Below are 55,444 nucleotides of genomic sequence, written 5' to 3'. Positions count from 1 at the left end.
GGCCACAGCTGGCAGTACTCGGTGTTGGCTTCGTAGTTGCCGCTGACCGAGCCGTCGCTGTTGACCTTCTTCACCCAGCCGTTGGGCTGTTTGCGGGTGGGCCTGGCGCCGCAGTTGGTGTGCACCCAATGGATGCCGAGGCCGCTGCTGTAAGGCTGGCCGCACAGCTGCAGGCGGTCTCCCGGCTGGATGCTGCTTAGCGGGTAGGGGACGTTTTCGCCGGCCGAGTCGTAACCGGAGGCGAAGACGTTGTCCATTGCTACGTCGTAGGTCTGGCCATCCTGATCCGATTGCAGGGAAACGTGGGTATGGGATAGTTCGACGCCGTTGAGCATCTGGCCGGAAGCGAAGTTGGGACCGCTCACCACGGTGCCGGTCAGGTAGCTGCCGGCGGCGGCGCGACAGTCGGACTTGCCGTCAGCCAGCGCGGAGAAGGACAGGCCAAGCAGGCAGGCGGCCATCAAGATGGATTTCATCGGTTTCACCCTTGCAGTTTTAGTTTAATGGTTTTAATGCAGGGGTCATTCTAGTTAATTGGAATATTTCCTATGTTTCGGTTTGAGGAATAGTTGTGTGTTTTGTTTGCTGGGCGTTAATAAGTATGAATTGACGGGACGGCGGGCAATAAAAAACGCACCCGAAGGCGCGTTTTTTGCGTGCTGCCAAGTGATCAGCGGCGGCGGGACGCCTCGCCGCTCCTGATGCGGATCGGCACCAGCCTGGGCTGCTGTTGTACCGGGGTAGCCAGCAATTTGGCAACTGCGACAACCGCAACGGCAAGGGCGGCTAAAAGTAGGATTTGCATGGTGTGACTCCCCGTAACAGATTGAGGCGTGTTTCGGATCAGGGTTGTGGCCTCTGACTTCATTCTGGGCTACAACCTGCCTCGGACTCAAGGGAAAAGTTATGTCCCAACGTTAAATTTTCAAGCGCGCGCGGCAGTTTTTTTCAAATTGCGCATCGCCTGGTCCAAACCGCCCAGCGTCAGCGGGTGCATGCGCTGCGCCATCAGCTGCCGCAGCATGCCTACCGACTGGGTGTGGTTCCAGTAGTCTTCGCTCAGAGGGTTGAGCCAGACCGCATGCTTGAAGTGCTCGAGCAGACGCCTAAGCCAGGTTTCGCCGGACTCCTCATTCATGTGCTCGACACTGCCGCCCGGGAAGGCGATCTCGTATGGGCTCATGCTGGCGTCGCCGACGAAGATCAGCTTGTAATCGTTGCCGAAGGTGTGGATCAGGTCCCAGGTGTCGAGGCGTTGGCTCTGGCGGCGGTTGTTGTCCTTCCATACCGACTCATAGACGCAGTTGTGGAAATAGAAGTACTCCAGATGCTTGAATTCGGCCTTTGCCGCGGAAAACAATTCCTCGCAGGCGCGGATGTGGTCGTCCATCGAGCCGCCGACATCGAACAGTACCAGCACCTTGACGCTGTTGTGCAGCTCGCGCCGCATCTTCAGGTCCAGCATGCCGGCCTTGCGGGCGGTGGCGGCGATGGTGGCGTCCAGATCCAGCACTTCCTCGGCGCCGTCGCGGGCGAATTCGCGCAGCCGGCGTAGCGCCAGCTTGATGTTGCGGGTGCCCAGCTCCACCTTGTCGTCGAAGTTGCGGAATTCGCGTTGGTCCCAGACTTTCACCGCGCGGCGATGGCGCGACTGGTGCTGGCCTATCCGTATCCCTTCCGGGTTGTAGCCGAAGGCGCCGAACGGACTGGTGCCGCCGGTGCCTATCCACTTGTTGCCGCCCTGGTGGCGCTCCTTCTGTTCCTCCAGGCGCTGGCGCAGGGTTTCCATCAGCTTGTCCCAGCCCATGACCTGCAGTTTCCGCTTTTCCTCGTCGCTCAGGTGCTTCTCCGCCTGCTTGCGCAACCAGTCTTCCGGAATGGCGCGCTGCAGGTCTTGCAGCGCCGTTTCCAGGCCTTTGAAATGCTGGCCGAAGACTTGATCGTAGCGGTCGAAGTACTTCTCGTCCTTGACCAGCGCGGTCCGCGCCAGATAGTAGAAATCGTCCAGATTGCCAAAGGCGACATTGAGCCGCAAGGCTTCCAGCAGCGTGAGAAATTCTTTCAGGGTGACCGGCAGGCCGGCGGCGCGCAAGGCATAGAAGAAGTCGATGAACATGATGAACCGGCGAGGTGACAGCGGGATTGGCGGGTGCTAATCTTGCCTAGAGCCCAGGCTCTAAACATTTGTTTGGCTACTACTAAAAGGATAATACTATGGACGCCATCAAAATGCCCGCACAAGAGGAAAGCTCGCTGATCGAGTCTTTCGACCGGCTCAAATCGATCGCCCGGGCGACGCCCTACCCAGCGCTGGAGATGCGCCGCTCGTGGCTCGACAGCCTGGAGCGGCTGATCCAGGAAAACCGCCAGGCGCTGATTGACGCCGTGCGGCAGGATTTTGGCCAGCGCAGCGCGGTGGAAACCCGGCTGGCCGAGCTGTTTCCGTCGCTGGAGGCGATACGCCATGCCCGGCGGCATCTGAGAGGCTGGATGCAGCCGCAGGGGCGCAAGGTGTCGCTCTGGTTCATGCCGGCCGCCGCCAGCGTGCTGCCGCAGCCGCTGGGGGTGGCGGGGGTGGTGGTGCCGTGGAACTATCCCTTGTTCCTGTCCTTTGGTCCGATTGTCGCCGCGCTGGCGGCCGGCAACCGGGTGATGGTCAAGATGTCCGAATACACTCCGGCTACCGGCGCCTTGCTGGAACGGTTGACGCGGCAATACTTTGGCCATGACGTGCTGGCCATCGTCAATGGAGGGCCTGAGTTGGGACAGGCTTTCACCCGCTTGCCGTTCGACCATCTGTTGTTCACCGGCTCCACCGCCGTGGGCCGCCATGTGATGCGCGCCGCGGCGGAAAACCTGACGCCGGTCACGCTGGAGCTGGGCGGCAAATCGCCGGCTCTGGTTGCGCGCGGCGCCGATCTGCGGCGCAGCGCCGAGGCTATCGTGGCCGGCAAGTTGATGAACGCCGGGCAGACCTGCGTGGCGCCGGACTACGTGCTGGTCAATGAAAAGGACTGCGGGCTGCTGCTGGACGAGATACGCGCCGCCGCCGCGCGCGCCTATCCGACGCTGGCGAACAATCCAAACTACAGCGCCATCATCAACGACCGGCACTACCAGCGGCTGCAGGACTGGCTGGAGGCCGCGCGACAGGCCGGCGCCAGGATTGACGCCATCAACCCTGCCAACGAGGATCTGGCCGCCAGCCGCAAGTTTCCGCTGACGCTGGTGCAGCGTTGCCCGGAGGGCTGCGCGTTGATGCAGGAAGAGATCTTCGGACCCATCCTGCCGGTCGTGGCCTACGACAAGTTCGACGAGGCGCTGGCCTATATCAACGCCCGTCCGAGGCCGCTGGCCCTGTACCTGTTCGACAACGACGCTCTGCGGGTGGAGCGCGTGCTCAAGGAAACGGTGTCCGGCGGGGTATGCGTCAACGACACCTTGCTGCACGTGGTTCAGGATGATTTGCCGTTTGGCGGCGTGGGTCCGTCGGGCATGGGGCATTACCATGCGAAGGAAGGCTTCCTGACCTTTTCCAAGCTCAAGCCGGTGCTTCGGCAAAGCCGCCTCTCCGGCAGTTGGCTCACCCGGCCGCCTTATGGCCGCGCGGTGGAGTTCCTGCTCAAGCTGATGTTGCGCCGCTGACATGCCAAGCCGCCGTCAACTCCTGAAAGCCGGCGCGCTGGGAAGCGCCGCCTTGCTGCTGGCAGGCTATTGGGCAAGCCCGCAGGTCGAACCGGACGGCGCCGGCGCTGCGGGTCCGTCTTTGAGCTGCCTGCGGCCGCAGGATGCGCTGATCCTGGCCGCTCTGGCGCCGGTGCTGCTGGGCTTGCCCGGGTTGCCTGTGGCGCAGGTGGTGGCGGGGGTGGACAAGGCTGTCGCCGGATTGCAGCCGGCGGTGCGCGGGGAGGTGCGCCAGTTGTTCGACCTGCTGGGCAACCGCTGGGCGCGCCGCTGGCTGGCCGGCATCCGTTCGCCCTGGCCATCGGCCGCGCCAGCGGAACTGGAGCGCTTTTTGCAGGATTGGCGCAACAGCCGCTTCCTTTTGCAGCGTAGCGCCTATCAGGGCCTGCACCTGCTGCTCAACGCCGCCTGGTATGGCAACCCGGCCAGTTGGGCGGCTGTGGGATATCGATTGCCGCCGGGCGTGGCGGAGATGCTGCCTTGAGCGGCAAGATACCCGATCCCATCCGCGCCGGCCTCGTCACCGGCTGGAAGGTGTTTGACGGCGCGGCGCAAGGCCAGGACTTGGCCTGGGACGCCGACGTCGTCGTCATCGGCAGCGGTGCCGGCGGCGCGGTGACCGCCGAGACGCTCAGCCAGGCCGGCCTGGACGTTCTGATCCTTGAGGAGGGCGGCCTGTACAGCTCAAGCGACTTCCGCATGCTGGAAGCCAAGGCATATTCGGAGCTATATCAAGATTCGGCTGCCCGCCAGACGGCGGACAAGGGCATCACCATTCTGCAGGGCCGCGCGGTGGGCGGCGGCACCACGGTCAACTGGACCAGCAGCTTCCGCACCCCGCCGGACACCTTGCGCTGGTGGCAGGAGCGCTATGGCCTGGCGGAGCTGACGCCGGAAGCGATGCGGCCCTGGTTCGAGCTGGCGGAGGCCCGATTGGGCATTGCGCCATGGCAGCCGGAACCCAATGGCAACAATCTGGTGCTGGAGCGCGGTTGCCAGGCCTTGGGGCTGAGGCACGCGCGGATACGGCGAAATGTGAAGGGCTGCTGGAACCTGGGTTATTGCGGCATGGGTTGTCCGACCAATGCCAAGCAGTCGATGCTGGTCACCTGCATTCCACAGGCGCTGGCGCAGGGCGCCCGCTTGCTGGCGCGAGCCAAGGTGGAGCGGTTGCAGGCGGACCTGTCCAACAGCAGGATATTGCAGGTCCATGGCAGCCTGCTGGCCGCGGACGGCGTTTCCGTAACCGGCCGGCGTTTCGCGGTGCGCGCGCGCCATGTGGTGCTGGCCGCCGGCTCGATCGGCTCCCCGGCCATCATGCTGCGCAGCGGCCTGGCCGATTCCGCTGGGCTTACCGGCAAGCGCACCTTTCTGCATCCGGTCGCCTTAAGCGCGGCTTTGATGCCGGAGCTGATCGAGCCCTTCAACGGGGCGCCGCAAACCGTCTATTCCGATCATTTCATGCATACCCAGTCGCTGGACGGGCCGTTGGGGTTCAAGCTGGAGGTGCCGCCCATCCATCCCTTGCTGGCCAGCGTCACCTTTCCCGGCTTTGGCCATCGGCAGGCTTTGCTGCTCAAGGGATTGCCGCATCTGCATGCGACCTTGGCCTTGTTGCGCGACGGTTTTCATCCGGACAGCCAGGGCGGCGAAGTCCGTCTGCGCGGCGATGGCTCGCCCTTGCTGGATTATCCGCTGAACGACGTGGTCTGGGACGGGGTGTACCGCAGCTGGCTGGCGATGGCGGAATTGCAATTCGCAGCCGGCGCCAGCCAGGTGATGCCGCTGCATGAGCGGGCGGAGCCGGCGGACAGCTGGCGGCAGGCCCGAGCGATGATAGAAGGCCTGCCCTTGCAGGCGCTGCAGGCTAAATTGGTCAGCGCGCACGTGATGGGCGGCATGGCGATGAGCGACGATCCCAGCCGCGGAGTGGTGGACGACTTTGGCCGGCACTGGCTGTGGCGCAATCTCAGCGTCATCGACGGCTCGATCTTCCCGACCAGCGTCGGCGCCAATCCGCAGCTGTCGATCTACGCTTTCGCCTGGCGCGCCGCCAGCGAGCTGGCCCGCCAGTTGGCGCGCCCCGGCTGACTCCGGCGCTACCCCTTGGTTTGCTGGCGCAGCTGCGTGATGGCGACGACTACGGCGCTGGATGCCACCGTGTAGGCGCTGTCTTCCAGCGCGGCTTCAGCCTGCTGGAATTGTTTCTGGTTGATCATCCGGGCGATCCTGGCGGCCTCGAGATGGAACATGGCGTGGCGGCTGAGGCAGGTCTGGAACACGCTGAGGTTGCCGAAGCGGCTCAGCCCGGGACCGTGCAGCCATTTTCCCAGCTCGCAGCAATCGTCGCGGGCGATGCTGTCCGCGTCCATGCTCTCTTGTCTGAAAATCGCCTCCCTGAACCGGTTTTTCCATTCCGTATGCCTGACCAAGGCTTGTTCCAGATCCATGACTTCCTCAACCCAATCCAATTGGAACGGCGTCCTGAGAGCGAATGTGCTGCAGCAGGAATGAGTGATATTCATTCGAAATAAATGCTTTGAGTGAACTGTCTTGTTAGGATTATTTATAGGTAGACTAAGTGAATTCACTTAGCAAGGCGGGGGAGGCGCGGCCCCCGCAATGTAACGGGCGCCGCGGAATGGGGGAAGTCACCGCGGCGTCAGCCGCGGGGTCCGTCGACAGGCGGGGCGGTTTCGATTTCCGTCTGGGCGGCGGGTGGCGGTGGCGGCAGGAAAAAACCGAGCGGGTGACGGATGAAGCGCTTGGCCAGAATGGGGATCAGAGGCAGCAGCAGCGAGCCTGACAGCTTGCGCGAGCGCAGCGCCACCCACAGGGCCATGAAGAAGCTAACGCCCAGATTCACCACGCCCACCAGTGCCACGCCTGCGCAGGCCAGCAGGACGGTGCCCATCGGCAGCTGGAAGTCCAGCGCCACGCTGGCGAAGGCCAGGTTGGCCGATGAGAAGGTGATATGGCGGATGTCCAGCGGCAGGCCGAGTATGGTGCCCACGGTGCCGGTCAGGCCGAGGAACATGCCGAAGTAGAAGTTGCCGGCCAGCGCGCCCAGATTGTGCTCGACGTAGTTGCCAAGGCGCCAGGCGCGATTTTCGCCCAGCAACTTGCGCAGCAGGCGGTGGTTGGCGATGCGCTCAGGAATGCGCCGGTAGACCGCCTTGTTGTCGTAATAGCCGGCAATCAGGCCGGACAGGAACAGGAATATTCCGGCGATGGCGGCGTGGGGCAGGGCCAGGCTGTGAATGGGATCGATCTCGTGCAGCAGCTTCTGCGCCTTGGCGGCATCCACCACCGGCGAGCCGAACAACCCATGCCAGGCGAAGGCGATCAACCCCGCGGTGGGAATGGCCAGCAGCACGTTGCCGAGGATGGCGACGAACTGGGTGCGCACCACTTTGACGATCAGATCGGCCAACTGCTCCAGCTGCTTTTTGCGGCCGTGCTGTTCGTGCAGCACCGCCGCCAGCCGCGCCGCGGTCATCGCCGGCTGCTTGGTGGCGATGGTGAAGTGCAGGATCTGCACAATGATGAAGCCTATCGCGTAATTGAGCCCGAAGGCGATGCCCTCCCACAGCAGCGGCAGATGGCCGCGCGCCAGCATCAGTTTGATCAGCGCCATGAAGCCGACGATCAGCCCGGCGCCCATCGCCGCGCGGCCCATCTGCGACCAGTCGCGGCGGTCTTCCGCGATGTAGTGCTCGCCGTGGCGGCCGGCGTGTTCTGTGACTTGCAGCGCGAGGAGCTCGGTGTTGGACTTGAACAGGTCGCGCAGGCTGTACTTGCGGTTTTCCGCGCGGGCGAAGTCCACCAGCAGCCGGAACAGCTGCGGCTGTCCGGCCGGGTCGTGCTCCGGAGACAGAAGCTCCAGCAGCGCGCGCAGCCGTTCTATGCTCTGCGCCAGCCGCAGGCCGTGATAGGTGAGACTGACCGAAATGCCGTAGCGCGCGGCGTTCTTGCGCACCTTGCCCAGGATGGCCTCGCACTGCTCCAGCAGCACCAGCACCTGTTTTTCGTCTTCTGGCGGCGTGCTTGCGTCCGTCAGCGCCTGGCGGTAGCTGTCGACATAACGCTGCACCTCGGCGCTCAGGTGCATGAAGGGCGAGGCGAAGCGCTCCACCTCAGGGCACACCCTCACCAGCTCCGGTTCCAGGCCAATGGCGGTGATGCGCGCCGACAGCACCTGCACCGACTCCAGCAATTGCAGCCGGGTTTGGCGCTCGCTGTCCTGCTGCGGGCCTTCCGGCCAGGCCATCGCCCGCCACAGTCCGTGCCAGGTGGCATCGGGAATGGCCGCCAGCCATTGGTAATCGTGCTTGTGGTTGAACAGCAGGCCGAAGCGGTCACGCAGCGAGTCCGGATTGTAGGGCATAGGCAGCGCCCTTTCGCCCAGCCTTCTCAGCAGCGTGGTGCCGAAGCCATCGTTGGCCAGAATGCCGGCCTCGGTGTACAGCGGAATCTGTCGGCTTTCCGCCAGCAGGGTGCACAAGGCCTGGCGCAGCGCCTGGCGGTATTCGGGGTGATGTTCCAGCAGGAAGGACAGCGCTTGCAGGTTGACGGTGGATTGCAGGGCGGGCTGGCCGTCGCCGGGCCGCAGCGCGGCCACCAGCAGGGCAAGCGTTTCGGTCTTGCCGGGCTCTTGGCAGAGCTGGCGCAAAGAGGACTCCAGGTCGGGAGTGGCGTGTTCTGTCATGGTTTACCAGGTTGGGCGCGCCGGAATGCGCGGACATGGGAGGATTGCTACCATTTTAAGGCATTTACCTGGTTGGCGGCGGCGCACTTTGGCGCCGGGGCGCGTGGCGGCAGACGATTGACACCTTACTAACCAGTAAGTAGAGTGATTCGATGAATAATGGTTCCGATAGCAAGAACGACACCCGCAAACGCATACTCGACCTGGCCGAGGAGCTGCTGTTGACGCGTGGTTTCAATGGCTTCAGCTATCAGCACATCAGCAGCGCGCTGGGTGTGCGCAATGCGGCCATCCACTACCATTTTCCCAAGAAAAACGATTTGGGGGTGGCGCTGATCCAGCGTTACCGCCGCCGTTTCCTGCGCTTTACCGAACAGCAGGCGGATTGGGACGCGCCGCGCAGGCTGGAGAGCTACTTCGGCCTGTCGGATCAGTATTTCCAGCAGCACAAGCAGATCTGTCCCAGCGGCATACTCAGCACCGAATTCCAGACCCTGCCGGAAGACATGCAGCAGGAGGCGTCGGCCTTCATCGACGAGATGCGCCAGTGGGCGGTGGCCATTGTCCGCCTGGGGCGCGAGACCGGAATGATGGCCTATCCCGGCACGCCGGAGGCGGTGGGCATGATGCTGTTTTCCGCGCTGCAAGGGGGCTTGCAACTGGCGCGCATCGATGCCGACGCGCTGCCGCTGCTCAAGCGGCAGGTCAGGGCGACGCTAGGCCTGATCGAATCATAACGACACAAAGAACAATGAAGAACAATATAGAGGGGTTAACATGGAATATCGCAAGAACAGCATGAGCCGGATCGCCGACAAGGTGGGGCGTTTGCCGGTGGCTTGCCGCCGGCCAGTATTGTCGATGATGTTCGGCAAGATCGTGCCTTTCCTGTCCACCGCCGGGCTGCGTTTCGAGGAGGTGGGCCACGACAGGCTGACCGTCTCCATCCGCAACCGCAAGAAGGTGCAGAACCACATTCGCGGCGTGCATGCGGCGGCAATGGCGCTGTTGGCGGAAACTTCCACCGGCTTTGTGGTCGGCATGAACATGCCGGACGACAAGCTGATGCTGCTCAAGTCGATGAAGGTGAACTACGTCAAGCGTTCGCAAGGCGATATGCGGGCGGTGGCCAGCCTGACGCCGCAGCAGATCCAGCAGATGTACGAGCAGGAAAAGGGCGAAGTGCTGGTGGAGGTGCTGGTCACCGACGACTCCGGCGAATCCCCCATCGTCTGCGAGATGCTGTGGGCCTGGATTCCCAAGAAACGTCCGGAGGAGAGCGCGGCATGATTTCCCTGCAAACCCTGACCGTCGAGTTGAACGACAAGGTGGCCCTGTTGCGCTTCAACCGCGCCGACAAGGCCAATGCGTTTAACCAGCAGATGTGGCAGGACTTGCGCAGCGCGCTGGACTGGGCGGATGGCGAGAGCGGCGCGCGGGCGGTGGTGCTCGCCGGTCACGGCAAGCATTTCTGTTCCGGCATAGATTTGTCCATGCTGATCGGCCTGCAGTCGGCGATCGCCGACGAGTGCGAGGGCCGCAAGCGCGATAAGCTGCGCCGACTGATTCTTGATCTGCAGGACTGTGTGACCAGCCTGGAGCGCTGCCGCAAACCGGTGATCGCGGCCATCCATGGCGCCTGCCTGGGCGGCGGATTGGATATCGCGCTGGCGGCGGATTTCCGTTTCGCTTCGGTGGACGCGGTATTCGGCGTGCGTGAAGTGGACATCGGCATGGTGGCGGATGTCGGCTCGCTGCAGCGTCTGCCGCGGGTGGTGGGCGAGGGCGTGGCGCGCGAGCTGGCGCTGACCGGCCGCGATATGGTGGCTGAAGAGGCGCTGGAGGCGCGCCTGGTCAACCGCGTGCTGCCGGATGCCGAGAGCGTGTTGGCGGCGGCCTTGCAAAGCGCTAGGCTGATCGCCGGCAAATCGCCGCTGGCGGTGCGCGGCAGCAAGGAAGTGCTCAACTACAGCCGCGACCATAGCGTGGCCGACGGCCTGCAGTTTGTCGCCGGCTGGAATGCGGCGATGCTGATTTCGGAAGATATCCAGAAGGCCGGCATGGCCGCAATGATGAAGCAGGAAGTGAGCTTCCGCGATTGAGCTTGATCGCCCGCCGCGAGGCGGGAAGCAAAAAGAGGCGCCAAAGGCGCCTCTTTATTTGCGGACGGGGGCGGAGCGCTTACTTGGCGTCGCCGCCCACGGTGGACACCACTTCCCACTTGCCGTTCTTCACCTGGTACACGGTGACGGCGCCGTTCTTGATGTCGCCCTTGTCGTCGAAGGCGATCTTGCCGGTCACGCCGGTGTAGTCGGTCTTGCCGACTTCCGGCAGATAGACCTTGGGATCCGCCGACTTGGCGCGTTTCATCGCGTCCACCAGCACCATCACGGCGTCGTATTCGAACGGCGCGTAGATTTGCACGTCGGTGTTGAATTCCTTCTTGAACTTCTCGTCGAAGGCCTTGAATCCCGGCATCTTGTCGCGCGACACGCCGCAACTGGACGCGTATTGGCCATCGGAGGCGTCGCCGGCCAGTTTGATGAATTCAGGGGTTTGCCAGCCGTCGCCGCCCATCAGTTTGGCCTTGATCCCCAGGCGCTGCATCTGTTTGGCCAGCGGGCCTGCCTGCGCGTCCATGCCGCCGTAGAACACCAGATCGGGCTTGGCGGACTTGATGGAGGTGAGGATGGCGTTGAAGTCGGTGGCGGTGTTGTTGGTGAACTCGCGTTTCACCACTTCCGCGCCCTTGGCCTTCACGGCGCCTTCGAACTGGTCGGCCAGGCCCTGGCCGTAAGCGGTGCGGTCGTCGATGATGGCGATCTTCTTCGCCTTCAGCTCGCCGGCGGCGAACTCGCCCAGCGCCTTGCCCTGCTGCACGTCGTTGGCGATCACGCGGAAGGTGGTCTTGAAGCCCTGCTTGGTGTAATCGGGGTTGGTGGCGGACGGCGAAATCTGCGGGATGCCGGCGTCGGAGTAGATCTTGGAGGCCGGGATGGTGGTGCCGGAGTTCAGGTGCCCGACTACCCCGGCGACGCCGGCGTCAACCAGCCGCTGCGCGACCTGGGTGCCGATTTTCGGATCGCCCTGGTCGTCTTCCGACACCAGTTCGAACTTCGCTTTCTTGCCGCCGATTTCCACGCCCTGGGCGTTGAGATCTTCGATCGCCAGCTTGGCGCCGTATTCGTTGTCCTTGCCCAGGTGGGAGATCGGACCGGACATCGGCGATACCTGACCTATCTTGATGACGGCGGAATCGCCGCCGGCTGCGGCTTGCGCGGGAGCCGAGGAGGCCTGTCCCGAGGCCGGTTGCTCTTGCTTGCTGCAGGCCGTCATGGCAACGACGGCGGTAGCTATCAGGCTGAGGCGAGCATATTTGTTCATTGAGCGTTCCCCTGAATCTTATCTGCGTAGATTTTAGATGATCTCTTTGGTAAACCAACAACACCATTAAGAGGCTGTTAGTTGCAACTGATTATGGTGACCAGTTTGCAAGGGTGTCAATCTGGAATGGCGCTGACCCAATGAATATAGGACCATTATTTACATTTTGCGGCAAACAAGTTGAAAACGGGCGCATGGCCTGAATCGCCATGCGCCCGCCATCTTGGTAATTGGCTGTTTTTAAATATTTTTCCTGATTTTCAGGATGAGCTTGATGTCAGCTGGATGCCCCTTTTGCCTGGGCGCGGACCAATCGGCCGCGGCTATCTTCTGCCGGCTTTTCCAGCCAGCCTGCCAGATTGTCTTTTACAATTGTCGCAAGTGAGACTATCCATTGCGAGTCTTCATTCAGGCAGGGAATGTAGCGGAATTCGCCACCGCCATTGCTCAAAAAGGTTTCTTTGCCTTCCATGGCGATTTCCTCCAGCGTTTCCAGGCAGTCGCCGACAAAGCCCGGGCAGACGACATCGAGCTTGGCTGTTTTCGCCTTGCCCAGCTCGGTCAGCACGGCGCTGGTGTAGGGCTGCAGCCATTCGGTGCGGCCGAAGCGGCTTTGGAAACTGATGACATATTGATCCGCCTGCAGGCGCAGGGCCTCGGCCAGCAGGCGTCCGGTTTTCTGGCACTCGCAGTAATAGGGGTCGCCCTTGTCGCGGGTGAAGCGCGGCACGCCGTGGAAGCTCATCACCAGCTTGTCCGGCTGCTGGCCGTATTGCCAGTGCTGACGGATTCTGGCCGCCAGCGAGTCGATATAGCCTGGGTCGTCGTGGAAATGGCGCACCGTGCGCACTTCCGGCATATTGCGCAGGCGCGTCAGCACCCGGAACGCCTCGTCCAGCGCGGTGGCGCTGGACGAGGCGGCGTACTGCGGATAGAGCGGGATCAGCAGCAGCCGCTCCACGCCCTGGGCGCGCATCTTGCCTATCACGTCCTCGATGCTAGGCTGGCCGTAGCGCATGGCGAAGTCCACCACCAGGTCCTTCAATCCCATCTCGCCCAACTGTCCCTGCAGCAGCTTGGCCTGGCTGCGGGTATGCACCAGCAGCGGCGAGCCCTCCTTGGTCCAAATGCTGGCGTACTTGCGCGCCGATTTGGCCGGGCGGGTGCGCAGGATGATGCCGTTGAGGATCAGCCACCATGGCAGGCGCGGAATCTCGATCACGCGTGGGTCGGACAGGAATTGCTTGAGATAGGGGCGCAGCGCCTGCGCGGTGGGGGCGTTGGGCGTGCCCAGGTTGATCAGCAGCACGCCGGTTTTCGCGGCGTAGTCGTGCTTGATCGGCGGTTCTGGCAGATAGCGGGGCATGGCCATCCTTTTATGATCGGTAAACGGGCACCGCGGCCGCGATGCCCGTGGACTTAGTCTTCTCTGGCAGGGGCCAGTACGGTGCGGTTGCCGTTGTTCTCCATAGCCGACACCAGGCCGGCGGCTTCCATCTGCTCGATCAGGCGCGCGGCGCGGTTATAGCCTATGCGCAGATGGCGCTGCACCGACGAGATGGAGGCCTTGCGGGTTTTCACTACGATGGCCACCGCCTCGTCGTACAGGGGGTCGGACTCGCCGCCGGCTTCGCCATCCAGGCTGACGCCGCCGGCGTCGTCGCCGTCGGCCTGGCCGCTCAGGATGCCTTCTATGTAGTTGGGCTCGCCGGTGGTCTTGAGGAACTCCACCACATGATGGACCTCCTCGTCGGAGACGAAGGCGCCGTGCACGCGGTTGGGGTAGCCGGTGCCCGGCGGCAGAAAGAGCATGTCGCCCTGGCCCAGCAGCGCCTCCGCGCCCATCTGATCGAGAATGGTGCGGCTGTCTATCTTGCTGGACACCTGGAAAGCGATGCGCGTCGGGATGTTGGCCTTGATCAGTCCGGTGATCACGTCCACCGACGGCCGCTGGGTAGCCAGGATCAAATGGATGCCGGCGGCGCGGGCCTTCTGCGCCAGGCGGGCGATCAGTTCTTCAATCTTCTTGCCGGCCACCATCATCAGGTCGGCCAGCTCGTCTATCACCACTACCACCAGCGGCAGCGTATCGAGCGGTTCGGGCGTCTCCGGCGTCAGGCTGAACGGGTTGGGGATTTTCTCGCCGGCCTTGTCGGCGTCCTTGATCTTCTGGTTGAAGCCGGCCAGATTGCGCACGCCCAGTTTGGACATCAGCTTGTAGCGCCGTTCCATCTCGCCCACGCACCAGCTGAGGGCGTTGGCCGCCTGCTTCATGTCGGTGACTACCGGCGCCAGCAGGTGCGGGATGCCTTCGTATACCGACAACTCCAGCATTTTCGGGTCTACCATGATCAGGCGGACATCCTTGGGCGTGGCCTTGTACAGCAGCGACAGGATCATCGCGTTGATCGCCACCGACTTGCCGGAACCGGTGGTGCCGGCCACCAGCACGTGCGGCATCTTGGCCAGGTCGGCGGACACCGGCTGGCCGGCGATGTCCTTGCCGAATGCGATGGTGAGTTTGGAGGCCATGTTCTGGTAGCCGTCCGAGCCGATGATCTCGGTCAGACGCACGATCTGGCGTTTGGGATTGGGCAATTCCAGGCCCATATAGGTTTTGCCGGGTATGGTTTCCACCACCCGGATGGAAACCAGCGACAGCGCGCGCGCCAGGTCCTTCATCAGGTTGACGATCTGCGCGCCTTTCACGCCGATCGCGGGCTCGATCTCGTAACGGGTGATAACCGGGCCGGGATAGGCGGCGATCACTTTGACGTCCACGCCGAAGTCGGCCAGCTTGCGCTCGATCAGGCGGGAGGTGTATTCCACGGTGTCCTGCGATACCGGCTCCTGCTGCTCCTTGGCGGCGTCCAGCAGGCTGAGGCCGGGCAGGGCGGCGTCTTTGGGATCGGCGAACAGAGACTGCTGCACCGGCTTGTGCGCCTTGGCCGATACCGGTACCTCCAGCACCGGCGGTTCGATGCGCACCGGCGTGGTTTCCTCGATCTTCTTCTTGGCGACGGAGACTTTCTCTTCGCGCTTTTGCGCGATTTCCTTGCCGATCTCGCGGTCCTTCCTCGCCTGCCAGCCTTGCCACAGGCGCAACGCGCCGTCTTCCAGCGCCGCGCCGATGCGTTCCATCAGGTCCAGCCAGGACAGGCCGGTGAACAGCGAGAAACCTATGGCGGACAATACGCCCAACAACAGATAGGCGCCGGACAGCCCCAGCCCGTGCGAGATGCCTTTGCCGATGAAGTGGCCCAGCATGCCGCCGGCTTCCAGCGGCAGCGTCACCGCCTTGCCTTCCAGCACGATGGCTTCGAAGCTGGCGCTGGACAACAGCAGCAGAAAGAATCCGCCCACCGCCGCCATGGTGATGGGGCTGAACTTGAAGCCCAGCGATTCCATGCGGCGGTAGCCCCAGGCTATCGCCACCAGGCAAAACACCACCAGCCACCAGGCTGACAGGCCGAAGACGTAGAGCAGCATGTCCGACAGCCAAGCGCCGAAAGCGCCGCCGTAATTGCGCACGGTAGGGTCGGAGGAGCTATGGGACCATGACGGGTCGAGCGGGGAGTAGCTGGCCAATACCAGCACCAGATACACCGCCGCCACCGCCATCAGCAGCCACCAGGCTTCTCGCAGCAGGGCGGCCAGCTGCGGCGGCAGCGGCGTCTGGGTGTTCTTGACTACGGCTTTGCGCTTGAAAAATCGCATTTTTCTCATATTTGGCTATGACAGTCGCTGATTATAGCCTGATGTGCCGTGTTTCACCTCACCGAGGATGCAGAACCCCCAGGATTCGCGGGCCGGCGGCACCGGTGACGGCGGGCAGGTTGCCGGCGCGGCGCTGGTTGAAGCACCAGCCCAGCCAGGCAAAGGCGATGGCCTCTATCGACTGCGCCGGCAGGCCCAGCGCTTCTATCGGTGCAATGCGCTGACCGGCCAGCAGCCTGCCCAGTTCGGCCAGCAGCGCGCCGTTGCGCGCGCCGCCGCCGCAGACGTATACCGCCTGGTTGCCCGGGCAATGTCGAAGGATGGCGTCGGCGATGCTGCGCGCGCTCAAGGCGAGCAGGGTGGCCTGCACGTCCGCCGGGGCCGGCGCTTCGGCCTGCGTCGCCAGTTGCCGCGCCAGCCAGTTGTCGTCGAACAGGTCGCGGCCGGTGCTCTTGGGCGGCGGAGCCTGCAGATAGGGCTCGGCCAGCATGGATTGCAGCAGCGCCTGATCGGCCTGGCCGCTGGCGGCCCAGTGGCCATCGTCGTCGTAAGGCCGGCCGGTATGCCGCAGACTCCAGGCATCCATCAGCATATTGCCGGGGCCGCAATCGAAGCCTATCGCCTCCCGGCCCGGATGCAGCCGCGCCAGATTGCTGATGCCGCCTATATTGAGGATGACCCGGCGCTCGTCGGGAGAGGAAAACACGCCCCGCTGGAAGGCCGGCACCAGCGGCGCGCCATGGCCGCCAGCGGCCACGTCGCGGCTGCGGAAGTCGGCGATCACGTCGATGCCCGCCAGCTCCGCCAGCCGCGACATATTGCCCAGCTGGATGGTGTAGCCGGCGTGCGGTGCGTGGCGTATGGTCTGGCCATGGCAGGCGATGGCGTGGATGTCGGCCGGATGGTGGTCGGCGCTTTCCAGCAGCTCGCGCGCGGCGCTGGCGTAGATTTCCGCCAGACGATTCGCCAGCCGCGAGCTGCGGTCCAGCTCGTTGTCGCCGCACGGCTGCAGTGCCAGCACCTCGGCTTTCACCTCGTCCGGATAGGGGATGGCGTGATCGGCCAGCAGGGTCGGGCGGCCGGCGGCGTCGAAGCGCACCAGCACGGCGTCCACGCCGTCCAGGCTGGTGCCTGACATCATTCCAATATATAGGTCGCTCATCAGTCGATCTGCGCAACGTTGACCGGGATATTCTGCAACAGATCCAGCCGCGCGCTCAATTCCCGGCGCTTGGCGCCGAATTGGGCCAGCTGGGTCTTGCCGAGTCCGGGAGTGGGGAGGGCGTTGGTGGCGGGATCCACCGCCTGATCATTGATTCTAACCTCAAAATGCAGATGCGGCCCGGTGGCGCGGCCGGTGCTGCCGACATAGCCCAGCACATCGCCGGCCTTGACCTTGCCGCCGGCCTTGATGCCCTTGCCGAAAGCCCTCATGTGCGCGTAAAGCGTGGACAGTTTGGCGTTGTGGCGGATCATCACCACATTGCCGTAGCCGTTTTCGCGCGTCACCTTCACCAGCTCGCCATCGGCCGGAGCCACGATGGCCGTGCCGGCGCTGGCGGCGTAGTCTATGCCGGAGTGCATGCGCAACGCGTGCAGCACCGGATGCATGCGCAGGCCGAAGCCGGAGCTGATGCGCGCGCCGGCCACCGGCTGGCGGCTGAAGCCCTTTTTCACCGGCTTGCCGGCGGCATCGTAATAAGCGCCGCTTTCGCTGTCGTGGGCGAAATAGAAAGCCTGATGCAGCTTGCCCTGGCGTTCGATCGACACCGCCAGCAGATTGCCGCTGGCGATGGCGGCGCCGGCATAGACCATGGTTTCGTACACCAGGTTGATGCGGTCGCCGGGTTGCAGGCTGGATAGCTCGAACTGGTCGGCGAATACTTCTGACAACTGGTTGCGGATGTCGGCCGGCACTCGCGCGGCGGCCAGCTCCGCCGCCGCGCCGCCTTTCAGCGTGATGGAGCGCACGGTCTCCACGCTTTCCGCCGCGACCGGATCGGCGCTGGCCTGCCATTTGCCGTCGCGCTTTTCCAGCGCCACCAGCACTTGTTCGCCGTTGTCGTCGTCCTGCAGGAAGCGCAGGCCGAACAGCTCGCCGGCATCATTGGTCTGCACCGTCAGCGTGGCGCCGACCTTGAGCCTGAGCAGGTTCTTGGCCAGCGGGCTGGTATACAGGAAGGCGTTGGCTTCCTTGTCACGCACGCCGACGCGGTTGAGCACGCGGGCCACCGTGTCGCCGCGCTTGATGCTTTCATCGCGCCAGTAGCGGGTCTGGCTGTCGGCGAACTTGAATTGCGGCAGAGCCAGACGTTCGGTGATTTGTTGCCGCACCACTTCGGGCGCTCGGGTTTCCTTGGCCCCCACCGCCACGCCGAAGGCGGTGACGGTGCCCAGCATGGGCAGGCAGGCGGCGACGCCCAGCCAACTGAGGTGGTGGTTGATCAGCCGGGACGCGCACTTTTGCGGGATGTGTAGCAGTTTGCGATAATCCATCACTTTTCCGGGCAGGCTGCGGCCTGCCGTGCATAAATATTGATCAGTGGCTGGCGCCGTCGCATCGGCGGAGCCAGCGCCAAGCATGATTGATTGGGCGGGCGGCGCGATAGTTCCGGCAAAAGCGGTCAGTTTGCCGCAGAATGACGCACCCGCCAAATGCCCCATGGTCAAAATGACGGAAATCCGCAATCCATCTGACAAGAATATGAAATTAACCCTGTTGTTCCCCGGCCTGAGCTGGCTGGACGCGCATGATGGCGGCGAGGTGAGCAAGTCGCTGCCGTTGCCGGCTTTGCAGCAATTGCTGGGCAAAGGGCGCCTGTCTCGGCGGGAGCAGACCCTGTCGGCCTGCGTCGGGCGCTTGTGGGGCGGCGCGCCTGCCGGCCTGGCCGGCCTGGCGGCTTCGCAGGCCGGGCTGGCGGGCGAAGGCGAGTGGTTGTTCGCCGATCCGGTGCACTTGCGGGTGGATCGCGACCGCGCGCTGTTGGCCGATGTCGGCGTGATGCAGATCGCCATGGACGAGGCGCAAGCGCTGATCGACGCCCTCAACCGCCATTTCGGCGAGGATGGCCTGGCGTTCCATCCGCTGCGGCCGGGCCGTTGGCTGCTGAACGTGCAACAACCGCTGGCGGCGAGCTTTGATCCGTTGTGGGACGTGGTGGGAGAGGACATCAACCGCCACCTGCCGCAAGGCGAGCACGGCCTGGCCTGGAGCCGCATGTTGAACGAGCTGCAGATGCTGCTCTACACGCAGCCGCTCAACGATGAAAGGGAACTGCGCGGCGACCTGGCGATCAACAGCGTATGGCTGTGGGGCGAGGGCAGCGCGCCAGCCTGGAGCGCGCCAGCCCCCAGCCTGCTGGCCGACGACGAGACCTTGGCCTTGCTGGCCATGCGCAGCGGCATGGCGGTCGATTCCGCGCCTTTCGCCTTTGACGGCCTGCCGCTGGACGGCGACTGCCTGCTGATGCTGGACGCGCTGCAGGCCGCCGCGCAATACCGTGACGCCTGGGGCTGGCGCGAGGGACTGCAGCGGCTGGAGCGGGACTGGTTTGCGCCGTTGCTGCGCGCCGTGCGCCAGCGCCGGATAACCGAATTGAATCTGATCGCCACCGGTCCGGCCGGCTTCGAGCTGCAAGTGAAGCCCGCCGATCTGTGGAAATTCTGGAAACGCGCGCTGCCCTTGGCAGCGCTGTACTGAGAGCCTATGTCGCAGATCGTCACCCGTGAAGTTCCCGCGCCCTTGCAGCAGACGCTGCTGCAGCAAGGCCTTACTCCCCTGCAGGCCAGGCTGTACGCGGCGCGCGGCATCGCCGACAGCGCCGAGCTGGACTACGGCCTCAAGGGCCTGCTGCCATTCCAGAACCTGAAGAACGCCGAGGCGATGGCCTGCCGGCTGGCCGACGCCATCGCCGCCCGCCAGCGCCTCTTGGTGGTGGCGGATTACGACGCCGACGGCGCCACCGCCTGCGCGGTGGCGGTGAAGGGCCTGTCCGCGCTGGGCGCGGTGATAGATTTCATCGTGCCCAACCGCTTCGAGTACGGCTATGGCCTGACGCCGGAAATCGTCGAACTGGCGGCGCAGAAACGGCCGGATATCATCGTCACCGTCGACAACGGCATCGCCAGCGTGGCCGGCGTGGACGCGGCGCGCGCGCGCGGCATCGAGGTGCTGGTGACCGACCACCACCTGCCGGGCGACACGCTGCCGCAGGCGCTGATCGTCAATCCGAACCAGCCTGGCTGCGAGTTCCCGTCCAAGAACCTGGCCGGCGTCGGCGTGATGTTCTACGTGCTGATGGCCTTGCGCGCCGAAATGCGCCGGCGCGGCGCTTTCGCCGCGCAGCCCGAACCCAATCTGGGCGAATTGCTGGACCTGGTGGCGCTGGGCACGGTGGCAGACGTGGTGCGGCTGGACCGCAACAACCGCACGTTGGTGGAGAACGGCCTCAAGCGCATGCGCGCCGGGCGGATGGCGCCGGGCATCGCCGCGTTGTTCAAGGTGGCGGGGCGCGCCAGCTACAAGGCCAACACCTTCGATCTGGGCTTCACCCTGGGGCCGCGCCTCAACGCCGCCGGCCGGCTGGACGACATGAGCCTGGGCATCGCTTGCCTGCTGTCCGGCAGCGAGCAGCAGGCGATGATGCTGGCGCAGGAGCTGGACAAGCTCAACCGCGAGCGGCGCAGCATAGAGCACGGCATGCAGGACGAGGCGCTGGCGGTGCTGTCGTCCATCGATCCCGAACACCGTTATACCCTCACGCTGTATCGCGACGACTGGCACCAGGGGGTGGTGGGCATCGTCGCCTCGCGGCTGAAAGAGCGCTTCCACCGTCCGTCCATCGTGTTCGCCCCCGGCGACGAGGGCGAGATCAAAGGCTCCGGCCGCTCGATTCCCGGCTTCCACCTGCGCGACGCGCTGGACCTGGTCTACAAGCGCCATCCCGGGCTGATCCTCAAGTTCGGCGGCCACGCGATGGCGGCCGGCCTGACGCTGGACGAAAGCCGCTTCGGCGAATTCCAGCAGGCCTTCGAAGCGGTGGCCCAGCAGTTGCTGGACGAGAAGCAGCTGACCCGTACCATAGAAACCGACGGCAGCCTGCCGGCGCGCGAGCTGAGCCTGCAGCTGGCCGAGCAATTGGCGGCGGAAGTGTGGGGCCAGGGCTTCCCGGTGCCGTACTTCCACGACCAGTTCATGGTGGTGAATCAGAAGCTGGTGGGCGACAAGCACCTGAAGCTGCGGCTGGCGCGCGAAGGCCAGGAGTTCGACGCCATGCTGTTCAACCACGCCGACTGGCTGCCGGACCGCATCTCGGCGGTGTATCAGCTGATCGCCAATGAATGGCAGGGCCGCAAGGAGTTGCAGGTGTATCTGCAGCATTGGGCGGTGGTGTAAGGGAGCGGGAATATGGAAATGTTGATCATCGGCCTATTGCTGGGCCTGTTGGGCGGCGGCGGGGCCTGGTTTGCCGGCCGCGGCAAAAGCGCGCGCGATCTGGCTGCGTTGCAGCAGGAGGCCGCCAATCTGCAGGCCCAATTGAACGCCGGCCGGCAACAGCTGGACGAGGCTCGTAGCCGCGAGCAGGCCGCCACTCAGGCCATGCAGGCGCAAAGCCTGCAGCTGGCCGACAGCCAGACCCAGCTGGGCGCCTATATTGCCCGTTCGCAGCGGGTGCCGGAACTGGAAAAGCAGCTGGTCGAGCGCGAACAGGCGCTGGCTGGCTTGCAAAAAGAGTTGCGTGAAATCGGCGGACAGCTGGCGATGCGCGAGGAGCAGGGCAGGTTGCTGGACGCCTTGCAGCAGCGCAGCCAGCAGCAGGGGGTGGAGATCACCCGGCTGACGGCGCGCGAGCAGGAGCTTGCCACCACGCTGGAGCAGGAGCGGCTGCAAAACCAAGAGAAGCTGAGCCTGTTGATGGAGGCGCGCCAGACCCTGTCCGAGCAGTTCAAGAACCTGGCCAGCGACATCTTGGAGGAAAAGTCCAAGCGCTTCACCGAGCAGAACCAGCAGAATCTGGGCGCGCTGCTGAATCCGCTGCATGAGCGCATCCAGGGCTTCGGCAAGCTGGTGCAGGATACTTATGAGAAGGATAGCCAGGGGCGCTTGTCGCTGGAGGCCGAACTGAAGCGTCTGCAGGAGCTCAACACCCGGCTGGGCGACGACGCGGTGGCGCTGACCAACGCGCTGACCGGCGCCAGCAGCAAGGCGCAGGGCACCTGGGGCGAGATGGTGCTGGAGAAGGTGTTGGAAACCTCCGGCCTGTCCCGCGATCGCGAATACCGGGTGCAGGTGTCCGACACGCTGGAGACCGAGGACGGCAGCAAGCGCTACCAGCCCGACGTGGTGATAGACCTGCCGGAAGGCAAGCAACTGGTGGTGGATTCCAAGGTGTCGCTCAACGCCTATGTCCGTTACACCGCCGCGGAGGACGACTCGGTGCGGGAGGCGGAGCTGAAGGCCCACATCACCGCGATCCGCACCCATATCCGCGCGTTGTCGGAAAAGCGCTACCAGGATTTGTACAAGCTCAACACGCTGGACTTCGTATTCATGTTCATCCCGGTGGAGCCGGCGTACCTGCTGGCGGTGCAGCGCGACATGAGTTTGTTCAACGAGGCTTTCGAGCGGAGGATCATGATAGTCGGCCCCAGCACGCTGCTGGCCACGCTGCGCACTGTCGCCAGCATCTGGCGCTACGAATACCAGAACCAGAACGCGCAGGAGATCGCGCGCCAGGGCGGGGCTATGTACGACAAGTTCGCGGGCTTCGTCGCCAATATGGAAAAGCTGGGCAAGCAGCTGGATGCCGGCCGCGACACCTTTGGCGACGCCATGCGCCAGCTCTCCAGCGGCCGCGGCAACCTGATGAGCAGCGCGGAGCGGCTGCGCAAGCTTGGCATACGCAACAACAAGCAATTGACCGCGCCAGTGCAGTTGGAAGGCGACGACGAGGAATAGGGCGTTCCATGTCTTGAGTGGTCGCGTTTTGGTATCATTTTCGCTTTGAAATGGCGTGGGAACGGGAATGGGCAAGGTTCGGGTAGGTCTGATATTCGGCGGCTGCTCCTCGGAGCATGAGGTTTCCCTGCAGTCGGCGCGCAATGTGCTTGACGCCATTGATGCCGAAAAATTTGACGTTTCGCTGATCGGCATCGACAAGCAGGGGCGCTGGCATATCAGCCAGGCTTCCAGCTTTCTCTTGCACGCGGATGATCCTGGCAGGATTGCGCTGCGGCAGTCCGGACAGGGCCTGGCGCTGCTTCTGGGAGAAGGGCGGCGGCAGCTGGTGGCTGCCGGCACTTTCCATCCGCTGGCGCAAGTTGATGTTGTCTTTCCCATCGTTCACGGCTCGTTGGGCGAGGACGGTTCCTTGCAGGGCCTGCTGCAAATGGCCAACATTCCCTTCGTCGGCGCCGGCGTGCTGGGCTCTGCGCTATGCATGGACAAGGATGTGGCCAAACGGCTGTTGCGCGACGCCGGGCTGAAAGTCGCCCCTTTTGTCGCCCTGATTAGCGGCCGCGCGGGCCAGCCCGGCTACGCCGACATCGTCGCGCAAATGGGGTTGCCTTTGTTCGTCAAACCGGCCAATCAAGGCTCGTCGGTCGGCGTGAGCAAGGTCCGCGACGAGGCGGAATTCCACGCCGCTTTGGCGCAGGCTTTCCGTTACGATCACAAGGTGCTGGTGGAGCAGGCGGTGGCAGGCCGCGAGATCGAGTGCGCGGTGCTGGGCAACGAGAGTCCGCAAGCCAGCGGCTGCGGCGAGATCGTGCTGAGCGACGAGTTCTATGCCTACGACACCAAATACCTGAACGAGGGCGGCGCCAGGGTGATCGTGCCGGCAGATATCTCCGAGGAGGCCTGCCAGCGCATCCGCCAGGTCTCGATCCAGGCTTTCCAGGCGCTGGAATGCGCCGGCATGGCGCGGGTGGATGTGTTCCTCACGCCGGACGGCGACATCGTGGTCAATGAGCTGAACACCTTGCCCGGCTTTACCAACATCAGCATGTATCCCAAGCTGTGGCAGGCTGCCGGCCTGAGCTACCGCGATCTGATCACGTCGCTGATCGAACTGGCGCTGGCGCGGGGCGATCGGGAGCGGGGCCTGTGCCGCAACGCCTCCCTGCCTGTGGCGGAGCAGACATCGGTTTAAGTTTTACGGCGGGTTTATCTATATTTGTTTACACGAGGGGTGGCGCTGGGTAGAATCTCGCCGCTTCAATTGGCGAATTGTAAGCGCGGCCCGCGTGGCGTCCGCTTGCGATTCCGTTTCGTCCTGTCCGGCGCTGTCTCTGGGGTGCGCCGGGCACGGTCCGCCTCCTCTTTGAAGCGCCAGCCCGGCGTTGCCGGCCTGGCAAGCCATCTCAAAACTACTACTAGAAAAGCTGATGAAAATGACGTTTGCGATCAAGACCGCAGGCTGCGCCGTAGCCGCCGCCCTGCTCGCCAGCCCGGTGCTGGCCAAGGACTTCTCCGTTGCCGTGGTGTACGACCAGGCCGGAAAATTCGACAAGAGCTTCAATGAAGCCGCCTTCAATGGCGCAGAGCGCTTCAAGAAGGAGTTCAAGATCGATTACCGCGAAGGTCAACCCAGCAATGATGCGCAAAAAGAGCAGGTTCTGCGCAATATGGCGCGCAAGGGCGTCGACCTGGTAGTGGCGGTCGGCTTCGCCTACACCCAGTCCATCGAGACCGTGGCCAAGGAGTTTCCCAGCACCAAGTTCACCCTGGTGGATTCGGTAGCCAAAGGCGCCAACGTCCAGAGCATCGCCTTCAAGGAGCAGGAAGGCTCTTTCCTGGTGGGCATGGCCGCCGCGCTGAAATCCAAGACCGGCAAGGTGGGTTACCTGGGCGGCATGGACGTGCCGCTGATCCGCGCCTTCGGCTGCGGTTACGCTCAGGGCGCGCGCTATGTGAACCCGAAAGCCGTGGTGCTGCAGAACATGCTGGGTACCACCCACACCGCCTTCAATGATCCTTCGCGTGGCAACGAGCTGGCCAAGAGCCAGTATGACCGCGGCGCCGATGTGATCTTCGCCGCGGCGGCATTGTCCAATGTCGGCGTGATCCAGGCCGCCAAGGCTTCCAGCAAGTTCTATATCGGCGTGGACAGCAACCAGAATTACATGCAGCCGGGCGTGGTGCTGACCTCTATGGTCAAGCGCGTGGACAATGCCGTGTATGAAACCATGCGCGACGCCAAGAACAACGCCTGGAAGCCGAGCGTCAAGCTGATGGGCCTGAAGGAAAACGGCGTGGACTGGGCGCTGGACAAGTACAACCGCCCGCTGATCACGCCGGAAATGGAGAAGAAGATCGTGGCCGCCCGCAAGGACATCATCGCCGGCAAGATCAAGGTGGTGGATTACCGCGCCGCCAACAGCTGTCCGGTGAACTGATTTTCAGCCAGTTCCCGATCCGGGCCCCCGTTGTTCGCGGGGGCTTTTTCTTGCCCGCCGGGGCCTATGGCCGCCGCTTGTCCGCAGAGTCAAGCTCGATGATGAAGGTATATTTCCCCTGCAACAGCTTGCCGGCCTGCGCAAATGGCGGCTTTATGGTATTCTTGCGCCCCTCGTCAAAATAGCCGTGACCCGTCACCCATCCATGAAAGACCCTTGCGATCATTACACCTTCGACCTGATCGGCGGTGTGCAGAAGAAGCCAGGCCGCAAGCCGCTGGGAGAGCGGGCGATGACGGTGGCGGAGCGCAAGCGGCGCAGCCGCGAGATGCGGCGCAACCGGCTGCAGGAGCTGTCGGTGACGGTGGAGCTGAGCCGCGACGCGCAGAAGTCGCTGGACAAGATGATAGAGTGGTGGGGCGTGAGCAAGAAAGAGGCGATCAACCGCGCGCTGATGATAGCGTGCCAGTCGCAGACCGGCCGCACCGGCACTTTGTTCGATTTTGAGCTGCCGCCGCAGGGAAAAAAGAAATCCCCGCGCCGCAAAGCGCAGGGATGAATTAGAAAAGACTAAATAAAAAACGCCGCGATTCGCGGCGTTTTTTATTACCCGTAGCGTTTCATCGCTTCGATCGCCAAGCCGCTGCCTATGCTGCCGAACAGATTGCCTTCCACGTGGTGCGCCTTGGGCAGCAGGGCGCGGATGCCGGCGCGCAGGGCGGGCACGCCGCTGGAGCCGCCGGTGAAGAATACCGTGTCGATGGCGTCGGCTTGCAATTGGGCATCCGCCAGCAGTTTGCCGACCGTGGCGGCGACCCGGTCCAGCATCTGCCCGATGCTGGCTTCAAAATCCAGCCGGCCAAGGTCGCAGCGCAGGCCGGCTTCAATGGGGTCCAGCGCCATGCGATGGCTGTCCTGGTCGGACAGCGCGATCTTGGCGGCTTCCACTTCCATCGCCAGCCAGTGGCCGGCGCGCTGCTGGATCAGCCGGAACAAGCGGTCCAGCTTGCCGGGTTCGGCCGCGTCGCGGTGCACGTCCTGCAAGTCGATCCAGGCCTTGCGGGTGTAGGCGAAGTTGATGGTGTGCCAGGTGGCTAGATTGAAGTACTGGCTGGACGGCATCTCGGCGTTGTTGCGCAGCCGGGTCTTGAAGCCGAACAGCGGCATCACGCCATGCAGGCTGAGCTGGCGGTCGAAATCGGTGCCGCCGATGTGCACGCCGCCGGTGGCCAGGATGTCGTCGCGGCGCTCCGCTTGCGTCCTGCGTTCCGGGGCCAGGCGGATCAGGGTGAAGTCCGAAGTGCCGCCGCCGATGTCGACGATCAATACCAGTTCTTCCTTCCGCACCGAGGCTTCGTAGTCGAATGCCGCGGCGATAGGTTCCAGTTGGAAGGAGATGTCCTTGAAACCCACCTGGCGGGCGATGTCGGCCAGCGTGCTCTCGGCTAGTTTGTCGGCCTGGGGATTGTCGTCGACAAAGAACACGGGGCGGCCCAGCACCACCTCGTCGAAAGCGCGGCCGGCATTGGTTTCGGCGCGCAGCTTCAGTTCCCTGATGAACAGGGTGAGCAATTGGCGGAAGGGCAGCGCCTTGCCTTGCACTTCGGTTTGGCCATCTATCAGGCTGGAGCCCAGCAGGCTTTTCAGCGAGCGCATCAGGCGGCCTTCATAGCCGTCTATGTATTCGCGCAGCGCTTCCCGGCCAAAGCGGGAATGGTCTTCCTCGTAATTGAAGAACACTACCGACGGCAGCGTGATTTTGCCGTCTTCCAGTTGCAGCAGCGTGTCCTGGCCGGGGCGCAGCCAGCCTACGGTGGAGTTGGAGGTGCCAAAGTCGATACCGCAGGCGCGGGCAGCGGTTTGGGGCGTCATTCAGGCATCTCCTTGAAATAAAAAGAGGCGCGATGGTACGCGGAAAGGCGCGGCATGGGAAGGGGGAGGCGCGTCAGTCTTTGCGCTTGAGCCGGTGCAGCTGGTTGGCCTGATGGCGGGCATCCTCTTCGCTGTGCAGGTAGCGGCGAGTGGTCTGGATGCTGGCGTGGCGCAGGTTCTGGCTGACCAGCAGCAAGGGGATGCCCGCTTCCAGCTGATGGCTGGCCGCGGTATGGCGCAGCCAATGGGTGCTGGCGAGGGTTAGCTGGCTGCGTATTTCGTCACTGGGGGCGTGTTGGCGGGCGCGGGAGAACACTTCTTTGCAGATCAGGTAGATGGCCTTGTCCGACATCGATTCATGGCGGTTTTTCTCGCCGATGCGGCAAACCAGCGGGGTCTCGTCGCCGGCGGCGATGTCGGCCGCGAGGCCCAGGCTTCGGCGGTAGCGGCCATATGCCGCCATCAGTTCGTCAGACAAGGGTATCCTGGCGGAAACATCGCCCTTGCCGACGACATTCCACCACCAGTTGCCATGGCGGCGGACAAAGTCGCCGGCCTTGGCGCCGGCCACTTCGCTGCGACGGGCGCCGGTCAGATACAGCAGGGTAATGAGCCAGCGCGCGCGCTCGGCGTGGCGGATTTCCTTGGCGTTGCCGCGCGGCAGCTGTTCCAGCGTGGCTTGCAGATGCAGCCAGCAGGCCGCGTCCAGGAAGCGTTCCACCTCTGCGCCGGCTTGCCGGCGGCTGCGGCGGCGCAGCAGCTTGAACGGGTTGCCGTTCAGATAGCCGGCATCGTTGAGATAAGCGAACATCGCGCCGAGCACGGTCAGGCTGTGGGCAATGCTCTGCGGCGTCAAACCCTTGCTGAATGGCTTCCATTGCGGATGGCTGCGCGGGCGCGGCGGGCCTATCCATTGCTCCGCGGGGTAAGGGGAGGCCAGGAAGCGCTGGTAGTCCAGCACGTCTTCCCGCTTCAGCCGGGCCAGGTTCTGCTGCCTGCCATTCAGCCACAGCAGCAGCCGCTCTGCTTCCTTGCGGTAGCTGGCCAGGGTGGCAGGCTTGTCGGCGTGCTCGGCCAGCCAGGTCAGCACGGCTTGGCCGTCGGACTGGGCCTGGATCAGCAGCGGCGTGGCAGGCGGCAGGCGGGGGGTGTCGGGCAGCATGGCGAATCGAGTGTGGTGGTCAGGGCTGGATTGTAAGGGAACTCGGCATGCGCAGGTTGTTCGCCGCCAACTTCATATTTGATTTTGGCGGCTGGACGGCTGCCCGGGCATGGCGAGCTTGCTGACCGATGAGGCCTGATAAAAACAGCGCGGCGGCGCTTCCTTGGCACCGCCGCGCTGTCCCTGGCAGCTCTGATTGGCGACTGATTAAGAATCCATGCCCAGCAAACGTTGCAGCTTGCCGATAATCTGTTGCCGATTGGCTTCTTCCTGCCGGTAGGCCTGCTCCGCCGCGACCACATCGGCGGAGCAATGTGGACAGGCGGTTTCATCGGGCTGGATGTATTGCTTGCAGCTGCGGCAAATCGCCAGCGCGGCAGGAGGGCGGCCGGTCTCCGGTGCCCGTTTGCCCTGATTCTTCCAGGCCAACTCTATGACTTGCCCGCTGCGGCTGATCTGGCTGACCACCTTGCCGGTGGCGATTTCTTCGGTGACGAGATCGAAGCGGCCGACTGCGAAAGAAGTTTGGGCGGCGTCCTGCAGCTTGACTATGCGCTCGCGCAGGCCTTTTTTTTGCAGATCCAGCGTGCGGTGATGGCAATAGGGATTGTTGCCCGGCTTGCCTAGCAGAGAGTGGGAGGTCCAGGTACAGCCGCCGCGGCAGACGTCGTTGTAGTAGCAGGTTCGGCAATAGCCCCACAAATCTTCCACCGAACGCAGGCGGCCGAAGTGCATGCCCTCGCTGTGATGCCAGATGTCGTCCAGCGTCATGTCGCGGACATTGCCGCCGGAGAAGCCGACAGTGGCGAGCGATGGGCAGCCCTTTACGGTGCCATCGGCCTCCAGCGCCATCACCGTCTGACCAGCCGCACAGCCGGCCCAGTGCACGCGCTCGTCGCCGAAACCGCGCCAGATATGCTCATAGGGCCCGTAATAGCCGATGTTGTTGCCCACATTCATCAATAGGCCGCGTTCCAACCCCTCCTTGTACAGGCGGGCCAGCAAGGGCATCAGGTCGAGAAGCTGGTAAGGCTGCAGCAGCAGCTGGTCATTGTCCACCGCATTGCCCATCGCCACTGTCAGCTGGATTTGCCAGTGAGTGGCGCCCAGTTCGATGATGCGGTCCATCAGTTCAGGCAGGTCCGGCATGGTGGCGGCGCCGATCTGGGTATTGACGCTGACGGCGAGGCCGGCCGCCTTGGCTCGGCGCAGCGCATCGACCGCCTTGTCGAACGAGCCGGGCACGTTGCGCACCTTGTCATGCAGCGGCGGCAGTCCATCCAGGGAGACGCCCACGCCATTGAGACCCGCATCCACCGCCTGCTGCAGCCGGGCAGCATTCAGGTTGCGGCCGCCGGTCTGGACGGCGCAGTACATGCCATGGTCGCGGATGGCGCGGATCAGTTGCGTCCAGTCCTTGCGCAGATAGGCTTCGCCTCCTATCAGCGTGATCTCGCGGGTGCCCAGCGCGGCCAGGGAGTCGATCACCTGCAGGCACTCCGCGGTATTCAGTTCGCTGGGGCGGCGATGGCCGGCGCGTGAGCCGCAGTGCAGGCATTTCAGGTCGCAGGCCAGCGTGATTTCCCATACCACGTGCACGGGCGTGTAGCGTTTGAAATCGTCGTCGCTGAGGTAGCGGGCGGGGCGTACGGCAGGACTGTCTAGCATGGAAGATGTCCTTGGCTGGTGCGCCGGCCTGATGGTCGGGCCGGCGCGGGAGTGGCTTACTGCTGTTTCTCCAGGCGGATGATCTCGCCCTTGAGCTGAGTCAGCGCGTTCTGGATGGTGTCGTGCTGTTTCAGCTGTTCTTCCGCTTGGCTGGCCAATGCCTTGAGCTGAGCGACATCGGTGCTGCCGCGAGCCTGTTGCAGCGCGGCGGCATAGAGCGGAATCGGGTGGTGGTGGGTGGGGCGGTGGCTGCCTTCCGCCGATTTTGCTGGCGCCTGCTTGTCTTCGGTCACTACGGCGTGAACCACGTTATGCCATGCGCCCTGATAGAAGAATCGGTAGCTGGCGAAGCCTTTTTCCCAATCTTGTTCCAGGATGCCTTGCAGGTGGAAGGTCTCGGCAATTTGGCTGTTGGGAGAGCTGGGGCTGCCATCCAGCGATAGCACGATGTGGTGCTCGGAGGCTTTGTCCAGCTTGGCTTGGGAGAAATGGCCCCAGACATTGGCGTGGAAACGCACTGGCGGGTTGGTGCTTTGGAAGATCTGGGCCGCGCCGGTCACTTTCTTGCTGGCGGTATCCACCACCAGGTCCAGAGTCAGGACGGGGGCGCCTAGATTGGGGGAGGCAATGGTTAAGCGGGTGTGGAACAGTCCGGCTGCTGCTGACATGGAGTACTCCTTGGTCATTTGGAAAAGTCGAGAACGGATGGACGAAGCCCCCTGCTAGCCTCCCAGCTTGGAGATTTCAGCCTTCAGCTCGGCCAGGGCCGACTCCAGTTGCGGCTTGCTGTCCAGCTGCTGCTGGGCCAGGCTGGCCAGGGTTTTCATGTGGGTCAGGTCGCCGCTGGCGATGGCGCTCTGGATGGGCACGCCGTAGAGCGGGATTACCCGTCCGCCCGAGGGGATGACCGGGCCCGGCTCAAGCGGGATTTCAGGGTAGCGGCGCGATTGCAGCTTTTCGTTCAGCTTGGCGGGAACGTTTTCAACCTCCACCCATTGCTGGCCGTTGAAATAGCTGTAGTTGGCCACGCCCTTCTTCCAGTTGTGCTCCAGCACCAGATGAATCTTGAAGTTGGCGGCGGAGTTGGAATGGGGGCCGCCCTGATTGCCTTGCGCCGTGATCAGTATCCTACCTTCGCTGGGCGGCATGATGGTCAGATAGGTGTATTGGCCCCACACGTCCGAGTGCAGGTCCAGCGGCGGATTGGTGGCTTGGGTGACGCGGGCTGTGCCGGCTACGGTCTCTCCGGCGCTGTTGACCAGCAGGTTCAGTTGCAGGGTTTGGGCGCCGGGCGCGCCGGTGGTGATGATGTAGCTGACCGGAAACAGTCCTTCAAGAGCCTGAGTGTTGCCTGACATAGAACCTCCGCAAGTGGGACGATGATGCCGGGATCGGCTTAGCGCTTTTCCAGGCGGGAAATTTCACTTTCCAGATTCTTGAGCTGGGCGCGCAGATCATTCAGATACTGCTCGCTCTGCTTGTGCAGCTGTTTCATCTGGGGAAGACTGCCTTCGGCTATGGCTTGCTGAATGGCTACGCCGTAGGGCTGGACGGTATGGGTGGGCTGTGCGCTCATGTTCGTTTTCTCGAAGAAATTGAAAGCATGGAGAGGGGAATATGCGCGGGGCGCCGTCATTCGGGCTTGGCGAACTCCGGGCAGTGCTTTCTGATTAGCAGCTGGCCCGGTTTCTGCTCTGCCCTTAAGTACAGGGGCGGGTGACGGAGAGGGGGATGAGGGGGTGCGAGGGAGTTCAGTTGCAGCTGGAGGCCCGGCGCGGCACTACCATTCGTTGGACTCCGGCGGTGTGCCATCGGACAGCATTACATCCTGCATCCATTTGCTCATTTGGAATTGAAGATTGCTGGTGCCCACCCATACCGCCATCAACGGAGTGTGCAGGGGTGAGTCGTTGCCCAGCTTGGCCAGCGTGCGTTGCAGGATCGCTCCCTGCTCTTGCAATGTGATGAACGCCGTGGTGTTGGCCGGGTGCTGGAAGTTTCTCAGCAGTTTGGCGATGGCGTCGATCTGGGCCTGCCTGTCGGCCTGCGAGTCGGATGCCGCAGAAGGCAATTGCTGCAAGGCGGCCAGGAAGGCCAGTGCTTTCGGGTCGGTGTCGAAGTCGGGCCATTTGGACACAGCCTTCTTGGCTTTTTCGGTTTTCTGGGTTTCGGCGGGGGCGGGCGTCACCGGCATCTCGGCGGCTGCGGCAGCCTGCAGCCTCTGCAGCAGAGAGGCGGGGGCGTCCGGTGTCCGGGATGGCTCAGGATGGGACGAGAGGGCGAATGGCGAGTGGATCATTCGATGTCTCCTTGCGAATGGCGGATCGGATGCAGAGCGGCCGCATCACCGGGCTCCAGGGGGTGCTCCAGTTGACGCAGCAGCCGCGCCAGCGAGGCGGCGGCCGTCCTGCGGCAGTCTTGCCGCACATCTTCCAGGCTCTGCAGCAATTGCCTGCCAGCGGGTTCCACATATTGCTCCGGAGAGAATTCCGCTGCCTGATCGGCGCAGCGCATGACGAAGCGCGGGTCGGCGTGATAGTCGATGCGTATCGCGCCAGGCCAGTTGTCCGCCAAGAGCGCCATCAGCCGCGGCTGCAGATGTCTGGCGTGCTGAGGTAGTTGCAGATTCAGGGTGTCGGTCTGGACGCTGTCTTGCGAGCGCAGCCATTCGTCCAGCAATAACAGCAGGGTGTCCGGATGGTCGACGGCGGCCGACAGCATCTCGCGAGCCTGTTCGCCAAGCCGTTCCCGCCATCGCCGGGCTTGCGCCTGGCTGTCGGCCAGGTGAGCCGCCACCTGGCCCAGCGCCTCCTGCATGCCTTGCTGATAGCCGTCCCGGCATGCCTGCCGCTGGATGGCATCGGCTTCCCGCCTGGCGTCGCGCAGCAAGGCCTGGGCTTGTTTGCGCGCTTGGCGCTCCAGCTGATGGTGTCGGTTGGAGCCATGAATCTGTTTGCGCCGTATCAGCACGCCCTCGTCAATGGCAAGCGGGCGGGGAGTGGGGATGTCTCTGGGCATATTGCAGGGCCAAGGTCAGTAACAGAGGGTCGGGAGAGGCGTCTGGCACGGCGGCCGCGCTCGATTCCGGAGGGAAAAGCAGCGGCAGCCTTTGCGCCAGCGCCGGGGGCAGCTGATTGCTCCAGCCCAGCAACTGGCCGTAGCCGGCAGCCAGCAGATCGGCGTGGTTGATCGCTTGCTGCGGCCGGTGGCCGGCGCGGGTTTGCAGCGGCATGGCGGAAAAATCCCGCGCCCAAGACGGCAGGCGCAGCGATGCGCCTTGCCAGGCCAGGCCGGCTCGCAGCAGTTGGCTTCCCATCAGATAGGCCGCTTGCGGCAAGCGGTGCCAGTGGCGCAGCCATTGCCGGGTGAGGCTGTTCGGCGAGTCGGCGGGCCAGCCGCTGTCCAGACGGTAGGCCGCAATCAGCATGTCGTTGATTATGGCGCGTTGCCCGGGCTCATCCATCGTCTGCGGCAATTGCAGGCGCCTGCGATGCAAATAGCCTAGCGGGTCGAACAGGATGGCGCGCACGAGCGGGTCCTGGCTGGAGTCAACCATGTTGTTCGTCACCGGGAGCTGGCGCGCGCGGGCGGGCGGCGTCGCCTTCTCCTGCGGCGCGGCGGCGCCATAACCAGCCGGCCGCGCCGGCCAGCAAGGCCAGACCCGCCAGCGCCGCGATCAGCCAGGCCATGCCGCTCCGGCCTTCCTCCGGCCGGGGGCCGGGGGACTGCTGTTGGGCTTCGCTGCGGCGCGACAGCACTACCGAGATGTTGTCGTACTCCACTTCGGCGAAGCTGTTCTTCAGGAAGCGCTTGATGTCGTTGATCATGGTCGCCGGATCGGCTTCGCTGTCGTATACCGCCAGCGCGGAAATGTGCATGGGCTGGACTGCGCGGCCGGCTTCGCCGCCGTCCAGGTCATAGCTGACATGGACGCGCGCCGACAGGATGCCGGCCATGGTCTGCAGCGATTGCTCCAGCCTCTGCTCCAGTGCGGAATACAGCCGCGCCTTCTCCGCCCGGGGCGAGGACACCAGCGAGTCGGAGGGGAACATCTGCGCCACCTCCACCCGTGGCCGCGATGGCAGGTTGTAAATTCTCAGCCAGTCCACCGCGGCGGCGAAGTCGGGCTGTGCCACGCCGATGCTGAAACCGGTTTTGCCGCGGTCGGTTTTGTCGGCCTCGATATTGTGGCGCTGCAGCACAGCCACCACTTCGTTCGCCTGTTGCTGATCCAGGCCCTTGAGCAGGTCCTTTTGCTGGCAGCCGGCCAGCAGCAGCGTCAACAGCGCCGCTTTCAGGCAGGCGCGCATCATGAGCGCAGCAGGCTTTCCACCGCGCCCACGGTCTTGCGGGTGAGAGTGCTGATCATCGACACTTCCAGGTTGTAGTTGGAGGTGCGTTGCTGCAGCGCGAACAGTTCCGCCGGGTTGGTGATCATTTGCGGCTGTTCCAGCTTTTGCAGGATGGCGTCCTTCTCCATGCCGGTGCTGACGGCGGAGTGGGAGAAAGCCTGGATCAGCCTGGCCTCCAGCGAGACGGTCTGGTCTTCGCTGCGGGTGATGTCGCTGGACTGGGCCAGCGCTTGCAGTTGAGCGGCTCCTATGGAACTCATGCGGGGCTCCTTGACGGCCGCCGGCGAAGCCGGCGGCGCGGGTTAGCGGAAGTTCTGGATGATGGCGGCGTCGATATCCTTGAACGCCTTCACCGTGTTCGATTGCGCATTGCGGTACAGATTGTATTCGGACAGTTTGCTCTGGTACTGGGCCAGCAGTTCCGGATCTGACGGCTTGTTCTTGAGCGCTGCCAGCGCATTTTCCACCTGCGTGTGCATGTCTTTCACGCCTTCGTCGAACTTGGCGGAGGTTTCGTCCAGATAGCCGCTCCATGGGAAATCGATTTTTGCCATAGCTAGTGGGTCCTTTTGGTCAAAGTGGCTTGGGGAAATACCAGTGGCCGGTTTCCATCTTCACGTAGCCCTGGTTGCCGTACTTGAAGGACTTGCCCTTGAGCCAGTCGTCCTTCAATTCAATGGCGAACTGCACGTAGCGGCTACCCCATTGTCGGTAGTAGCCGTCGACAAACTGACGTGCGCGTTGCAGTTCGCCATCGTCTAGCGCGCCGGCGATCACGAAGGTGACGCTGTCGCGGTTGTCTTTGCGGTTGTAGGGCAACGCCAGGCGGAGCAGGCCGGTTTCCGCCTGGCGCGCCGCAGCGGCGTCGTCCATCGGCACGATGTCCACCTGGTCGGCATAGGGCAGCTGTTCGGCCAACTGCCGGCCAAGCTTGCCGCGGGCGTCCGGGCTCAGCGCGCCGCGCTGCTGACTGATCCACAGCTGGGGCCGGCGGGGATTGTCCAGCTGCAGGCGGTAGTAGGGGAGGTCGGGATGCGTGTCGGCCAGCCAGTGGGCGAGGCGCTCGTTCTCCCGGCGCGGACTGACCACCCTGGTGTTGCGGCCGGTATCGCCGCGCAACAGCGCCTGCTGCGCCCATGTGCCGTCGCGGTCGTTGCCGGCGGCGACGTAGAACACGCCATCCCGGCCAGGCAGCACCTGGAAGCGCTGCGTGTCCCGGCCCAGCAGCGACGACAACTGCGCAGCCTGCCGCTGCGGCGTGTTCCACAGCCAATAGCCGCCGCCCGCCAGGGCGGCCAGCAGGGTCAGCGCCAGCGCCGCGGGCCAGATAGGGCGCGCTTGGCGCTGCGCTTGGCCTGGCTGCTCGGGCGCAGCCTCCGGATGGTTGAGGATTTCCGCCAGCCAGGGCAGATGCTGTGGGCGCAGCGCCAACTCCAGCGCGCCGACTTTCAGCAACTGGTTGAAGCCAGCCGGGTATTCTTCCACCAGGCTTTCGCCCAGTTGCCGTATGGATGCCCGATTATCGGCCACCAGCACTTCGAAGTTGACGCCGCCTTGCTCCAGAGGCACATACAAGGCATCCGCCGGCAGCTCCGGCAGGGCCGAGGTTTCGGACGGCAGCTGGCTGGGGCCGACCACGAACAGCGTCCTGCCTTGTGGCAGCGCGAATTCGCAGCCGCGCAGGCGGCTGTTGAGCAGTCGAACCACGATGACGTCGGGTTCGTTTGGATGGATGTCTTCTACGGCCATGGTGTCTTTGCTGATCTGCATTGTTATGGCTACTCTAGCGTTGCAACCTGCGCAGTTCCTGATGGAAAGCCGATCAAATCCCATCGTCGCGATCAGATTTGGCAAAAAAGATGGCGGCCCGCCCGGAGAGGGCTGCGGCCGCCATTCAAGGGGTGAACCGTTTATCGTCGCTCGGGGGGCCGCAGCCGTTGGTAGCGTTGCCACACCTGTCTGGCGTAGCGCATCCGCAGCATCCGCCGTTCCGGCGACACGCCGGCGTTGTAGGCGCCTACCGCTTCCCAGGAGTAGCCATAGCGTTTCATCATGTCGGACAGGATGGAGGCGCCGACGATGACCGACAGGCAGGCATTGCCCAGCAATTGCTTCTCGTCTATGCCCAGCCGCCGCAGCCGCGGCAGATGAAGGCTGTTGATCTGCATCAGGCCCAGGTCGAGGCTGCCGTCGCGGTTGCGGCCGGTGGCTTCCGGCCGTAGGCCGGATTCCTGCTGGGCAATGGCGTACAGCAGGTCCGGCTCGATATTGAACATTCGGCCGGCCTGTTCCCAGCAGTCGGCGTGCGCGGGCAGGGCGAAAAGCAGCGTCATCGAGGCCAGGCAGGCGCGGATCATGCGGCCTCCGGCAGCGGTTGCTGGAACAAGACCTTCAGCCGTGGATCGTGCCGCCAGGCGCGCAGCCACAGGTATTGTTCCGCCTGCAGCTGTTGCCACAATTGCAGCGCGGCCTCGCGGCCGTGCAGGGCCAGAATCAGCGGCAACAGTCCGGAGCGCACCTGGCGGCTGTCGACCTTGGCCAGAAAGGCCAGCAACTGAGGCCTGGCGGCTTCGCCTTGGCTGCAGTGGCGCACGTAGCAGCAATTGGCGGCCAGCAGGCCGCACTCCTCGCCGGAGGCCTGCACCGCCATGGCAAGTTCTTCCGCCTGGGCGTGCTGGCCTTGCACAGCCAGCATCAGCGCCAGCATGCTTTGCAGCACTGGGTGGTCCTGGCCGTATTGACAGAGCTGGCGCTTGCCCAGCACGACTGCGTCGTCGATGCGGTGCTGGCAGTAGGTGAGCCACAGTTTGAGAATGCCGGCCGCGATGCGCGAGGGATCGCGCGCCAGACAGGCATCCACCGCCTGTTGCGCCTGCTCCAGCCTGCCGGACAGGAACAGGTGCCAGGCATGGTAGTAATGGATGTCCTGCGAGTCCGGCGCCAGCAAGCGGGCTTGCTCGAACAAGGCGTCCGCCACCGCCAATTCCGCGCGCATGCTGCTCAGTAGGGCCAGCAGGCCCATGGCCTGCGGGTGTCCGGCTTCCAGCGCGATGGCCTTGTTGACTGCCTGCTGCGCTTCTTCCAGCGCCAGCGCCTGATCGAACAAGCCCAACTGGGCCAGGGTCAGATAGCATTCGGCCAGGCTGCAGTAAGGCAAGGCATGGCTGGGGTTGCCGCTGACGCACTGGTGCAGCATGGACAGCGCCCGCCGCAGGCTGGAGGGAGTATGTTGCTGCAGCTCGTGGCGGCTGTTGAGGTAAGTGATGGCCAGGTCCAGCGAGTCCAGTTCGCTGGCGTTGCCCTGTTTCCAGCGCAGGCCGGGTATCCGTTGCGGCAGCAGGCTGGCCAGTCTGCCATGCAGCGCGGCGATGGGCTGGCCCAGGCCCAGTTCCATGCTTTCATGATGCACCAGTTGATGGCCTTCTGCGCGTACCAACTCGATTTGCAGCAACGAAGCCTCACCCTGGCGGCGCACTTGCCCAGCCAGGTAGTAGTCGGGACGCAATTGGTCGATCAGCGAGACGATGTCGGCCACGTCGCTGCAATTGCGGGTGATGGTGGCTGGCAGCACGATCAGGCCGAACGGAGAGTAGCGCGACAGGCATTGAACCAACGCCGCGTGCAGCTCCAGCGCGTCCAGTTGGCCGTCGGTGCGGAAGGGCAGTACCGCCATCGTGCATTTTTCCGCGCCGGGCGTCGGGCGCGACACCACGGCCACCGGCCGGCAGAAGCGGTAGCCTTTGCCGTAGACGGTGTCGATATAGCGATTGGCCTTGTCTTCCAGCAGGATGCGGCGCAGCGCATAGATGCACCGGGTGAGGGACTCCTCGTTGACGTCGCCGTCCGGCCAGACCCTGTCCAGCAGCGAGTCCTTGCTCACCAGTTCGCCGGCGGCCTCCAGCAGCGAGGTGAGAACGGCCAGCTCCTTGGGTGGAATGCTGATCTGCTGTTCGCGGTGCGCCAGCGTGCCGTCGAAGTGCAGGGCAAAATCGCCAAAAACGAATTGTCGATTGATGAAGCCATCGTTGTGTAACGCCATCTTCAGTTCCTCAGTTCCTCTTGCGCGCGAGGCGCAGCAGCCGTGCGGACTGACCGCAGGAGTCGAGTCGACCGCTGCCGCGTCTGCTGTTCCCCGTAGCGTCGCGACATGTCGGCGTGTCTTTCGTTTGGATGTGTTCGAGTGATCGGTGCCGGTTTTTGTATTTATCGTCGCATCATAAAAATGGATAGCGCATGGTACTTATGCGTGCATGGAGGTGGCTTGCAAAAAACGTCCAGCGCGATGGCATAAAGCGGAACGGCGCAAGTCATGTCTCATAAATTGAATGACTTGTTACCGGTTTGATCACGAAAGTAAACAGTTAGAGTAGGAATACTACGCGAGGGAATGCTTGCTACAAATGGGAATACTCTCAAAAACAGGCAGGGCGCGAAGGCGTTTTATGCAAGTCTCGCGCCGCCGCATGCGCTAGTTTGACGCTGGGCCGTCCGCCGCGGTGCGGGCTGGAGCAAACCGAAAATTGTCGCCCTGGCTGTGCCAGGCAGGAGTCGTGAACATGGTGAACGGAGTGTCGGGGGCTGCAAGGCCGTATCTGTCGGAAGCGCCGTCGGAAGTTTCTTCCGCGGCGGCGGCGTCCGGCCTGGCTGTGAATTGCCGCGGCGGCGGCATGGTGGCGCAGCCGCGGGCGGCCCCGGCGGAGGCCAGTAGCCAGGCCCGCAGTTTCCAAACCTGTTTGGGTGAGCTGCAGCGCGATCTTGATGGCGCGGGGCGCCTGCTACGCGAGCTGTCCGGCGACGCGGAGCTGGCTCCCCGGCAGCAGGCGCAGGCCGGGCAGCTGGCGCGGCAACTGGATGGTCTGAGCCAGGCATTGAACCAGGGAAACCGTTTGCAGTTGTCGGCCAGTCTGGTCGAGGCGCGCGGCATTTGACGCTGAGGCAACGATAACGAGAGGAGAGGCGATGCTGAATTCAGTAAACGGGAGTGGCGCGGCGGTGCTGCAATCCTTCCGCCCCCTGCCGGATGACCCGGCTGTGTCCGCCGCAGGCGGCTTGCGCAATGCCTTGCGGTGCGCGGATCGCCGGCCGGAGGCTTGTGTGTCGCCTCAGGGGCGGGAGGTCAGGCTAGTGGACGCCGGCTTGCAGATTCAGCGCCAGGGCATGCGGGATGCCTTGCGGGCGATGACTGCCGAGGCCTATCGTCAAGCCGAGCCGTCGCAGCCGCGGTGGCCGCGCTGGGTGGAGGCCCTGCGGCTGGGGCCGCGTCGCCACCAGTTGACGCCGGATACGGTGGCCATCCTGCAGAATCTGCGGCAGATGCTGAGGGAGGGGGACGCCGGTGCGCTAAATATCAAGGAATGCGCCAGCTTGTCGTTGCGGCTGGAGCAGTTGGCGCACAAGCTGCCTGCGGGCAGCCCGTTGGCGGAGTTGAGCCATCGGCTGTCGCTGCAGGGGCAGGCGGCCTGGGCGCAACTGGCGCGCGCAGAGGCCGAGCGGCAACTGTTGCCGCAATTCCAGCGTTTCGACCACCCGGGAGCCAGCAGCGAACAGCGGCTGGGCGTGTCTGTCGGCGCCGGCGTCGGCCTGGGAGAGGGGGGTATCGGCGCCAAAGCCACCTTCGGCGTCGGCGTGGGCTTGAGTCGCGGCATGGACAACGACGACGAAGGCTTCGTGTTCCAGAATCGCGGCCATGCGGTATCGGTCCAGGCCGGCGTCAAGGGCGGCGTTGGCGCGGCCTCGTTATCCGGCGGCGTCGAGGGAGGGCGGCAAAAGACCCGCTTCACCGAGTTCAACAGCGCCAAGGCCTTTGTCCATCTCAAGGCCGAACAGCTGGCGCATGGTTCGCGCCGCGATACACTGGGGGTGAGCGCCCGCACCGTGGTGGGCGCATTGATCCGGCTGTTTCGCCCGGGGCATGGCAATGAGTTGCGGCATTACTACCGCCTGCAGCAGCAGGCCGGCGATCAGCAGCAAAGATTGGCGGTGCTGCTGGGTTGGCTGGGGCAGCGGGATGCGTCGTCGACGCTGCCGGGCGGGCGCGTGCCGGTGTTGCCGAGCGGCGAGTCGGTGGCGATCCGCGGCGCGGCCAATGCGCGTGTAGCGGCTGCCGGGATGGGCGCTGGCGTTGGGGCGGCGCTGGAACGCATCGAGATCCAGGCCGACTCGCTGACACCGTTCTGGCAGGGCATCACCGCGGAGCAGGGCGCGGCGCGCAATCCGGTGGTGGCGGCGCAGCGCCTGGCCGGCATCGAGCAAAAGTCGCTCGCCTTGCTCGACCGCCCGCAGGACCGGCTCGGCGCCCAGCCGCTCAGCCGCTTGACCGGCGGCCGCAGCCCGGCCGATTGCCCGGCCGGAGAGCTGAAGTCCGCCGCCGGACGACTGGCGGCGGAGCTGGACCACTTCTGCGCGGTGGCGCAGCAGCGGGACGCCGGCATCGGCCGCCGCGGGGGCGGAGCGCTGGTGGAGAAATCCATAGTCTCCAGTTGGCAAGGCAAAAGCCGGGAGGACGCGTTGGCCAATATGGCGCTGGCGCATGCCGCGCTGCTGTTGGCGGCCGGGCGGCGCGAAGATGCCGCCGAGGCGAAGGCTGCCTTATTGGATATGGCGCCCCGATTGTATGCTCCGCCCATCCGCCATGACGCCGAAGCGTTGGCCGGGAGGGTCGGCTTCCGCGACACGCTGGAGTTGCAGATTCGCGATCGCAGCTATGCACTGGACTTGGGCGGCGGTATCGGTCCGCTGGGGGTGAAGGCGGAGGCCTCGCTGACCGAACGCGAACGGATTCACCACAATCCGGTGCGCGCCGGCAGTTACAAGGATGTGCGCGTCACGTTGTCTGGCAACCTTGCCGATGCGGGCCTTCTGGAAAAACTGAAAGGCGCGTTGCTGAGCCAGCTGATGCCGCATGGGCTGGCAGAGCAGTTGCCGGCGGCGCTGGCCGGCGTGCAGTCGCAACTGGCCGGGCAGGCCGGGGGCGGCATCACGCTGTTGCTGCGCTTCTATCAACCGCAATATCAGCGCCAGGCGGACTTTCCTGCCGAGGCCGCAGGCTACCGGCTGCAACTGGCCAGGATGAGCGCCAGCGGCGATGCGGCCGTGTCCTTGTCCGGCGGCATTCCCGTGCAGCCCGGGGTGTCGCTGGAGCTGGGGTTTGCGGTCGGCGTTTCCGCCAGTACGGTGTTTTACGAGCGCTGGGGCGACAACAGCCTGACCGCGCCGATGATGCACTACCTGCATCTGCAGGCGGTGGGTGAACCTGAGCGTTGGCCCGGCTTGTGCCAAGCGCAAGCGCAGGGCTTGTCCGGTTTGTACCGGCAATTGGCGGACGAGGGATCCGCGGTGCACAAGGAGGCGGAGTATTTCCTGCGCCGCCAGCCGCAAGATGGCTTCGGCCAACGCTTCTTTGCCGCGATGCGTGCTTTTGCCGACGGTTCGGGCAGTTTCGCGCAGGCCGGCGCGGCGCTGGACGAAATGCTGCAGCGGCAATATCCCTTGTGGCAGGCGGACAAGCAGGCCTTCCCCGGCCTGGTGGAGCACGCGCTGCAGGCTTGAGCGCGCTTTAAACGAGATGGGCCCCGCAGCTCTGGCGACAGCCAGGCTCTCCGGGGTTTTTCATTTTGCGGTCTCTGCTGTTCTTGCGATGAGCGGTCAATTGCTTATTGATTGGCGCATCAACCATGGCGAGGGTTCGAAGCAGGGCTTGGGCGCGCCCGCCTCGCGCATAGCCAAGGCTGCCGGCGTGTTTGGACTTGCCGTCGGCGAGGAGCGCCTGGTCAATCTTGGCCTTCGGTCGGACGCGCCGCAACGGCTTGGCGCGAGTGCTGCCGTTTGAGCGGTTTTTGTAAGCACTCGCTTGCTAACTGTATTTCAATGTTTCTGGTCAGATCGTCCATTCCAAACCAGGAGCCGTCATGCATATTTCCAATTTTTCCCAGCCCAGCCAGGTTTCTCCGCAGTCCGCCGCAGGCGCCGAGCAGGCCCAGGCCGCTCGCAGCTTCGCCCAAGTTTACGATAAGGCCGACTTCAAGCCGGTGCCCAGCAACATCCATATGGTGTGGGTGGGCTCGCAGCCCGGCCCGACGCAGCAGGATTACCTGCGGCAATGGGCGGGCAAGAATCCCGACTCTGAAGTGAGCCTGTGGGTGGATTCCAAGCAGTTCGGCGCCTATGCCGCCAACAAGGCAGTGCGTCAGCAGGTGGACGAGCTGTTTCCCGGCGCCAAGGACTTCCAGGCCGAGAAGCTGTTCCGCGGCCTGTTCAGCCAGCTGTCCGCGACGCTGGGCAAAGAGGATGGCGCGCTGGGCCGCGCCGCGCAGAAGCAGGCGCTGAGCGAGTTGAACAAGGAGTTGTCCGCCCGGGGGAGCGAGGCCTGGCGACAGGCTCTACTGCCTCAAGGGGGCAAGGTGACGGCCGACAATGCGGCCAGCGTGCTGGAAAACTTCCGTCAGCAGGTCCGCGGCAACGACGAAAAGTTCCTGCTGGCCGACCGGCTGATTCTGGATCAGACCACCAAGGCATGGGATCGCTGCGCCGCCGGCGCCGAGCGCGATGTCGCCACGCTGGAGCAGATCCAGGCCTGCTTCTCCGATACCCCCAATATCAAGATCCGCGATCTGAGCAATCCCGGCGATATCGATTTGCGCAACCGCGACGCCTACCAGCATGAGATCGTCGGCCGCAACGGCGCCTACCCGGCGGCGTCCGACATTGCCCGCTACGAAATACTGCACAGCTATGGCGGGGTATACGCCGATATCGACCTGGAATGCACGCAGCCGCTGGCCGGCGCCCTGTCCGCCCACCCTGACCTGATGCTGGTGGGGTTGGCCGAAGGCAAGCGCGAAGCCAGCGGCAGCGCCACGCCTTATTTCGCCAATGCGCTGCTGGCCAGCCATCCCGGCAGCAAGATGCTGGACAGCTTCATCGACAAGATAGGCCGCGATTACCAGCAGATGAAGGGCAACGAGTTTGCCGGCGACCGCTACTTCAGCCGCGCCAACAAGAGCACCATCGAAGGCACCGGACCCAATGCGCTGCGCGGACATGTGGATATGGTGCTGCGCCAGTCCGAGGGCCGGCCGGAGGCGGCGCGCGGCGACGCGCAGTCGCTGGCCGAGCGCATTTGGAGTCAGGATGACGCCAGGAACAAGGATTTCTGGGCGGCAATGGACTCCCACTTCAAGTTCCCCGACGGTCTGGTCAACTTCGAGACCGAGGAGCAACAACAAAGCGCGACCAAAGGCATGGCGTAAGCCGATTGTTCCGCGCTGGGCTCCGCCGCATAGGGCGGCGGGGCAATCAATTTGAGGAAAATGCGATGCCTTTGTCTATTGGATCTTCCAGTCAGAACATTACCCGCCCCACAGCTGAAGCCTCTCACCCCCAGTCCGTCGCCAACGCCATGTCGGCGCGCCTGTTGCATGTCGGTCAGCAAGCCTCGTCCCAGGCGTCCGCGTTATCGGCTCCGACCGGTCTGGGAGGCATCGTTTCCACCGATCAGGTTGCCGAGCTGATTCTGGATAGAGTCAAACAAAAGCGGCAGCCGAACAGGTCGGTAGTCATTTTCATCGCAGGTCCGTCCGCATCCGGCAAGTCGGCGTTGACCGGGGCGCTGCAGCAGCGGGGACTCCGTTTCGAGCCAGTCAAGACCGATCATTTCTTGAAGTCGTTCTCCCAACTGGCCGCACTGCCGGCCAATCATGGCTTGCCAGTTGCCGAGTGGCCAGTAGTGCATGGCCATGCAGATTCATTCAACCGCGCTTTGGCGGACGATTTGTTGCAGGCGATTTCCGCTGGCCGCGAGTTTAGCTACTCGATACCGGCCAATTACCGAGAGGGGGTGATGATAGGCGGCTACCCGCGCGGCGAGCGCGATGCCTCAGGTCCTCGCCGGCAGGTCGGCGTTCCAGCCTGTGATACCTATCTGATCGAAGGCATTTCCACGCCGCATCTGGTGCGCGACGCCAGCCAAGTACTGGTGCGCTTGGATTGCGATTTCGATGAAACCGTCAAACGCAGGGCGGGTCGCGGCCACGATTCGGCGATACCGGCCGAGGTGCGGGTGGCGGAAGATCGCCGTCAGTACGAGGTCTTTCAGCAGGCCATGGACGCGCTTGGTGGCACGGTGGCGCCGGATATCGCCCTCGACTCTTCCGGCATGAGTGCCGGCCATTTCCAGTTGCGGCAAGCCGGCATGCCGCTGCCCCTGCTGCGGGCTCGGGGTGTGGACTGAAGGGGAGATAAACTTCGGCTCGCCATCAGATTCGCATCAGGATTCGTCCGGAGCGTTGGGGGAGACTGTCCGTCATCCAAGCAAAGGCCCGCAAGCGGGCATGGACCGATGACAGATAACGATGTGTTGAATCCGCTGGAAACATTGGGCGCTGCCGCCAGGCGTGGCGTGGCGGCCCAGGAGGTCTGGCTGTTGCAACCGCAGGCGGGGGAGGCGACGCGTCTTGCCCTGGCCTGGGCATCGGCTGGCGAAACGCTGGAACTGCCTGCCGACTGGCGGGGGCTGTTGCTGCTTGATCGGCTGGAGCTGACCGTGCTGAGTGGCCGTTTGAGCTTTCAGCCGTTGCGGCTGGAGGCGCTGACCAAGCTGCTGTCCTTCGTCGACGAGGCCAGGGATGCCGAGCAGCAGGCCGACGAGCGGCGCTGCGCCTTGTTGCCGCTGCGTGGGGACGAAGTCTGGTCCGACCGCCGCGGCTGCGAGTACTGGTTTCTGCGCCAGGTGCTGGCGCCGGAGGAACCGTTCTCGGCGCTGCTTTCGCTGCTCAGGCGCAGCGAAAGCTACTGGCTGGTGCGCTTCCTGCTGGCGCAGTCGGCCTGCGGCGACAAGTTGCAGGAGTTGGGCGAACGCTACGGCGTGTCCTACTCCCACTTCCGCCGCTTGTGCCGCAATGCGCTGGGCAATGCCGCCAAAACCGAGTTGCGAGACTGGCGCATGGCGCGCTCGTTGCTGGACGTGGCGGAGGGCGGCGACAGCCTGACCCAGGTGGCGCTCAAGCACGGCTATGCATCTTCATCGCATTTTTCCAATGAAATCAAGGGACTGATCGGCGTTTCTCCGCGTGGGCTGTCCAATATCATCCAGTTGGCCACCAAATGAACAAGTCTTTTTTACTCGCCGCCTTGCTGGGCTGCGCCCTGCTGTTGCCACCCGCCGGCGTCCTGGCGGCTCCGCCCGCGGAGCGCGCCGGCGAGGATGCCGGCTACATCGCCAAGAAAGACAGCCTGCGCGCGTTCTTCGACGCGTTGTCCTCGCGGTTGAAAAAGCCGGTGATTGTCAGCAAGCTGGCGGCGCGCAAACAGATCAGCGGCGATTTCGACCTATCCAGCCCGCAGGCGCTGCTGGAGAAGATGTCGCAGCAGCTGGGCCTGATTTGGTATCACGATGGCCAGGCCATCTATGTCTACGACGCCAGTGAAACCCGCAGCGCGGTGGTGTCGCTGCGCAATGTGTCGCTGTCGGCCTTCAATGATTTCCTGCGCAAGTCCGGCCTGTACGACAAGCGCTACCCGCTGCGCGGCGATGGCCGCAGCGGCACCTTTTACGTGTCCGGCCCGCCGGTGTTCGTCGATCTGGTGACCAACGCCGCGGCGATGATGGACAAGCAAAGCGATGGCCTGGATCTGGGCCGGCAGAAGATAGGCGTGGTTCGGCTCAACAACACTTTCGTCAGCGACCGCAATTACGAGCTGCGCGACCAGAAGATAGTCATCCCCGGCATGGCTACGGTAATCGAGAAGCTGCTGGAGGGCGAGCGCAAACCGGTGCAGGCTGCGCCGAACCGCCCGCCGGCGCGCGGCGGCGACATTCCCGCCATGCCTGACTTCCCCGGCGCGGCGGAGCTGAAGCCGCCGCCGTATGTGGCGGGACTCAGCCTGCCTGAGGCATTGAAGCAGGAGGGCGCCGCCGGCGACATCAAGGTGATCGCCTATCCGGACACCAACAGCCTGCTGGTGAAGGGCAGCGCCGAACAGGTGCGCTTCATCGAAAGCCTGGCAGCGGCGTTGGACGTGGCCAAGCGCCATGTCGAGCTGTCGCTGTGGATCATAGACATGCAAAAGGACGACCTGGATCAGTTGGGCGTCAACTGGAGCGGCAGCGTCACCGTGGGCAACAAACTGGGGGTGGCATTCAACCAGTCCAGCTCGCTCAGCACGCTGGACGGCACCCGCTTCATCGCCTCGGTGATGGCGCTGTCGCAGAAGAACAAGGCCAATGTGGTGTCGCGGCCGGTGGTGCTGACCCAGGAGAACGTGCCGGCCATCTTCGACAATAACCGCACCTTTTACGCCAAGCTGGTGGGCGAGCGCAGCGTCGATTTGCAGCATGTCACCTATGGCACGCTGGTAAGCGTGCTGCCGCGCTTTTCCGCCGATGGCCAGATCGAGATGTCGCTGAACATCGAGGATGGCCGCGAAACCCGCGCGCCGGATTACTCCCAGGACAATAAGGACGCCGGCCTGCCGGAAGTGGGCCGCACCCGCATCAGCACCGTGGCGCGGGTGCCGCAGGGCAAGAGCCTGCTGATAGGCGGCTATACCCGCGACGCCAGCGACAAGGTTGAGGCCAAGGTGCCGTTTCTGGGCGATTTGCCCTTGCTGGGCGGCCTGTTCCGCTACCAGCGCGGCAACCAGTCCAATACGGTGCGGGTGTTCCTGATCCAGCCGCGCGAAATCGACGAGCCGCTGACGCCCGACGCCAGCGACCTGTCAGCCGACCTGGCCAGGCGGGGAGGCATCGAGACCGATCCGCTGCAGCAGTGGGTGCGCAATTACCTGGACCGCGAACAGCGGGACGGCAAGTAGGCGGCGATGGAGGTCAACCACCGCGCGGTGTTCAGCATAGGGCTGCGTTCGCCCAAGCAGCAGGCCAAGCTGGAGGCCCAGCGCGACGCGCTGCGCCAGGGCGAGGCCCGGCAGGCGGATGCGCAGCAATTGGAGGACGCCAGCCCGGCGGCGGAAGTGCAGCGCTTCGTTCAGGCCAGCGACGAGATGGCGGCGGCGCTGACCCAGTTCCGCAACCGCCGCGACTACGACAAGAAGCTGGGCCATCTGGCCGACAGCTTCGAGCGGGTGCTGGACGAGGAGGCGCTGCCCAAGGCGCAGCAGATTCTGCAGGTGGCCAAGTCGCACGGGGTGTCGGCTGAAGAATTGCTGCGCCAGGCGCGAGCGCTGTTTCCCGACGACAGCGATCTGGCGCTGGTGCTGCGCGAGTTGTTGCGTCGGCACCAACTGGACGAGGTGGTGCGCAAGCGGCTGAAGGCGCTGCTGCGGCAAGTGGAGGAGCAGGCCGAGCCCAAGTCGTTCAAGGCCGGCATCAACTGCGCGCTGAAAGCGCGGCTGTTCGGCAAGGCGCTGGATCTAAGCCCTGGCTTGCTGCGCGCCAGCTACCGCCAGTTTCTGGAAAGCGAGGCTCCGGAGGCGGAAATCTACCAGGACTGGGTGTCCAGCTACGGTTACCAGCGCCGGGCGACGGTGCTGGATTTCATCGAGGGCGCGCTGCTGGCCGATATCGACTCGCAAGACCCCAGTTGCTCCGGACTGGAGTTCGGCAACCTGCTGGGGCGGATGAGCCAGCTCAAGGCGCTGCGCTCGGCGGATGCCTTGTTTGTTGGACGGATGCTGGGCAACCCGCTGGTCTGCCGCTTCAATCCCGACGAAGCCGATTGGCTGCTGTTTCTGCTGTCCCTGTTGCAGCAGCCGCAGCATGTGGACGCGCTGCTGGCCGAGACCGTGGGCGACGCCGCGCTGCTCAGCCGCCACGCCGACCACTCCTCGCTGCTGCAAGCCTTGTACCAGGCCTGCAAGGCGCTGCCGCCGAGCCTGTTTGTCGACGAGGGCTGGCAGCCGGCGCTGCTGGAAGAGTTCCGCCGCCTGGCCGGCATCGCCTACCGCCACGAACTGACGGAAAAACGGCGTGAAAGTTAACCACCCGGCGCACTGCGCCGGATTACCCTGGATGGAGCCCTGGTGTTGAACTCCTTGCTGAACGGCGCGCGCACGCGGCCGGAATTGCTGATCCTGCTGCTGATGGTGATGATCATCGCGATGCTGATCATCCCGCTGCCCACTTATCTGGTGGACTTCCTGATCGGCCTGAACATCGTGTTGGCGGTGCTGGTCTTCATGGGTTCGTTCTATATCGACCGCATCCTGAGCTTTTCCACCTTTCCGTCGGTGCTGCTGATCACCACGCTGTTCCGCCTGGCGCTGTCCATCAGCACCAGTCGGCTGATCCTGATTGAAGCCGACGCCGGCGAGATCATCGCCACCTTCGGCCAGTTCGTCATCGGCGACAGCCTGGCGGTGGGTTTTGTGGTGTTCTCCATCGTCACCGTGGTGCAGTTCATCGTCATCACCAAGGGTTCGGAACGGGTGGCCGAGGTGGCGGCGCGCTTTTCGCTGGACGGCATGCCCGGCAAGCAGATGAGCATAGACGCCGATCTCAAGGCCGGCATCATCGACGCTGACGGCGCACGCGAACGCCGCACCGTGCTGGAGCGCGAAAGCCAGCTGTATGGCTCTTTCGACGGCGCGATGAAGTTCATCAAGGGCGACGCCATCGCCGGCATCATCATCATCTTCGTCAACTTCATCGGCGGCATCTCGGTGGGCATGACCCAGCACGGCATGGACCTGTCCACCGCACTGTCCACCTACACCATGCTTACCATAGGCGACGGCCTGGTGGCGCAGATTCCGGCGCTGTTGATCGCCATCAGCGCCGGCTTCATCGTCACCCGCGTCAACGGCGACGGCGACAATATGGGCCGCAGCATCATGAGCCAGCTGTTGGGCAACCCCTTCGTGCTGGCGGTGACCGCGGTGCTGGCGCTGGCGGTGGGCATGCTGCCCGGCTTCCCCTTGCCGGTATTCCTGCTGTTGGCCGCCGCGCTGGGCGGATTGTTCTATTACAAGCAGCGCAAGGCCAAGGCCGGCGTCGCCGGCAAGAGCGCGGGCGCGGCGGCCGGGAGCGCCGGCGCGCAGGCGGCCTCTGCCGGCCAGGACAGCTCGCTGGGGCTGATCGGCAATCTGGACAAGGTGGCGGCGGAGACCGTGCCGCTGATCCTGCTGGTGCCCGCCGCGCGCCGCGCCGCGCTGGAGGAGGCGCAATTGGCGGAGAGGCTGCGCAGCCAGTTCTTCATCGATTATGGCGTACGCTTGCCCGACATGCTGCTGCGCGGCAGCGACAAGCTGGCGGATAACCGCGTGGCGGTGCTGATCAATGAAATCCGCGCCGACGAGTTCGAGCTGCATTTTGATCTGCTGCGGGTGGTCAACTATGCGGACGAAGTGGAGGCGCTTGGCATCCGGCCGTTACTGGCCAACCAGTGCGCCTGGGTGACGGCGGCCGACGGCGACAAGCTGGCCAAGCTGGGCTACCAGCTGCGCCCGGCTCTGGACGAGCTCTATCACTGCCTGGCCGCGCTGCTGGCGCGCCATGTCAACGAGTACTTCGGCGTGCAGGAAACCAAGCACATGCTGGATCAACTGGAAGGCAAGTATCCCGACTTGCTGAAGGAGGTGCTGCGCCACGCTACCGTGCAGCGTATTGCCGAGGTGCTGCAGCGGCTGCTGGCCGAGCGCATCTCGGTGCGCAATATGAAGCTGATCATGGAGGCGCTGGCGCTGTGGGCGCCGCGCGAGAAAGACGTGATCAATCTGGTCGAGCACGTGCGCGGCGCGCTGGCGCGCTATATCTGCCACAAGTTCGCCAGCGGCAGCGAGCTGCGCGCGGTGATGGTTTCGGCCGAAGTGGAAGACCTGGTGCGCAAGGGCATACGCCAGACCTCCGCCGGGGCCTTCCTCAATCTGGAGCCGGCGGCATCGGACGAACTGATGGACCTGTTCGCGCTGGGCCTGGACGGCCTGGGCGTGGCGCACAAGGACATGGTGCTGCTGGCCTCGGTGGATGTGCGCCGCTTCATCAAGAAACTGGTCGAAACCCGCTTCCGCGAGCTGGAGGTGGTGTCGTTCGGCGAAATCGCCGACAGCGTGTCGGTGAATGTGCTCAAAACCATCTGAACAAGGAGGCAAGCTTATGTTCGCACTGGATATCGCTCAACTAGTCCGCTCGGCATTGCAGGAGAGCGGCTGCAATCCGGCCATGCTGGGAGAGCTGGACAACCATTCCACCATCGCGCTGGATCTGCATGAGCTGCCCAGCATCCATATCAGCGCCCAGGATGGAGACGTCTGGCTGTGGGCGCGGCTGTCGGAACATGGCGAGGCGGTGCTGGCCCAGCGCGCGGGAGAGCTGCTCGGCGGCCTGATGCAGGGTTGCGGCTTTGCCCGCGCCGGCCAGTTGCAACTGGCGCTGAACGACGGCGCGCTGGAGCTGAAGGCGCTGGTGCATCCGGAGTACCTGGCCGACGGCGCGCGCTTTTCCGAAGCTTTGAACGGCTATTTCGACAGCCTGGAACGTTTCTGCGAGTTCACGCTGCGATGAAGCCGCCGCGCCTGTTGCGCCGGCTGGCCAGTCCGCAGCGCCTGTCCGGCCCGATCCTGGAGGCTGCCTTGCCCGGCGTGGCGATAGGCGAGTTGTGCGACATCCGCCGCAGCTGGCAGAACCGCGAGGTGGTGGCGCGCGCCCAGGTGGTGGGCTTTCAGCGCGAACGCGCGGTGCTGAGCCTGATAGGCAACGCCCGCGGGCTGTCGCGCGAGGCGGTGCTGGAACCCACCGGCCGCGCGATGTCGGCCTGGGTGGGCGAGGCGGCGCTGGGCGCGGTGCTGGACCCGACCGGCCGGATTGTCGAGCGTTTTGCCCCGGAGGCGGGCGCGGCGGGCGAGGAGCGCGGCATAGACGCCGATCCGCCGCCGTATTCGCAACGGGTGGGCATACGCCAGCCGTTGGCCACCGGGGTGCGCGCGATAGATGGCTTGTTGACCTGCGGCGTCGGCCAGCGGGTGGGCATTTTCGCCTCCGCCGGCTGCGGCAAGACCATGTTGATGCACATGTTGATAGAACAGACCGAAGCCGATGTGTTCGTGATCGGCCTGATAGGCGAGCGCGGCCGCGAGGTGACCGAGTTCGCCGAGTCTCTGCGCGCCTCGCCCCGGCGGGAGAGGTGCGTGCTGGTATACGCCACCTCCGACTTCTCGTCGGTGGACCGTTGCAACGCCGCGCTGCTGGCCACCACGGTGGCCGAGCATTTCCGCGACCAGGGCAAGAAAGTGGTGTTGTTCATCGACTCCATGACGCGTTACGCCCGCGCCCTGCGCGACGTGGCGCTGGCGGCCGGCGAGCCGCCGGCGCGGCGCGGCTACCCGGCTTCGGTGTTCGACAGCCTGCCGCGCCTGCTGGAGCGGCCCGGCGCCACGGCAGCCGGCAGCATCACGGCCTTCTACACTGTGCTGCTGGAGAGCGACGACGAGCCCGACCCGATGGCGGACGAGATCCGCTCCATTTTGGATGGCCACATCTACCTAAGCCGCAAGCTGGCCGGCCAGGGCCATTATCCGGCGATAGACGCGCTGAAAAGCGCCAGCCGGGTGGCGGGCAGGGTGACGGACGGCGCGCATCAGCGCAGCGCCGCCGCGGTGCGCGGATTGATGGCGCGATTGGAGGAGCTGCAGGTGTTCATCGATTTGGGCGAGTACCGGCCGGGCGAGAACGCCGACAACGATCGGGCAATGGCGGCGCGGGCGCCGCTGCTGCAGTGGCTGCGCCAGGGCATGGATGAATACTCGCCGCCGGCGGATACCTTGCGGGGCATGCATGAGCTTGCTGGTTGAGCTGCGGGCGCTGCTGAGGCGCTGCCAGGCGGAGCAGCGGCGCCACCTGAGCGCGCTGGCGCAATTGGCGCGCGAGGACCGGCAACTGGAGGGTCGCCAGCAGGACATTCGCAGCCAGAGCCAGGGCTTGCGCCAACTGCTGCACGCGCAGCGGCCGGGCGGCACGGTGCTGGACCGCGGCCAGCTGTTCGCCCTGCAGCGCAAGCAGGCGGTGCTGCGCCGCCAGCTGCAGAACCTGGATCTGCAATTGACGCAGGCGCAGGAGCAGCGCCTGCAACTGGAGCAGCGGCGCGAGCAGCAAGCGGCCTTGCATCGGCAGTGCTTGCGCAAGGAAGACAAGTACCAGCGTTGGGCGCAGTCGCAGCGCCGGCGTCAGCGTCTGCTGCGATTGCGGCTGGAAGAGACTGAACAAGAGGAGATAACGACATGGCAAGCGTGATGCCGACAACCGCGCCGGCGGCGGTGGCCCAGATTCAGAACGTCGAGGCCGAAGGGGTGGCGGGCGCGTTCGCCCGGCAGACCGGCCGGCTGGAGCATGAAGAGCAAACGCCCGGGCGCGATCGGGACGAGAAGGACAAGAAGGAGGCGTCGCCGGAAGGCGGCTTGGCGCTGCCGGCGGCCTGGCTGCCTCCGCCCGCCAGGCTGCAGCCGCATTACCGCCGGGAGCAGGGCGCGGTTGGCGGCGCGCGGACGGAATTCGGGGAGAAGGCGGGGGCGCGCAAAGGCGGAGGGGCAAGCGCGCAGCCGCCGGCGCCCGGAGCCACGGTCAGGCTGGATATCCGGCAGGCGCTGGCGGCGGCAATGCCGGCTGCCGGGCCGTTGCCGGCGGCCAAGGTCTCGGCGCATGCCGAGATTCTTTCCGGTTCCAGTGTTGGCAAGGACAAGGCCGAGCCGGCTAAAAAAGATGCCCAGGCCAGCCCGCAAACGCAGGCAGCGCCTTCCTCTTCCTCCGCGGCGGTGATTGCGGCGCCGCCTCGGTTGGAGCCGTTGTTGCAGGAGCATTTGCGGGCGGTGCTGCCGTCCGCGGGGGACGCGCCGGCAGGCTTGCCGGCGCAGCAGCCGCGCAGTGAAACGCGCAAGCCGGCGGCGAGCGAGTTGGCCGCCGCGATTGCCGATCAGCCGGTCCCGGCGCGGCATGCCGCCGCCGCCGCGCAGTTGCCGCCCGCCGCGCTGCCGCCGCGAACGCGGATGGAGAGCCAGCCGGCCATGCCGACATTGGCGACGGCAGCCGAGTCGCAGCCTGGCCTGACCTATCGCTTCCAGCGCTGGGGGGGCGAACACTCAGTCAACATTCAGTTGTTGCCGAGTCACGGCGCCGCGCAATTGACCTTGCAGCCGTCGGACAGCCTGGTGCAGCAGCGGCTTGGCGAGCAGTGGCAGCACGGCAATCCGCAGCAGTGGAGCCTGTCGCGCGACGGCGGCGAGCGCCAGCAGCGGGACAGGCAGCAGCCTGAATCCGAGGAGGACGCCTGATGCTGAAGCTGCGCCATTTGGACCGCCGGACGCTGGCGCTGCGGCAGACCGCGGCGGCCTGGGCGGCGCAAGGCTGGGAGGCGGAAATCGCCTACCCGCCGCGCAGCGGGCGCTGGCTGGAAATAGCCGACGAGCAGGAGCGATGGCAGGGCTGGCTGGAACCGCGGGCCTGGTTGGCGAGCCGGGCGCCGGATCTGGCGGTGCTGGCCAGCGGCGCCGGGGTGGAGCGGCAGGTCGCTCAACTGATCGCGGCCAGCGCCGAACCGTTGCAATGGCCGATGCCGGACATGGCCGGCGGACGGCTGCGCGCTGGCGCCCAGTTGGACGGCGGCGAGCTGCCGCAGCGCCCCTTGCTGCGGGTGGCTACGCCGGAGGGGCCGGTATGGCTGGCCAAGGCTCCCGCGCCGCGGCTTTTGCCCGCGGCGGCGGCGGCCAGGCTTGAGCGGCTGACGGCGCCGCTGATGTTCGGCCTGGGAAGCAGTCGCATCAGCCTGGCCCTGTTGCGCAGCGTGCGCCGCGGCGATGTGCTGCTGATCCAGCAGCCGGCGTCGCCGGTAAGCTGCCATGGCCGGGTTGTGGGGCGTTATCAACGATTTGAGGAAGGAATCATCATGGAATGGCAGGCAGAGGAAGCCGCGGCGCAGGATGAACCGGCGCTGGCCGACATCAGCCAGCTGCCGGTGCGGCTGGAATTCGTATTGCAACAGAGCCGGGTGACGCTGGCCGAGCTGCAGCAATTGTGCCAGGGCCAACTGCTGCCCTTGCAGGCCGGCGTCGAGCGTCAGGTGGAAGTGCGCGCCAACGGCGCCTTGCTGGGACGCGGCGAGCTGGTGCAACTGGATGGGCAACTGGGCGTGGAGGTGGCGCAGTGGCGGGACGGTGCGGCCGATGTCGAATGATATCTCGCTGATCGCGCTGCTGGCGTTCTCCACGCTGCTGCCTTTCCTGATCGCGTCTGGCACCTGCTTCATCAAGTTCTCCATCGTGTTCGTGATGGTGCGCAACGCGCTGGGCCTGCAGCAAGTGCCATCCAATATGACGCTCAACGGCATCGCCTTGCTGCTGTCCATGTTCGTGATGCTGCCGATCGCCCAGCAGGCCTACAGCTATTACCAGGAAGAGCGCGTCAGCTTCAACAGCGTCGAGTCGGTGAGCAATTTCGTCGAAAACGGCCTGGATGGCTACCGCGGCTATCTGCAGAAATATTCCGACCCGGAGCTGACCCGCTTTTTCGACAAGGCCCAGGCCCAGCGCAGCGAGCGCGAAACCGGCAATGCCGTGGTCGACGAAGAGCCATCCATCTTCGCCTTGCTGCCGGCCTATGCGCTCAGCGAGATCAAGAGCGCGTTCAAGATAGGCTTCTACCTCTATCTGCCCTTCGTGGTGGTGGATCTGGTGATCTCCAGCGTCTTGCTGGCGCTGGGGATGATGATGATGAGTCCGGTGACGATCTCGGTGCCGATCAAACTGGTGCTGTTCGTCGCGCTGGACGGCTGGACGCTGTTGTCCAAGGGTCTGGTGCTGCAATACCTGGATCTGGCGACGTAGCGGGCGGCGGGGCGGCAGGAAATGGCGCTGCCAGATTTTGAACGGCAGTTTGAACGGCAAGCGGAGTGTCCGCTGCGTGGACGATGATTTTCATGGCCGGGGCTGCCCGGCTGGCAGGTCAGGGAGCGGTTTCGCCAGCCCCCTGACAACCCCAGGCGACCCGCACCCCTCGCCAAGGCGCCGCCGAACTCGCGATTTGCTAGCGTCAAATCGCTCAGACAGACGGCGGCTTAAAACCTTGGCGAGGGATGCGGGGACGACTTGCGCTGACGGGGAGGCGGGCGCCTCCGATGCGTCTTGCTCTCTGGCCCGTGCATGCACGGTTTTTGTTGATTGAAAGGTTTTCCTATGAACGACCTGGTTTTCGCCGGCAACAGGGCGCTGTACCTGGTGTTGTTGATGTCGGCCTGGCCCATCATCGTCGCCACCGCCATCGGCTTGCTGGTGGGGCTGTTCCAGACCGTCACCCAGTTGCAGGAGCAGACGCTGCCGTTCGGCATCAAGCTGTTCGGCGTCAGCCTGTGCCTGTTCCTGCTGTCCGGCTGGTATGGCGAGACGCTGCTGGGATTCGGCCGCGAAGTGATGCGGCTGGCGCTGGCCAAGGGCTAGCGATGCAGTTCGGGTTGTTCTTCGAGATTCACGGCTGGGTGGCCGCGGCGGCGCTGGGCTTTGCCCGGGTGGCGCCGGTGTTCTTCATCCTGCCTTTCCTCAACAGCAATGTGCTGACCGGGATGGTGCGCA

At 64.4% G+C, this 55,444-nt stretch carries 53 protein-coding genes (2 of these 53 only partly in view); 29 read left to right on the top strand and 24 right to left on the bottom strand.

The genetic code is table 11. The annotated features are described in order from the left end of the window. Together BI347_RS20250 and BI347_RS20240 are read right to left on the bottom strand one after the other, a co-directional pair. Positions 1-476, bottom strand: partial view of a hypothetical protein gene (locus BI347_RS20250; RefSeq protein ID WP_101686165.1) — the 5' portion only. 4 nt of this gene lie to the left of the window's left edge; only the first 476 of its 480 coding nucleotides appear in the window; the start codon lies at positions 474-476; the stop codon falls past the left edge of the window. A gap of 449 nt (positions 477-925) precedes the next feature. After that, a complete protein-coding gene (locus BI347_RS20240; RefSeq protein WP_071113481.1) occupies positions 926-2,116 on the bottom strand; it encodes a vWA domain-containing protein in 1,191 nt (396 codons plus the stop codon). 98 nt (positions 2,117-2,214) lie between these two features. Here BI347_RS20240 and BI347_RS20235 point away from each other — a divergent pair, with 98 nt between their 5' ends. From BI347_RS20235 to BI347_RS20225, 3 genes are read left to right on the top strand one after another with little or no spacing between them, the layout of a single operon-like run. Continuing rightward, a complete protein-coding gene (locus tag BI347_RS20235) occupies positions 2,215-3,645 on the top strand; it encodes a coniferyl aldehyde dehydrogenase (RefSeq protein WP_071116897.1) in 1,431 nt (476 codons plus the stop codon). 1 nt (position 3,646) lies between these two features. Further along, positions 3,647-4,168 carry a twin-arginine translocation signal domain-containing protein gene (locus BI347_RS20230; protein WP_071116896.1) on the top strand — a complete coding sequence of 174 codons (522 nt, stop codon included), beginning with the start codon at positions 3,647-3,649 and terminating at the stop codon, positions 4,166-4,168. Next, positions 4,165-5,775 (top strand): GMC family oxidoreductase, encoded by a 1,611-nt coding sequence (locus BI347_RS20225; RefSeq protein WP_071116895.1) that lies wholly within the window; start codon positions 4,165-4,167, stop codon positions 5,773-5,775. The genes BI347_RS20230 and BI347_RS20225 overlap by 4 nt, the downstream gene beginning before the upstream one ends. Positions 5,776-5,783: 8 nt before the next feature. Here the strand turns inward: BI347_RS20225 and BI347_RS20220 are convergent, their stop codons facing one another. Continuing rightward, complete coding sequence (locus BI347_RS20220; RefSeq protein WP_071113478.1) at positions 5,784-6,134, bottom strand: CZB domain-containing protein; 351 nt, start codon at positions 6,132-6,134, stop codon at positions 5,784-5,786. A 212-nt stretch (positions 6,135-6,346) separates the two neighbouring features. Continuing rightward, positions 6,347-8,392, bottom strand: a complete 2,046-nt coding sequence (locus tag BI347_RS20215; RefSeq protein WP_095210830.1) for a site-specific recombinase — start codon at positions 8,390-8,392, stop codon at positions 6,347-6,349. 152 nt (positions 8,393-8,544) lie between these two features. Here BI347_RS20215 and BI347_RS20210 point away from each other — a divergent pair, with 152 nt between their 5' ends. The 3 genes from BI347_RS20210 to BI347_RS20200 are packed head-to-tail and all read left to right on the top strand — an operon-like array spanning position 8,545 to position 10,494. Beyond that, positions 8,545-9,129: a TetR/AcrR family transcriptional regulator gene (locus BI347_RS20210; RefSeq protein ID WP_071113477.1), complete on the top strand. Its 585-nt coding sequence runs from the start codon at positions 8,545-8,547 to the stop codon at positions 9,127-9,129. A gap of 40 nt (positions 9,130-9,169) precedes the next feature. Beyond that, entirely contained in the window at positions 9,170-9,682 is a 513-nt protein-coding gene (locus BI347_RS20205; protein WP_071113476.1) for a DUF4442 domain-containing protein, read from the top strand. After that, a complete protein-coding gene (locus tag BI347_RS20200; protein WP_071113475.1) occupies positions 9,679-10,494 on the top strand; it encodes a crotonase/enoyl-CoA hydratase family protein in 816 nt (271 codons plus the stop codon). The genes BI347_RS20205 and BI347_RS20200 overlap by 4 nt, the downstream gene beginning before the upstream one ends. 79 nt (positions 10,495-10,573) lie before the next feature. On the opposite strand, the gene BI347_RS20195 is transcribed toward BI347_RS20200, so the two are convergent. From BI347_RS20195 to BI347_RS20175, 5 genes are all read right to left on the bottom strand, one after another. Beyond that, on the bottom strand, positions 10,574-11,776 hold the full coding sequence (locus BI347_RS20195) for a branched-chain amino acid ABC transporter substrate-binding protein (RefSeq protein ID WP_071113474.1): 1,203 nt from the start codon (positions 11,774-11,776) through the stop codon (positions 10,574-10,576). Between the two features lie 277 nt (positions 11,777-12,053). Next, positions 12,054-13,142 carry a ferrochelatase gene (hemH, locus tag BI347_RS20190; protein ID WP_071116922.1) on the bottom strand — a complete coding sequence of 363 codons (1,089 nt, stop codon included), beginning with the start codon at positions 13,140-13,142 and terminating at the stop codon, positions 12,054-12,056. A 53-nt stretch (positions 13,143-13,195) separates the two neighbouring features. Continuing rightward, positions 13,196-15,493: a DNA translocase FtsK gene (locus BI347_RS20185; protein ID WP_071116894.1), complete on the bottom strand. Its 2,298-nt coding sequence runs from the start codon at positions 15,491-15,493 to the stop codon at positions 13,196-13,198. 58 nt (positions 15,494-15,551) lie between these two features. Continuing rightward, a complete protein-coding gene (locus BI347_RS20180; protein WP_071116893.1) occupies positions 15,552-16,655 on the bottom strand; it encodes an anhydro-N-acetylmuramic acid kinase in 1,104 nt (367 codons plus the stop codon). Continuing rightward, the gene (locus BI347_RS20175) at positions 16,655-17,989 is read right to left on the bottom strand and encodes a M23 family metallopeptidase (RefSeq protein WP_071113529.1); all 1,335 of its coding nucleotides are present in this window, start codon (positions 17,987-17,989) and stop codon (positions 16,655-16,657) included. Before BI347_RS20175 ends, BI347_RS20180 begins: the two co-directional genes overlap by 1 nt. A 208-nt stretch (positions 17,990-18,197) precedes the next feature. On the opposite strand from BI347_RS20175, the gene BI347_RS20170 reads away from it, so the two are divergent. The 6 genes from BI347_RS20170 (at position 18,198) to BI347_RS20145 (ending at position 25,448) form a co-directional block, all read left to right on the top strand. Then, complete coding sequence (locus BI347_RS20170) at positions 18,198-19,193, top strand: hypothetical protein (protein WP_071113534.1); 996 nt, start codon at positions 18,198-18,200, stop codon at positions 19,191-19,193. Positions 19,194-19,199: 6 nt separating this feature from the next. Further along, entirely contained in the window at positions 19,200-20,888 is a 1,689-nt protein-coding gene (recJ, locus tag BI347_RS20165; protein ID WP_071113528.1) for a single-stranded-DNA-specific exonuclease RecJ, read from the top strand. 12 nt (positions 20,889-20,900) lie between these two features. Next, complete coding sequence (locus BI347_RS20160; RefSeq protein WP_071113527.1) at positions 20,901-22,451, top strand: DNA recombination protein RmuC; 1,551 nt, start codon at positions 20,901-20,903, stop codon at positions 22,449-22,451. A 67-nt stretch (positions 22,452-22,518) separates the two neighbouring features. Next, complete coding sequence (ddlA, locus tag BI347_RS20155; protein ID WP_071116892.1) at positions 22,519-23,643, top strand: D-alanine--D-alanine ligase; 1,125 nt, start codon at positions 22,519-22,521, stop codon at positions 23,641-23,643. Positions 23,644-23,878: 235 nt separating this feature from the next. Then, entirely contained in the window at positions 23,879-24,889 is a 1,011-nt protein-coding gene (locus tag BI347_RS20150; protein WP_071116891.1) for a BMP family lipoprotein, read from the top strand. 205 nt (positions 24,890-25,094) lie between these two features. After that, positions 25,095-25,448 carry a hypothetical protein gene (locus BI347_RS20145; protein ID WP_071113524.1) on the top strand — a complete coding sequence of 118 codons (354 nt, stop codon included), beginning with the start codon at positions 25,095-25,097 and terminating at the stop codon, positions 25,446-25,448. A gap of 47 nt (positions 25,449-25,495) precedes the next feature. Here the strand turns inward: BI347_RS20145 and BI347_RS20140 are convergent, their stop codons facing one another. The 15 genes from BI347_RS20140 to BI347_RS20070 all read right to left on the bottom strand — a co-directional run bounded on the left by BI347_RS20140 (position 25,496) and on the right by BI347_RS20070 (position 37,982). Beyond that, complete coding sequence (locus tag BI347_RS20140; protein WP_071116890.1) at positions 25,496-26,761, bottom strand: Hsp70 family protein; 1,266 nt, start codon at positions 26,759-26,761, stop codon at positions 25,496-25,498. A 73-nt stretch (positions 26,762-26,834) separates the two neighbouring features. Next, positions 26,835-27,923 (bottom strand): tyrosine-type recombinase/integrase, encoded by a 1,089-nt coding sequence (locus tag BI347_RS20135; protein ID WP_071116889.1) that lies wholly within the window; start codon positions 27,921-27,923, stop codon positions 26,835-26,837. Positions 27,924-28,130: 207 nt separating this feature from the next. Continuing rightward, positions 28,131-29,591 (bottom strand): GDL motif peptide-associated radical SAM/SPASM maturase, encoded by a 1,461-nt coding sequence (locus tag BI347_RS20130; protein WP_071113521.1) that lies wholly within the window; start codon positions 29,589-29,591, stop codon positions 28,131-28,133. Positions 29,592-29,647: 56 nt separating this feature from the next. Continuing rightward, positions 29,648-30,259, bottom strand: a complete 612-nt coding sequence (locus BI347_RS20125; protein WP_071113533.1) for a DUF1842 domain-containing protein — start codon at positions 30,257-30,259, stop codon at positions 29,648-29,650. 54 nt (positions 30,260-30,313) lie between these two features. Further along, positions 30,314-30,949 carry a DUF1842 domain-containing protein gene (locus tag BI347_RS20120; RefSeq protein ID WP_071113520.1) on the bottom strand — a complete coding sequence of 212 codons (636 nt, stop codon included), beginning with the start codon at positions 30,947-30,949 and terminating at the stop codon, positions 30,314-30,316. A gap of 38 nt (positions 30,950-30,987) precedes the next feature. After that, positions 30,988-31,167, bottom strand: coding sequence for a DUF1843 domain-containing protein (locus BI347_RS20115; RefSeq protein ID WP_071113519.1), 180 nt, complete (start codon positions 31,165-31,167; stop codon positions 30,988-30,990). Positions 31,168-31,371: 204 nt separating this feature from the next. Next, positions 31,372-31,890 carry a hypothetical protein gene (locus BI347_RS20110; RefSeq protein WP_139167012.1) on the bottom strand — a complete coding sequence of 173 codons (519 nt, stop codon included), beginning with the start codon at positions 31,888-31,890 and terminating at the stop codon, positions 31,372-31,374. Continuing rightward, the gene (locus BI347_RS20105; protein ID WP_139167274.1) at positions 31,887-32,609 is read right to left on the bottom strand and encodes an oxygen-regulated invasion protein OrgB; all 723 of its coding nucleotides are present in this window, start codon (positions 32,607-32,609) and stop codon (positions 31,887-31,889) included. Before BI347_RS20105 ends, BI347_RS20110 begins: the two co-directional genes overlap by 4 nt. Further along, the gene (locus BI347_RS20100; protein ID WP_071116887.1) at positions 32,569-33,147 is read right to left on the bottom strand and encodes a type III secretion apparatus protein OrgA/MxiK; all 579 of its coding nucleotides are present in this window, start codon (positions 33,145-33,147) and stop codon (positions 32,569-32,571) included. The genes BI347_RS20105 and BI347_RS20100 overlap by 41 nt, the downstream gene beginning before the upstream one ends. After that, positions 33,140-33,904 carry an EscJ/YscJ/HrcJ family type III secretion inner membrane ring protein gene (locus BI347_RS20095; protein ID WP_071116886.1) on the bottom strand — a complete coding sequence of 255 codons (765 nt, stop codon included), beginning with the start codon at positions 33,902-33,904 and terminating at the stop codon, positions 33,140-33,142. Before BI347_RS20095 ends, BI347_RS20100 begins: the two co-directional genes overlap by 8 nt. Beyond that, positions 33,901-34,203 carry a type III secretion system inner rod subunit SctI gene (gene sctI, locus BI347_RS20090; RefSeq protein ID WP_071113353.1) on the bottom strand — a complete coding sequence of 101 codons (303 nt, stop codon included), beginning with the start codon at positions 34,201-34,203 and terminating at the stop codon, positions 33,901-33,903. Before sctI ends, BI347_RS20095 begins: the two co-directional genes overlap by 4 nt. A gap of 42 nt (positions 34,204-34,245) precedes the next feature. Next, positions 34,246-34,497, bottom strand: coding sequence for a type III secretion system needle complex protein (locus tag BI347_RS20085; protein ID WP_071113354.1), 252 nt, complete (start codon positions 34,495-34,497; stop codon positions 34,246-34,248). A 19-nt stretch (positions 34,498-34,516) separates the two neighbouring features. Beyond that, a complete protein-coding gene (locus tag BI347_RS20080; RefSeq protein ID WP_239690968.1) occupies positions 34,517-35,713 on the bottom strand; it encodes a PrgH/EprH family type III secretion inner membrane ring protein in 1,197 nt (398 codons plus the stop codon). Positions 35,714-35,853: 140 nt separating this feature from the next. Next, positions 35,854-36,300 (bottom strand): type III secretion system invasion protein IagB, encoded by a 447-nt coding sequence (gene iagB, locus BI347_RS20075; protein ID WP_071116885.1) that lies wholly within the window; start codon positions 36,298-36,300, stop codon positions 35,854-35,856. Continuing rightward, positions 36,297-37,982: a HilA/EilA family virulence transcriptional regulator gene (locus BI347_RS20070; RefSeq protein WP_071116884.1), complete on the bottom strand. Its 1,686-nt coding sequence runs from the start codon at positions 37,980-37,982 to the stop codon at positions 36,297-36,299. The genes iagB and BI347_RS20070 overlap by 4 nt, the downstream gene beginning before the upstream one ends. 517 nt (positions 37,983-38,499) lie before the next feature. Here BI347_RS20070 and BI347_RS20065 point away from each other — a divergent pair. The 17 genes from BI347_RS20065 to sctT all read left to right on the top strand — a co-directional run. Beyond that, complete coding sequence (locus BI347_RS20065) at positions 38,500-38,871, top strand: hypothetical protein (protein ID WP_071113357.1); 372 nt, start codon at positions 38,500-38,502, stop codon at positions 38,869-38,871. A 31-nt stretch (positions 38,872-38,902) separates the two neighbouring features. Beyond that, a complete protein-coding gene (locus BI347_RS20060; RefSeq protein WP_071116883.1) occupies positions 38,903-41,491 on the top strand; it encodes a hypothetical protein in 2,589 nt (862 codons plus the stop codon). 88 nt (positions 41,492-41,579) lie between these two features. Next, positions 41,580-41,771 (top strand): hypothetical protein, encoded by a 192-nt coding sequence (locus BI347_RS20055; protein WP_139167273.1) that lies wholly within the window; start codon positions 41,580-41,582, stop codon positions 41,769-41,771. Positions 41,772-41,850: 79 nt separating this feature from the next. Next, positions 41,851-43,191, top strand: a complete 1,341-nt coding sequence (locus BI347_RS20050; RefSeq protein WP_071116881.1) for a TcdA/TcdB catalytic glycosyltransferase domain-containing protein — start codon at positions 41,851-41,853, stop codon at positions 43,189-43,191. A 65-nt stretch (positions 43,192-43,256) separates the two neighbouring features. Beyond that, positions 43,257-44,171, top strand: a complete 915-nt coding sequence (locus tag BI347_RS20045; protein WP_139167272.1) for a hypothetical protein — start codon at positions 43,257-43,259, stop codon at positions 44,169-44,171. A gap of 108 nt (positions 44,172-44,279) precedes the next feature. Beyond that, positions 44,280-45,047 carry an AraC family transcriptional regulator InvF gene (gene invF, locus BI347_RS20040; RefSeq protein ID WP_239690967.1) on the top strand — a complete coding sequence of 256 codons (768 nt, stop codon included), beginning with the start codon at positions 44,280-44,282 and terminating at the stop codon, positions 45,045-45,047. Continuing rightward, the gene (gene sctC / locus BI347_RS20035) at positions 45,044-46,753 is read left to right on the top strand and encodes a type III secretion system outer membrane ring subunit SctC (protein WP_071116879.1); all 1,710 of its coding nucleotides are present in this window, start codon (positions 45,044-45,046) and stop codon (positions 46,751-46,753) included. The genes invF and sctC overlap by 4 nt, the downstream gene beginning before the upstream one ends. A 6-nt stretch (positions 46,754-46,759) precedes the next feature. Next, complete coding sequence (locus tag BI347_RS20030) at positions 46,760-47,875, top strand: YopN/LcrE/InvE/MxiC type III secretion system gatekeeper (RefSeq protein ID WP_071116878.1); 1,116 nt, start codon at positions 46,760-46,762, stop codon at positions 47,873-47,875. Positions 47,876-47,917: 42 nt separating this feature from the next. After that, a complete protein-coding gene (locus tag BI347_RS20025) occupies positions 47,918-49,972 on the top strand; it encodes an EscV/YscV/HrcV family type III secretion system export apparatus protein (RefSeq protein WP_071116877.1) in 2,055 nt (684 codons plus the stop codon). 16 nt (positions 49,973-49,988) lie between these two features. Then, positions 49,989-50,396, top strand: a complete 408-nt coding sequence (spaK, locus tag BI347_RS20020; protein ID WP_071116876.1) for an SPI-1 type III secretion system chaperone SpaK — start codon at positions 49,989-49,991, stop codon at positions 50,394-50,396. Further along, positions 50,393-51,682 carry a type III secretion system ATPase SctN gene (gene sctN, locus BI347_RS20015; RefSeq protein ID WP_071116875.1) on the top strand — a complete coding sequence of 430 codons (1,290 nt, stop codon included), beginning with the start codon at positions 50,393-50,395 and terminating at the stop codon, positions 51,680-51,682. The genes spaK and sctN overlap by 4 nt, the downstream gene beginning before the upstream one ends. Further along, positions 51,666-52,121 carry a hypothetical protein gene (locus BI347_RS20010; protein ID WP_071113134.1) on the top strand — a complete coding sequence of 152 codons (456 nt, stop codon included), beginning with the start codon at positions 51,666-51,668 and terminating at the stop codon, positions 52,119-52,121. Before sctN ends, BI347_RS20010 begins: the two co-directional genes overlap by 17 nt. After that, positions 52,109-53,155 carry a SpaN/EivJ family type III secretion system needle length determinant gene (locus BI347_RS20005; protein ID WP_071116874.1) on the top strand — a complete coding sequence of 349 codons (1,047 nt, stop codon included), beginning with the start codon at positions 52,109-52,111 and terminating at the stop codon, positions 53,153-53,155. Before BI347_RS20010 ends, BI347_RS20005 begins: the two co-directional genes overlap by 13 nt. Continuing rightward, complete coding sequence (locus BI347_RS20000; RefSeq protein WP_071116873.1) at positions 53,155-54,054, top strand: YscQ/HrcQ family type III secretion apparatus protein; 900 nt, start codon at positions 53,155-53,157, stop codon at positions 54,052-54,054. The genes BI347_RS20005 and BI347_RS20000 overlap by 1 nt, the downstream gene beginning before the upstream one ends. Beyond that, a complete protein-coding gene (locus BI347_RS19995; RefSeq protein WP_071113131.1) occupies positions 54,044-54,703 on the top strand; it encodes an EscR/YscR/HrcR family type III secretion system export apparatus protein in 660 nt (219 codons plus the stop codon). Before BI347_RS20000 ends, BI347_RS19995 begins: the two co-directional genes overlap by 11 nt. A 348-nt stretch (positions 54,704-55,051) precedes the next feature. Next, entirely contained in the window at positions 55,052-55,312 is a 261-nt protein-coding gene (locus BI347_RS19990; protein ID WP_071113130.1) for an EscS/YscS/HrcS family type III secretion system export apparatus protein, read from the top strand. A 2-nt stretch (positions 55,313-55,314) separates the two neighbouring features. Then, a protein-coding gene (gene sctT / locus BI347_RS19985) for a type III secretion system export apparatus subunit SctT (RefSeq protein ID WP_071113129.1) crosses the window boundary here: on the top strand, positions 55,315-55,444 show its beginning. The gene runs 644 nt beyond the window's last position; the window shows 130 of its 774 coding nt (coding positions 1-130); it begins with the start codon at positions 55,315-55,317; its stop codon lies off the right edge, out of view.

The sequence above is a fragment of the Chromobacterium sphagni genome (assembly GCF_001855575.1).
GTDB classification, from domain to species: domain Bacteria; phylum Pseudomonadota; class Gammaproteobacteria; order Burkholderiales; family Chromobacteriaceae; genus Chromobacterium; species Chromobacterium sphagni.
Note: the sequence above shows the minus strand (reverse complement) of the source record. Positions and strands in the feature narration are given on the sequence as shown.

What these genes read in the sequence shown, in the direction of transcription:
- BI347_RS20195 (WP_071113474.1), bottom strand. Translation starts at nt 11,776, where the DNA reads ATGAACAAATATGCTCGCCTCAGCCTGATAGCTACCGCCGTCGTTGCC.
- BI347_RS20045 (WP_139167272.1), top strand. Translation starts at nt 43,257, where the DNA reads ATGCCTTTGTCTATTGGATCTTCCAGTCAGAACATTACCCGCCCCACA.
- BI347_RS20110 (WP_139167012.1), bottom strand. Translation starts at nt 31,890, where the DNA reads ATGATCCACTCGCCATTCGCCCTCTCGTCCCATCCTGAGCCATCCCGG.
- BI347_RS20140 (WP_071116890.1), bottom strand. Translation starts at nt 26,761, where the DNA reads ATGACGCCCCAAACCGCTGCCCGCGCCTGCGGTATCGACTTTGGCACC.
- BI347_RS20120 (WP_071113520.1), bottom strand. Translation starts at nt 30,949, where the DNA reads ATGTCAGGCAACACTCAGGCTCTTGAAGGACTGTTTCCGGTCAGCTAC.
- BI347_RS20150 (WP_071116891.1), top strand. Translation starts at nt 23,879, where the DNA reads ATGAAAATGACGTTTGCGATCAAGACCGCAGGCTGCGCCGTAGCCGCC.
- BI347_RS20135 (WP_071116889.1), bottom strand. Translation starts at nt 27,923, where the DNA reads ATGCTGCCCGACACCCCCCGCCTGCCGCCTGCCACGCCGCTGCTGATC.
- BI347_RS20230 (WP_071116896.1), top strand. Translation starts at nt 3,647, where the DNA reads ATGCCAAGCCGCCGTCAACTCCTGAAAGCCGGCGCGCTGGGAAGCGCC.
- ddlA (WP_071116892.1), top strand. Translation starts at nt 22,519, where the DNA reads ATGGGCAAGGTTCGGGTAGGTCTGATATTCGGCGGCTGCTCCTCGGAG.
- BI347_RS20145 (WP_071113524.1), top strand. Translation starts at nt 25,095, where the DNA reads ATGAAAGACCCTTGCGATCATTACACCTTCGACCTGATCGGCGGTGTG.
- BI347_RS20205 (WP_071113476.1), top strand. Translation starts at nt 9,170, where the DNA reads ATGGAATATCGCAAGAACAGCATGAGCCGGATCGCCGACAAGGTGGGG.
- BI347_RS20030 (WP_071116878.1), top strand. Translation starts at nt 46,760, where the DNA reads ATGGAGGTCAACCACCGCGCGGTGTTCAGCATAGGGCTGCGTTCGCCC.
- BI347_RS20220 (WP_071113478.1), bottom strand. Translation starts at nt 6,134, where the DNA reads ATGGATCTGGAACAAGCCTTGGTCAGGCATACGGAATGGAAAAACCGG.
- iagB (WP_071116885.1), bottom strand. Translation starts at nt 36,300, where the DNA reads ATGATCCGCGCCTGCCTGGCCTCGATGACGCTGCTTTTCGCCCTGCCC.
- BI347_RS20180 (WP_071116893.1), bottom strand. Translation starts at nt 16,655, where the DNA reads ATGAGCGACCTATATATTGGAATGATGTCAGGCACCAGCCTGGACGGC.
- BI347_RS20210 (WP_071113477.1), top strand. Translation starts at nt 8,545, where the DNA reads ATGAATAATGGTTCCGATAGCAAGAACGACACCCGCAAACGCATACTC.
- BI347_RS20185 (WP_071116894.1), bottom strand. Translation starts at nt 15,493, where the DNA reads ATGCGATTTTTCAAGCGCAAAGCCGTAGTCAAGAACACCCAGACGCCG.
- BI347_RS20055 (WP_139167273.1), top strand. Translation starts at nt 41,580, where the DNA reads ATGAGCGGTCAATTGCTTATTGATTGGCGCATCAACCATGGCGAGGGT.
- spaK (WP_071116876.1), top strand. Translation starts at nt 49,989, where the DNA reads ATGTTCGCACTGGATATCGCTCAACTAGTCCGCTCGGCATTGCAGGAG.
- BI347_RS20085 (WP_071113354.1), bottom strand. Translation starts at nt 34,497, where the DNA reads ATGGCAAAAATCGATTTCCCATGGAGCGGCTATCTGGACGAAACCTCC.
- sctN (WP_071116875.1), top strand. Translation starts at nt 50,393, where the DNA reads ATGAAGCCGCCGCGCCTGTTGCGCCGGCTGGCCAGTCCGCAGCGCCTG.
- BI347_RS20215 (WP_095210830.1), bottom strand. Translation starts at nt 8,392, where the DNA reads ATGACAGAACACGCCACTCCCGACCTGGAGTCCTCTTTGCGCCAGCTC.
- BI347_RS20175 (WP_071113529.1), bottom strand. Translation starts at nt 17,989, where the DNA reads ATGGATTATCGCAAACTGCTACACATCCCGCAAAAGTGCGCGTCCCGG.
- BI347_RS20080 (WP_239690968.1), bottom strand. Translation starts at nt 35,713, where the DNA reads ATGCAGATCAGCAAAGACACCATGGCCGTAGAAGACATCCATCCAAAC.
- BI347_RS20160 (WP_071113527.1), top strand. Translation starts at nt 20,901, where the DNA reads ATGGAAATGTTGATCATCGGCCTATTGCTGGGCCTGTTGGGCGGCGGC.
- BI347_RS19990 (WP_071113130.1), top strand. Translation starts at nt 55,052, where the DNA reads ATGAACGACCTGGTTTTCGCCGGCAACAGGGCGCTGTACCTGGTGTTG.
- BI347_RS20170 (WP_071113534.1), top strand. Translation starts at nt 18,198, where the DNA reads ATGAAATTAACCCTGTTGTTCCCCGGCCTGAGCTGGCTGGACGCGCAT.
- BI347_RS20100 (WP_071116887.1), bottom strand. Translation starts at nt 33,147, where the DNA reads ATGGTTGACTCCAGCCAGGACCCGCTCGTGCGCGCCATCCTGTTCGAC.
- invF (WP_239690967.1), top strand. Translation starts at nt 44,280, where the DNA reads ATGACAGATAACGATGTGTTGAATCCGCTGGAAACATTGGGCGCTGCC.
- BI347_RS20005 (WP_071116874.1), top strand. Translation starts at nt 52,109, where the DNA reads ATGGCAAGCGTGATGCCGACAACCGCGCCGGCGGCGGTGGCCCAGATT.
- BI347_RS20240 (WP_071113481.1), bottom strand. Translation starts at nt 2,116, where the DNA reads ATGTTCATCGACTTCTTCTATGCCTTGCGCGCCGCCGGCCTGCCGGTC.
- BI347_RS20235 (WP_071116897.1), top strand. Translation starts at nt 2,215, where the DNA reads ATGGACGCCATCAAAATGCCCGCACAAGAGGAAAGCTCGCTGATCGAG.
- hemH (WP_071116922.1), bottom strand. Translation starts at nt 13,142, where the DNA reads ATGCCCCGCTATCTGCCAGAACCGCCGATCAAGCACGACTACGCCGCG.
- BI347_RS20010 (WP_071113134.1), top strand. Translation starts at nt 51,666, where the DNA reads ATGAGCTTGCTGGTTGAGCTGCGGGCGCTGCTGAGGCGCTGCCAGGCG.
- BI347_RS20050 (WP_071116881.1), top strand. Translation starts at nt 41,851, where the DNA reads ATGCATATTTCCAATTTTTCCCAGCCCAGCCAGGTTTCTCCGCAGTCC.
- BI347_RS19995 (WP_071113131.1), top strand. Translation starts at nt 54,044, where the DNA reads ATGTCGAATGATATCTCGCTGATCGCGCTGCTGGCGTTCTCCACGCTG.
- sctI (WP_071113353.1), bottom strand. Translation starts at nt 34,203, where the DNA reads ATGAGTTCCATAGGAGCCGCTCAACTGCAAGCGCTGGCCCAGTCCAGC.
- BI347_RS20125 (WP_071113533.1), bottom strand. Translation starts at nt 30,259, where the DNA reads ATGTCAGCAGCAGCCGGACTGTTCCACACCCGCTTAACCATTGCCTCC.
- BI347_RS20115 (WP_071113519.1), bottom strand. Translation starts at nt 31,167, where the DNA reads ATGAGCGCACAGCCCACCCATACCGTCCAGCCCTACGGCGTAGCCATT.
- BI347_RS20095 (WP_071116886.1), bottom strand. Translation starts at nt 33,904, where the DNA reads ATGATGCGCGCCTGCCTGAAAGCGGCGCTGTTGACGCTGCTGCTGGCC.
- BI347_RS20065 (WP_071113357.1), top strand. Translation starts at nt 38,500, where the DNA reads ATGGTGAACGGAGTGTCGGGGGCTGCAAGGCCGTATCTGTCGGAAGCG.
- BI347_RS20070 (WP_071116884.1), bottom strand. Translation starts at nt 37,982, where the DNA reads ATGGCGTTACACAACGATGGCTTCATCAATCGACAATTCGTTTTTGGC.
- BI347_RS20130 (WP_071113521.1), bottom strand. Translation starts at nt 29,591, where the DNA reads ATGCTAGACAGTCCTGCCGTACGCCCCGCCCGCTACCTCAGCGACGAC.
- BI347_RS20000 (WP_071116873.1), top strand. Translation starts at nt 53,155, where the DNA reads ATGCTGAAGCTGCGCCATTTGGACCGCCGGACGCTGGCGCTGCGGCAG.
- sctC (WP_071116879.1), top strand. Translation starts at nt 45,044, where the DNA reads ATGAACAAGTCTTTTTTACTCGCCGCCTTGCTGGGCTGCGCCCTGCTG.
- BI347_RS20200 (WP_071113475.1), top strand. Translation starts at nt 9,679, where the DNA reads ATGATTTCCCTGCAAACCCTGACCGTCGAGTTGAACGACAAGGTGGCC.
- recJ (WP_071113528.1), top strand. Translation starts at nt 19,200, where the DNA reads ATGTCGCAGATCGTCACCCGTGAAGTTCCCGCGCCCTTGCAGCAGACG.
- BI347_RS20060 (WP_071116883.1), top strand. Translation starts at nt 38,903, where the DNA reads ATGCTGAATTCAGTAAACGGGAGTGGCGCGGCGGTGCTGCAATCCTTC.
- BI347_RS20105 (WP_139167274.1), bottom strand. Translation starts at nt 32,609, where the DNA reads ATGCCCAGAGACATCCCCACTCCCCGCCCGCTTGCCATTGACGAGGGC.